Raw genomic sequence first — 47,582 nt, 5'->3', positions numbered from 1 at the left:
GCAGCGGCAGCCGCGCGGCGACCCTCGCGGCGTACCGCCCGCGGCCGGCCGCCGGCGTACGGCCGACCGCGAGCGCGTCCACGGCCGAGAGCCGCCCCGCTCGTCCCGCGGCGGCCGATGCGGTGACCGTGACCACCGCCAGCGCACCGACGAGCACGGCGGCGTCCACCCAGGGAGCGATCGTCAGGGCGACGGTGCCGTAGAGATCCTCCGTGTCGGCCAGCAACGGCACCGCGACCAGGTTGCCAACCACGACACCCAGCACCGCCCCGGCCGAAGCGGGCAGCACCGCTTGAGCGACGTACGCCCGCACGACCTGGGACGGGGTGAAGCCGAGCGCCTTGAGAATGCCGATGCGGCGGGTCGTCGAGCCGACCGCGCCGGCCACGACCGTGCCCACGATCAGGACGGAGAGGAGCAGGCTCAGACCGCCGAACGTCAGCAGGAAGGGCACGAACAGCGACGTCTGGCCGTTGGCCTCCTTCTTCACGACCAGCCACGACCGTGCGCTGGCGACCGCCCCGTCCGGGAGAGCGGACGTGACGGCGTCCCGCACGTCGCCAACTCGAGACGCGGTCCCGGCTTCGTCGAGCCGGTACAGCATCTGGTAGCCGCTGGACATCGCGGGCAGGGCCGCCAGGCCGCCGGGCGTCATCCAGGCATCCGCCGTGTCGCTCACCGACCGCGCCAGGCCGACGACGGTGACGTCCCGGGCGTTCGTGCCGCTACCCATGGTCAGGGTGTCGCCCACGGCGACCCGGAGGTCGCCACCGGCGGCCAGCAAGACCTCACCGGGCTCGCCCGGCCAGCGTCCCTCGACCAGGGTCACCTGGTCGACACCGGTTCCCGGGCCCGTCCGGGCGGCGACGGTCAGGACGGGGCCATCCGCGCCCACGGACGGCTCGCTCAACCCCGGTGGTGGTGGCGGCAGCACCATGACCTGCGCCACTGCGAAGGGGCCGGAGGTCTCGGCCACACCGTCGACATCGGCGGTGGCAGCCAGCTGGCGGGTCGTGGCCTGCTCGGGATCCGTCAGCACCGTCAGGTGTGCCCCGCGCTGGGCGGCGAAGGCGTGGTCGAAAGGTGCATTCGAAGCCACGAGCAGGCCGACCCCCAGCAGACCCGAGGTGACGGCGGCGGCGGTGGCCAGCGTGATCACGACGGTCTGCACCCAGCGGCGACTCACCCCGGAGCGGACGACCCGGCTCAGCGCGCTCATCGCAGCGGTACCAGCGCGGTGTCGGAGGCGATCCGGCCGTCGACGACCTCGATCGTCCGGGTGGCGCACTCGTCCGCGAGCGTCCGGTCGTGCGTGACCAGCAGCATCGTCTGCCCGTCGCCGTGCAGGTCGGTGAGGAGCCGTCGTACGTCGGCGCCGGAGCCGGTGTCCAGCGCTCCGGTCGGCTCGTCAGCCAACAGCAACGCCGGCCGGTTCATCAGTGCTCGGGCCACGGCCACCCGCTGCCGCTCACCGCCGGACAGCCGACCCGGGTAATTGCCGGCGAGGTGGTCGATCCCCAGCATCCCCAACAGCTCGGTGGCCCGCCGGGTCGTCTCCCCGCGAGTGCCGCCGGCCAGCTGGGCCGGCAGGACGACGTTGTCGAGCACGGTGAGGTCGTCCAGCAGGTTGAAGAACTGGAAGACCAGCCCGATCGTGGCACGCCGGTACTTCGCCGAGGCGGCCTCGCCCAGCGTGTCGATGCGGCTGCCGCCCACGCTGACGGTGCCCGCAGTCGGCCGGTCGAGGCCGGCGACCAGGTTGAGCAGCGTGGACTTCCCGCTGCCGGACGGCCCGAGGATGGCAACGGCCTCGCCCGTGGCCACGGTCAGCGACACGTCGTCCAGGGCGGGTGGGCCGTCGTCGTAGCGGCGGGTGACGCCGTTCAGCTCGATGAGTGGTGCGGTCATGGTCGGCTCCCCCGGTTCGTCGGTCGCTGGTTGGCGAGAGGAACGCTAGGAGCGATACCCGGTGTCGCGCGTCGCCCGCGATGGCGCTTTCCGGTCCTCCCTCAGGACCACGCTCGCGGAGTGTCATCCCCGAGGGGTAGTCCGCCGCGGCCGTTGTCGCTCCCGAGGAGGACGCGTGGGTTCCTCGCACGGTGGACAATGAGTCGGTGAAGAGTCGGCGCCTGCGCGACGCGGCCTGGCCGGCCCGTTCCCTACCGGAGTGGGTGCGGCGCCGTCCCGGTACGACCGAGCAGCGGTCCTTCCGGAGCTGGTTGCTCGACATCGGCCTCGCGGCCGGGCTCGCGCTCGTCGCGATCCTCAGCCACGACCAGTCCGACCAGCCGCAGCTCAGGCCATTCGACGGGTCGGGCGTGCCAGCGCCTCCCGTGTTCCCCCCGCCACCGGAGCCGTCCGACCAGGCGTCCTTCTGGGACTGGGGCGGACCTGCGTTGCTCCTCGTGATGATTGCGGCACCTCTGGTCTTCCGGCGGCGCTACCCGCTCTCGACGCTGTGGGTCGTGATGCTGATGGCCACGATGGTCACGGAGCACCCGGATGCGCTGAGGCTCTCGTTCTACGTGTGCGTCATCGCCGCCTACAGCGCCGCCGTGTACAGCCCGTACCGCGTCCCAGCGCTCCTGAGCCTCCCGGTCACCGCCTTCCTCATGGGTGAGCTGCAGGACGACTCAGCCCAACCGGCCCTCGGTGGGGCGATCAACGCGGTGCCCCAGGGCGCCGTCCCGTTCCTGATCCTGGCGCCGATCGCCGTCGCCGCGTGGGGTCTGCGCACCATGCAGGACCGCGCCGACGCCGAGCAGGCGCACGTGGTCACGTTGCAACGGGAGGGCGCCGAGGCGGTCCGCCGCGCGGCCGAGGAGGAACGGGCCCGGATCGCGCGGGAGCTGCACGACGTCGTGACCCACAACGTGAGCGTCATGGTGATCCAGGCCGGGGCGGCACGCAAGGTACTGGACGCGTCGCCGGGTCAGGCTCGCGAGGCGCTGCTGTCGGTCGAGGCCAGCGGCCGGGCCGCGATGACCGAGCTACGGCACGTGATGGGGCTGCTGACCGCGGACGGCGAGACGCTGGACCTGGCTCCACAGCCCGGGATGGCCGAGCTCGAGTCCCTGGTCGGCCGGGTCCGGGCCTCGGGACTGCCGGTCGAGCTGGTGGTGACGGGGTCACCGGACATCCTGATGCCGGACGGCGTCGTCCTGGCCGGGTACCGCGTCGTGCAGGAGGCGCTGACAAACGTGGTGAAGCACGCGGCYGGCTCGTCGGCGACCGTCCGAGTCGACTATGGGTCCACCCACTTGTCGATCGAGGTCACCGACACGGGCGGCACGCAGCCGCTGTCGGCGGACGCCGGGAGCGGCCGGGGACTGATCGGCCTGCGCGAACGGCTCGCGCTCTACGGCGGGACGCTCGACGCCGGCCCGCGCATCCGCGGTGGGTACAGGCTCGAGGCGGTCATCCCCCTGGCGCCCGCCAGCCCCGACCCCGTGGAGGTCCCGTGAGTGACCCCGTGAGTGACACCGTCCGGGTCGTGGTGGCCGACGACCAGGCCCTGGTGCGCACCGGCTTCCGGATGATCCTCACCGCCGACGGCATCGAGGTCGTCGCCGAGGCGTCCAACGGCACCGAGGCGATCGACGCCGTGCGGCGCACCCGCCCCGACGTGGTGCTGATGGACATCCGCATGCCGGGTCTGGACGGCCTGGAGGCGACGCGCCGCATCCTGGCGGGCGACGGCGACGCACCCCGGGTCTTGATGCTCACGACGTTCGACCTCGACGAGTACGTCTATGCCGCGCTGGCGGCGGGGGCCAGCGGGTTCCTGCTCAAGGACGTCACACCGGAGCAGCTCACCGCCGCCGTGAGGCTGGTGCGGGCCGGGGACGCGCTGCTGGCGCCGTCGATCACGCGTCGGCTGGTGGAGAGGTTCGCGCGCGGCGGCAAGGAGACGTCCGTCGTGCACCGCGAGCTGGCGTCGCTGACCCCGCGCGAGCGAGAGGTGCTGCAGATGCTTGCGCGGGGGCTGAGCAACGCCGAGCTCGCTGCCGCGTTCCAGCTGTCGGAGGCGACCGTCAAGACGCACGTGGCGCGGATTCTGGGCAAGCTTCAGCTGCGCGACCGGGTCCAGGCGGTCGTGGTCGCCTACGAGACGGGTCTGGTCGCACCTGGGGAGGCGTGAGGCCCGCCGGGCGCTCCAGGCCAGCGAGTCGATCTGCGCCTGGTCGAGCATCTGCCTCCGGGCGTGCTCAACGTGGTGACGGGCAAGGGCAGCGTCGTAGGCGAGGCAATCGTCCAGCACCCCGGCATCGACGAGGTGTCGTTCACCGGCTCCACCGAGGTGGGACGCCCATGTCGCAACCGCCGCCGGCGAGCGCCTGGCCCACGTGTCCCTCGAGCTCGGAGGAAGGAGTCCCACGGGCGACCTGACCTGCGGGTTCTCGCATCTCGCGCCGCTACCGGCCGCGCGGGGGCCGAGTCATCGCACGATGCGCCAAGCCAGCCACGCTGGGTGGAAGTCGCGGTGCGTGCTGTACGCAGATGCGTACTCGCCCAGCGCGCGAAGGCAACGTTGCGGAAGTGGGCAGGGCGCTCCTGGTCGACAGGCGTCGCGAGCCATGTCAAGGAGAACCCGCTCGACGACGTCACACATGCCGAGAAGGGACTCGTCGACGGGCGTCGTCAGCTGGGCACCGAGTCTGTCCTCCTCGACACGGGCGGCGACGAAGGCAAGGAGGCCGGCCACCCGAGGGTCACCACACTCGATCGCTGATCCAGCCACATGACCAGTGTGTCGCCCGCCTCGCAATCCGTACACAGCTCTCTGGATCGACATGCGTCATCTGTGTGCTTGTCAGGTGCGAGACGTCGTGCGCGCCTGCGGGTCCGGGCTCGGCAGGGCGTGGGTGAGGACAAAGGCCACGACCACGGCAACGATCACCTGCGGTGTGACCGACACGCCGTCGGTGCCGAGCAGCAGCGTGGCGAGCAGCGTCGACGTCATGGGCGCGGTCGCAGCTCCCCGTGCGGGCGCAGTCGTCGCGCGCGAGCCGCCGCGGCCACGGATGTCTCACCCACCCTGCATGAGGCGCAACTCGTCAGGTCGTCCCAGCCTGAGAGCAGGGTGCAGCAACGACAGGACGGAGCAGCGATGTCCCAACCTGCAGTGTGGAGACGAGGCGGATGAGCTGGGCCGCCCGCTTCCAGCTGCGGCAGCACTTCCGCCAGAGCCTGTGGGCAGTGCCCCTGCTGGGTGCGATCGCCGGGGCGGCACTCGCCGTCGTCGATCTGGGCGTGGAGGCTCGGGTGACGATGCCTGCATCGTGGTCCTACTCGCCGGCGACCGCGAGCAGCGTGCTGACGACGGTGTCCGGGGCGATGATCGGGCTCCTGGGCCTCGTCGTCACGGTCGGCGTCCTCGTCGTGCAGATGGCCACCGGCACCCTCTCGCCGCGCTTCATGCGGCTCTGGTACCGCGATCGCCTGCAGAAGCTCGTGCTCGCGGCGTTCACAGCGACCTTCGCCTTCTCGTTCGCACTGCTCGGCACGGTCGAGGCTGCATCGGTGCCGAATCTCGGGGTGACGATGGCCGGCCTCGCCGTCTCCGTCGACCTGGTGCTGCTGTTGCTGTACCTGGACCGTTTCGTGCACGCGCTGCGTCCGGTGGCGGTCGCGGCCTCGGTGGCGCGGTCGGGTCTGGCTGTCGTCACCGAGGTCGACCACTCCGGGATCGACCTGCAGGCCGGGGACCGCAGTCCCCGGGCGGTGCAGGGCCACAAGGTCCAGGTCCGGTCGAGGAAGTCGGGCGCGATCCAGGCGATGGACGCGCGCGGGATGGTCGACCTCGCCACCCGGCACGACCTCGCGTGCGTGCTCACGTGCTCCGTCGGCGACTTCGTGAACGCCGGTTCAGTGGTCATGGACGTGTACGGCTCACCGGACCAGCGTGTGCTGCGACGGCTGGGAGGGAAGATCGCCCTGGGCCACGAGCGGACGATCGACCAGGACCCCGCGTACGCGGTGCGGATCATCGTCGACATCGCCATCCGGGCACTCTCGCCCGCGGTGAACGACCCCACCACGGCAACGCAGATGATCAACTACCTGGGCGCCGTGCTCACGGCCGTCGGAGCGCGGGAGCTGGGCAGGCACGGGAGCCTGCTCGACGCGGAGGGACACCTGAGGCTCGCCTTCCGCATGCGCACCTGGGACGACTACCTGCACCTCGGTGTCTCGGAGATCCGACAGTACGGGCGAGATTCTCCCCAGGTGTGCCGACGCCTGCGGGCGATGCTCGCCGACCTCGATGACACGGTCCTGCCCGTCAACCGGCCCGCAGTCCGGCGCGAGCTCGAGGTGCTGGACCGGACCGTACGGCTCTCCTTCGTCGAGGGCGCCGACCAGGCGTTCGCGCTCGGACGGGACCGGCAGGGGATCGGCGGGGCCTCCCAGGCAACGCCCGTGGCCGATCTCGCTGACGGGGAGTAGCGCCTGATCACCGTCGTGTGCGGCACTGACATCCGGTTCACCCGCCTCGGAGGAGGCCGGATCCCGCTGGACGGAGCAGCGTGACGGTCATGAACCTCATAGCCGCGCGCTTCCGTCTGTGGTGGGTGGGCGCACTCGTGGTGCTGGTGGCGACGCTCGCCGGGTGTGGATCCGGATCCGGTGAGGACGACACCCCCGCGGTCTGCTCCAGCGTCGATGCCCTGCGGTCCTCTGTCGCAGCGCTGACCGACGTGCAGGTCGAGCGAGGCGCTCTTGACACGTTCCAGAAGGCCTTCGACAAGGTGAGGTCGAACCTCAGCACGGTGGTGAAGGACGCCAAGCGCGAGTACGCGGACGAGGTGGACACCGTCGAGGAGGCCATCTCCGACGTCGGCACGAGCCTCGACGCAGCCGTCTCAGGACCGACTGCTCCGAACATCGCCGCAGTGGGCGCGGCGTCCAAGGCACTGGGTACGTCGATCAGCGCGCTGGTCGACGCTGTCGACAGCACCTGCTGACTCCCGCCCCAGCGGTCAGGGTGCTTCGCGTGGGCGCGTCGGACCGACGACCTGGCGGAGACCCCACGAGCACCGCCACGGTGTCCCCGGCTCCAGGTCGAGGAGGTCCACGCCGGTGCGGAAGGCGTCCGGCGGACAGGTCATCGGCTCGATGGCAACGGCCGTGCGCCGCCGGTGCGCATCGCCCACGAGGTCGCCGGTGTAGACCATGAGGTGGCGAAAGGCGTGGTCGACCCACAGCTCGACGGACCTTCCGTCCGCCGGGTCGCCCAGACGAGCCACCGCACGTCCGTCGCGGCCGACGACGAGGTCGTTGAACGCCGTGTCCAGCTCGACCGGTCCGATCCTGCGCGGCTGCCGGAAGTCGTGCGCGGTCCCGGCCACGCTGGTCGACGTCCCGTCAGCCGGACCGTCCGGATCGACGAAGGCGGCAGCAGGGACGGTCAGGTCGAGTCCGTCGATCGACGTCGTGCCGAGCGTGAGGTAGGGATGGAACCCCACCCCGAACGGCGCCGGCTCACGATCGGCATTGACCGCCTCCAAGGTCACCGTCAACCCTGACTCGTCCAGTGCGTAGGTGACCTGGAGGTGGAGGTGCCACTCGTAGCCGGGTTGCGGGCGCACGGCGCAGGCCAGGGTGACCGCAGCGGGATCCCGCTCGACGAGGGTCCAGTCGAGCCACCTCACCAGTCCGTGGATGGCGTCGTGCCGACCGATCTCGTTCAGCGGCGCCTGACATCGGCGGCCGCGGTACTCGTAGTGACCGTCGGTCAACCTGTTGGGCCAGGGCGCGAGCACCTGTCCCCGGCCATCGGTGGCGCGCGCACCTGGTCCGAAGCCGTCGATCACGTCCAGCGCGCCGACGCTGTAGCGACGAAGGGTCGCACCGACCTGGGTGACGACCGCCTCGGAGTCGCCGTGCGCGATGCCGTACTGCTCACCCGAGCGCGGGGCCTGCATGCGTCGTCCCCGGTCCTGCCGCGCGCTCACGTGAGCTCGCTGGCCCTCTCGGCGGCGATGATGCGTGCGGCGGCCTCGATGAGGGCGAGGTGCGAGAACGCCTGCGGGAAGTTCCCGAGGTGGCGGCCGGTCTCGACGTCGAACTCCTCGGCGAAGAGCCCGAGCGGTGAGGCGACCCGCAGGAGCCGCTCCATCAGGTCCTGGGCCCGCTGCTCCTCACCGATGATCGACAGCGCGGACACCAGCCAGAACGAGCAGATCAGGAAGGTGCCCTCCTTGCCGGACAGTCCGTCGTCGGTCTCGTCGGTGCGGTAGCGCAGCACGAAGCCGTGCTCGGTGAGCTCGTCGGCGATCGCGAGCACGCTGGCGCGCAGTCGCTCGTCGGTGGCGGGGAGGAAGCCGAAGAGCGCCGCCAGCAGCGTCGATGCGTCCAGTGCGTCCGTCTCGTAGTGCTGACGCAGGACGCCGCGGTCGTCCACACCGTTCGCCAGGATGTCGGCCTTGATCTCGTCGGCGGTCTCCCGCCACGTCGCCGTGAGCTCCGCGTCGCCCCGGATCTCCGCGAGCTTCGACGCCCGGTCGAGCGCGACCCATCCCATCAGCTTCGACGACACGTAGTGCTGCGGTGCGCCGCGGGCCTCCCAGATCCCCTGGTCGGGCTCGCGCCACACCTCGGTGGCACACCGGGCCTGCGACTGGACGATCGGCCACAGCCGTCGCGGGAGTCGCTGGCTGCGGCGGGTGTGCAGCAGGACCGAGTCCAGGACCGCGCCGAACACGTCGTTCTGGCGCTGGTCGAACGCCCCGTTCCCGACCCGCACCGGTCGAGCGCCCGCGTATCCCGAGAGGTCGTCGCGGGTGGACTCCGTCAGGTCGCGTCGGCCGTCGATGCCGTACATGATCTGCAGGGCCCCTGACTCGGTCGCCTCCAGGTCGGCGACGAACTGCATGAACTCGTCGGCCTCCCAGTCCAGGTTGAGGAAGTGCAGTGCCTGCAGCGTGAAGGTGCTGTCGCGCATCCAGGTGTAGCGGTAGTCCCAGTTCCGCTCGCCGCCGGGCGTCTCGGGCAGCGACGTCGTGAGGGCCGCCACGGTGGCGCCGGTCGGCATGTAGGTGAGGCCCTTGATGGCCAGGGCCGACCGTTGGATCGGGTCGCGCCAGCGATGGTCGGGCATCCGCGCCCGTCCGAGCCACGCGCGCCAGAACCGGACCGTGGCGTCGATCCGGGCGTTCGCCTCGTCGAGGTCGACCGGCGCCGCCAGCCCGTCGGCCCACGACAGGGCGCAGAAGCACTCCTCGCCGGCGGAGAGCACGTGTCGGGCACGGACCCGGTTGCCCTCCACCCCGAGCGCGAGGTCGGTGCGCAACCGCATGGTCTGGCCGTCTGCTGTCGCGTCGGCGGCATGCCGGTCGTCGTCGACCAGCGTCCAGTCCGCCGACGTCCGCCCGTAGTCGAAGGCCGGCTCACAGACGAGATCCAGCTCGACGGTCCCCGACAGGCAGCGAACCGTCCGCACCAGGAGGTGGTCGGCATCGTCGTCCGCCGGGGGCCGGGTGTGGGGCGTCACCACGTCCTCGGTCGTCCGCGGGCCCATCGTCAGCGCATCGCGGACCAGCACCCAGCCGGACGGCGTCTTCCACGTCGTCTCGAGGACGTTCGTGCCGGGCACGTACGCGCGCGAGGTCGGGTGGTTGATCCCGAAGGGCCCGAGTCGGAAGTAGCCCGCCTGGCGGTCGAGCAGGGTGCCGAACACGCTGGGCGAGTCGAAGCTCGGGAGGCACAGCCAGTCGATCGCCCCGTCGGGCGCCACCAGGGCGCCGGTGTGGCAGTCGGACAGGAACGCGTAGTCGGCGATGGGTGGGAACGGCGACGGCGCCGCGGCGCTCTGGGGCATCACGTCGCTCATGACGCGATCCACGGGTCGTGCCAGCCGCCGTGCTCGGCCGTCAGCCGGTCGGCTTCCGCCGGCCCCCACGATCCCGGGGCGTACGCGTGGACCGGAGGTGGGGCGTCGAGCAACGGCTGCATGACCCGCCAGGTCTCGTCGACCCCGTCCTGCCGGGTGAACCGGGTGCTGTCCCCGCGCAGCGCAGCCTGTAGGAGCACTTCGTAGGGCGTGGCGCCCTCACCGCCCTGGTCGGCGAACTCCATGTCCAGGTCGATCCTCCCCACGGCCGAGAGGTCGCTGCGTCGTGCGTCCAGGATCATTCGGATCCCCGTCGACGGGTCCAGCTTGACGACGACCTGGTTCGGTTCCGTCTGCGGTCCCATCACACCGAAGCCCAACGGAGGTGGACGCTTGAAGATGACGCGCAGCTCGGTCTGGGTCACGGGGAGCCGCTTGCCGGTCCGGATGAAGAACGGGACACCCGCCCATCGCGAGTTCTGGATCTCGAGCCGCATCGCGGCGTAGGTCTCGGTCGCCGAGTCCGGTGCCACCCCGTCGATGTCGCGATACCCGGCGTACTGCCCCCGGACGTAGTGAGCCGGGTCGGCCGCAACGACGGCCTTGAAGAGGGCGACCTGCGCATCCTTGATCGACGTCAGGTCACCGCGTGAGGGCGCCTCCATCGCCGCCGCCGACACGACCTGCATCAGGTGGTTGACGATGACGTCCCGCATCGCACCGACGGGGTCGTAGAAGTGGCCACGGTCCTCGACCCCGAAGTCCTCCGACATGTTGATCTGCACGTGCGAGACGTAGTTGCGGTTCCAGACCGGCTCGAGGATGGTGTTCGCGAAGCGCAGGTGCAGGATCTCGTCGATCCCCATCTTCCCGAGGTAGTGGTCGATGCGGAACAGCTGTGACTCGTCGATGTACTGGTGCAGCTCGTCGGCGAGCTCGCCGGCAGAGGCCTGGTCGTGCCCGAACGGCTTCTCCACGACAACCCGGGCCGATCGGGTGAGATCGGCCTCGGCGAGGCCGTGCACCACTCGGCCGAAGAGGAAGGGCGGGATCTCCAGGTAGAACGCCGGGCACTCGGCGCCCTTGATCGCGTCGGCGACCCGTTGGTAGGTGGCGGGGTCGGTGAAGTCGCCGTGCACGTACGACAGCCTGGCGGTGAACCGGTCGAACACCTCAGGGTCGATCGTCTCGCCGGTGCCCTCGATCGACTCACGCGCACGCGCGACGAGCTGGTCCTTGGTCCAGTCGTCGACAGCGACACCCACGACGGGACAGTCCAGCACGCCGCGTGCCTCCAGCCGGTACAACGACCGGAACGTCATCACCCTCGCCAGGTCGCCGGTGATCCCGAAGACCACGAGGACGTCCGCGGGGCGCTGGTCGGAGCCATGTGTGGGTGCCACTGTCCATCTCCTCGGCTGGGCGCACGTGCCGGTCGTCGGTGCCGGGCAGCGGCGCAGAGCGCCAGACCTGACCCATCCTTGGTCGAGGCAACACCGCGTTCGCGACGTGGCGCCTCCCCCGATCCGGGTGATGCGCCCGTCGGCCGCGACGAGGCATCGTCCAGATGGTCTGACGACACGGGCGTCGCACCGAGAGATCGCCGGTAGGAGCGGTTCTCTGAGGGTGAACGTAGGTCGCCCGCCGACCCCGAGGTTGAGCCATGGCAGATGACCAGCACTACGACGTCGTGATCATCGGGACCGGAGCCGGGGGAGGGACCCTCGGACACCGGCTCGCCACACGGGGCGCGAAGGTGCTCTGGCTCGAACGAGGCGACTTCCTGCCCCGGGAGCGTGACAACTGGGAGACGCAGGCGGTGTTCGTCCGCGGCAAGTACCTCGCGCCAGAGGTCTGGTACGACGGTCACGGCCACGACTTCCAGCCCGAGGTCAACTACTACGTCGGTGGCAACACGAAGTTCTACGGAGCGGCCCTCTTCCGGCTGCGACCGGAAGACTTCGGCGAGCTGCGCCACCACGGCGGCATCTCGCCGGCCTGGCCCATCTCGTACGACGACCTCGAGCCCTACTACACCCAGGCCGAGCACCTGTACCTCGTGCACGGCGAGCACGGCGAGGATCCGAGCGAGGGTCATGCCAGTGCGCAGTACCTCCATCCGCCGGTCTCCCACGAGCCCCGCATCCAGCAGCTGAGCGACGACCTCGAGAAGCTGGGTCTCCACCCCTTCCACCTGCCCATCGGGGTGAACCTCCAGGAGGCGGCGCCCGGCGTCGCGGCACACGGGAGCGCCTGCATCCGCTGCGACCGGGTGGACGGCTTCCCGTGCCTGCTCGACGCCAAGTCGGACGCGCAGGTCATCTGCGTCGACCCGGTCCTCGCCCAGGACAACGTCACCCTCGTGACCGGCGCGCACGTGCAGCACCTCGAGACGGATCCGTCCGGTCACACGGTCACCGGTGTCGTCGCCACCCTGGACGACGGCTCGGTCACCACGTTCACCGGTGACATCGTGGTGGTCGCGTGTGGTGCGGTGAACTCCGCGGCCCTGCTGCTGAGGTCTCACAACGATCGCCACCCCGACGGCCTGGCCAACGGCTCGGGCGTCGTCGGCCGTCACTACATGAGGCACAACAACGTCGCCCTGATGGCCGTCTCGCGCGAGCCCAACCCCACCAGGTTCCAGAAGACGCTCGCGATGAACGACTGGTACCTGGGTGCGGACGACTGGGACTTCCCCCTCGGGGGCATGCAGATGCTCGGCAAGTCCGACGACGAGGAGATCCACGCCCAGGCGCCGCGCTGGGCGGGCCGGCTCTCACCGGACCTGCCCTTCGAGGTCCTCGCACACCACGCGGTCGACTTCTGGCTCTGCGGGGAGGACCTGCCGCTGCCGGAGAGCCGGGTGACGCTCGACCGCGACGGTGCCATCCACCTCAACGTCGAGGAGAAGAACAACGGTGAAGGAGTCAAGCGCCTTCGCCACAAGCTCGACGGGATGCTCGACGAGCTGGGGATGCAGCGACACCACCTGCTGGACCGCAGCCTCTACCTGCACAAGAGCATGCCCATCGGCGCGACGGCCCACCAGGCCGGCACCGTCAGGTTCGGCCGCGACCCCGCCTCGAGCGCGCTCGACGTGAACTGCAAGGCCCACGACCTGGACAACCTCTACGTGGTCGACACGAGCTTCTTCCCCAGCATCGGCGCCGTGAACCCGTCACTGACCGCCATCGCCAACGCGCTGCGGGTCGGCGACCACCTGGCCGAACGCCTCGCCTGAGACCGCTGCGCCATGACCGATACAGCGGTTCACCAGGTTGTCATCGTCGGAGGCGGCTTCGGCGGGCTGTTCGCGGCGAAGTTCCTGCGCCGGGCGCCCGTGGAGGTGACGCTCGTCGACGCCAGGAACTACCACCTCTTCCAGCCGCTGCTCTACCAGCTGGCGACCGGGATCCTTTCCGAGGGCGAGGTCGCACCCCCGCTGCGGGACATCCTGCGGCGGCACGCGAACGTCACCGTCGAGATGGCCACGGTCCAGGGCTTCGACCTGGCCGCCCGGACCGTCACCGCACACCGACCTGACGGCACGGTCCGCACCTACGAGTACGACAGCCTGGTCGTCGCCGCCGGGGCAGCGCAGTCGTACTTCGGTCATGACGAGTTCTCCCGTTTCGCGCCGGGGATGAAGACGATCGACGACGCCCTCGAGCTGCGGGGCCGGATCTTCGGTGCCTTCGAGATGGCGGAGAACGAGCCGGACCCGGAGGCGCGTCGCGCCTGGCTCACCTTCGTGGTGGTCGGTGGGGGCCCGACCGGGGTCGAGATAGCGGGCCAGATCGCGGAGCTGGCTCGTACGGGCCTCGAGGGCAACTTCCGCCGGATCGACCCCTCGGAGGCCGAGGTCCTCATCGTCGACGGCGGCAGGGAGATCCTTGCGACGTTCGGCGACCGGCTCTCGGCGAAGGCGGCCGCCGAGCTGCGTCGGCTCGGGGTGACGATCCGCAGCAGGTCGATCGTCACGGACGTGGACCCGTTCGGGGTCGACGTGCGCGACGCCGACGGGACGACCGAGCGGATCGTCTGCCGGACGAAGATCTGGGCCGCCGGCGTGCAGGCGTCGCCGCTGGCGGGGCTGCTGGCCGAGGCCGGCGGGGCCACGTGCGACCGTGCCGGTCGCATCGTCGTGAACGACGACTGCACGCTTCCCGGCCACCCGGAGGTCTTCGCGATCGGCGACATGATGGCGCTCCGCGACCTTCCCGGCGTCGCCGAGGTGGCGATGCAGTCAGGCATCCACGCCGCCAACACGATCAAGCGCCGGCTGCACGGCGAGGAGGCGGCGATGTTCACCTACCGCGACCTCGGCAGCATGGCCACCATCTCCCGGTTCCACGCCGTGGTCAGCTTCAGGAAGCTCCGGCTGTCCGGCTTCCTCGGCTGGCTGATGTGGCTCCTGGTGCACCTCACCTTCCTGACCGGCTTCCGGAACCGGCTCTCCGCGATGTTCCACTGGACCGGGACGTTCGCGGCGGGCGGGCGCGCCGAACGCACGATCACGGTGCGCCAGACGGTCGGTCGGGTCGTCCTCGAGCAGGCCGGCGAGGGCGACATCGCTCGAGTGGTCCCACCATTCGAGCGGCCAGACGCTGCCGGTGACGCAGCCCCGGACGACGCGTGACCGCCGCGATGATCGAGGTCCTGACGAGCACTGCCTTCGCCGTCGACCCGGTGCCGTGGGCTCGGTCGCAGATGGCGTTCACGCTGGCCTTCCACATCATCCTCGTCCCGCTGGGGGTGTCGTGGTCGGTGATGGCCCTCATCGCCAACTACCGGGGGATCAAGCACGACGACGCGGACGCCCTGCTGCTCGCGCAGCGATGGTCGAAGTACATGGCGGTCACCTTCGCGGTGGGCGCCGTGACCGGGACGGTGCTGTCCTTCGAGTTCGGCCTGCTGTGGCCGAAGTTCATGGGGCAGTGGGGCGCGGCCTTCGGCGTGCCGTTCGCGTTCGAGGGGATCTTCTTCTTCGCCGAGGCGGTCTTCATCTCGATCTACATCTTCGGGTGGCGGCGCCTGAAGCCGTGGACCCACTTCTGGACCGGCGTGCCCATCGCGGTCGCCGGCATCTTCGGCAGCATCTCCGTGGTGGCGGCCAACGCCTGGATGAACTCGCCCCAGGGCGTGACGCTCGACGCCTCCGGCAAGGTCACCGACGTCGACCCGATGGGGGTCATCTTCAACGACGCGATGCCGCTGATGGCCGCCCACATGGTGGTGGCTGCCTACCTGGTGGGCGGCTTCATGGTCGCCTCGGTGTACGCGGTGGGGATGCTGCGCGGGCGCACCGACCACTACCACCGGACCGGCTTCGTCATCGCCTTCACGGTGGCAGCGATCGCGACCCCCGTGCAGATGGGCGTCGGGGACGGACTCGCCCGCTGGGTCTACGACAACCAGCCCACCAAGTTCGCGGCGATCGAGATGGTGCCCAAAACCAGCAGCGACGTGCCGGAGGTGCTCCTCGGACACCTCGACTCCAAGGGTGAGGTGGTCGGCGGGATCCCCATCCCGGGGTTGGCATCGATCCTGTCCGACCCCGGCAAGGGGACGTCGACCGAGATCCAGGGCCTCGAGGAGACGCCCGCCGCGGACCGCCCGACCAATCACCAGGTGAACGTGACCCACCTCGCGTGGGACGTGATGATCGGCCTGGGCACGCTGCTGTTCCTGCTGACCCTGTGGTGGTGGGCGGCCTGGATCTTCCGGCGGGACATGCCCCGGAGCAGGTGGTTCCTCCGGGTCTCGGCAGCCTCCGGGGTGCTCGCGGTGATCACCATGGAGGCGGGCTGGGTCGTCAGCGAGGTCGGACGACAGCCGTGGATCGTCTACGAGAAGATGAAGGTCGAGGACGCCGCCACCGGCAACACGGGGATATGGATCACGTTCATCGGCGTGGTGCTGCTGTACGTCGGCCTGGGCGTGACGACGATCCTCGTGCTGCGGCAGATGAGCCGCAGGTTCCGGGAGAGTGACCGCACCGGCGAGGCCGACGTGCCCTATGGGCCGAACGACCCGGACCCGTCCGCCCCCGCGAACGACGAGAAGGTCCCGGTGTGATGGCCACGACGGCTGCCGTGATCCTGTTCGTCGCGGTCCTCGCGTACGCCGTCTTCGGAGGTGCTGACTTCGGAGCCGGGTTCTGGGACCTGGTGGCCGGGGGCAGCAAGCGCGGGCGACGGCCTCGCGAGGTCATCGACCACGCCATCGCCCCGGTCTGGGAGGCCAACCACGTCTGGCTGATCTTCGTCTTCGTGCTGCTGTGGACCTGCTTCCCGGAGGCGTACGCGTCCATCACCCTGACGATGTTCGTCCCGCTGACCCTCGCCGCGCTCGGCATCGTGCTGCGAGGAGCGAGCTTCGCGTTCCGCAAGGCGGTGTTCGCGACCCGGGACCGCCGCAACTTCGGTGCAGCGTTCGCGGTCTCGTCGGTGCTGGTGCCCTACTGCTTCGGTGCCGTGGTCGGCGGCATCGCCTCGGGGCGGGTCCCATCAGGGGGCAAGGCTGGTGACCCGTGGGACAGCTGGGTCAACCCGACGTCCGTGGTGGTCGGGCTCCTGGTGGTGTGCCTGGACGCGTACCTGGCCGCGTTCTTCCTGGTCCGTGACGCGGACCGGCTCTCCGACGAGACGATGGTCGCCTACTTCCGCCGCCGGGCGACCGTCGCGGCGGTCGCAGCCGGCGTGGCAGCCGCGGTCGGGATCGTCGTGATGCAGCAGGACGCCACGTACCTCTTCGACGGCCTCACCTCGCGAGCCCTGGCCCTGGTGGTCCTGTCCGCACTGTCGGGAGTGGCCGCGCTCGTCCTGGTCGCCCGCCACGTCCATCGGGGCGCGCGCCTGGCCGCGGTCGGGGCGGTCGTCGGCGTGGTCCTGGCGTGGGGCGTGGCCCAGTGGGACTACGTGCTCCCCGAGTCACTGACCGTCTCGGCGGCGGCCGCGCCGACCGGAACGATCACGGCAGTGCTGGTCGCCACGGGCCTCGCGGTGGTGCTGATCGTGCCGGCCTTCGTGCTGCTGTACGTCCTGGACCAGCGGTCACTGCTGCCCGAGGAAGGCATGCCCGAGCCCGTACCCGGACCGACGACCGGATGAGCCGGAAGCGGGCCACGGTGCTTCAGCGCCGGTCCGACGGTTCTTCCTCGGCGCGGTCTGGCCGTGGCGCGCCGCGGTCGAGGGCGACGGCGAGGCCCGGGAAGAACATCACCGACAGGACGCCGGCGCCGATGAGCGCCGCGGCGTTCTCCGGGAGCATCTCTCCGGTGCTCAGACCCACCGTGGAGAGCGCCACCAGCAGGGGGAGCGAGGTCGCGGTGAGCAGCATCATCTGGGCGCGTCGTCGCACGTCGAGGTCGCGGCGGTAGAGGACGAACGAGGGAAGTCCTCGCACCGCCAGCAGCAGCACGAAGAAGGCGACCAGCCGCAGTGGAGCCTCCCGGATCGAGTCCAGGTCCAGGCTCATGCCGGAGGAGACGAAGAAGACGGGGATGAAGAACCCGTACCCGACGGCGTCCAGCTTGTCCTCCAGGGCCGCCACGTCGCCCGGCGCCCAACGACGCAGGATCACGCCGGCGAGGAACGCGCCGAGCACCACGTCGAGCCCGGCGTCGCTGGCGAGCACGAGCAGGCCGAAGAGGAGCATCAGGGTGAGCCGGAGCGTGATCTGCGACGTCGCGTGCTCGCCCTTGCGGGAGATCGCCTCGATCCGGGGCAGCCGAGCCAGCCGTGGAAGCCACGCGAGACCCAGCGCGACCGCGCACATCGCCAGGAGGGAGATCAGCCCGACCAGGCGACCCTGCGAGCCGAGGAAGATCGCGATGCCGGCAATGGGCAGGAATTCGCCCACGGCGCCCGCAGGCATGATGAACCGACCCAGGGGACCGTCCAGCATGTCGTTGTCGCGCAGGATGGGCAGCAGTGTGCCCAGCGCCGTCGTGGTGAGAGCCAGCGCGACGGGCACGAAGGCGTTCACCAGGCCGGCGGCCGCCAGCGCCCCGGTCACGCCGATCGAGAGCACCGCGCTGACCGCCCAGCCGGCGAGGGCGAGTCGTCCGGACCGCTCGCGGAAGTGGCCGAGCTCCAGCTCGTAGCCGGCGAGCAGGAACAGGAAGCCCAGCCCGACGTTGGCGACCAGCTCCACGGACTCCGGCTGCGCCAGCCCGCCGACCTGCGGTCCGATCAGCACGCCGCCCGCGATCAGCACCACCACCTGCGGAACCAGCAGTCGCGCGAGGAACGCGCTGACGAAGGGTGCGGCGACGGCGACCACGGACACGACCAGCAGCGCCTGCAGCTCTGTCTCGACGTCCATCCGCCCACCTCTCGACACCCACGACCGGCTGGTGCCGGCGTCCCGCCGGAGGCCAGGACACCTCGCGCCAGGCATGCACCGCGGAGACGCCGAGGTGACCGATCGTCGCCGACCGCGTGGGGCGTCGGCATCCTCCGCCGAGGGTGAGGCACGCCCCCGGCTCCCTCCTCACCCGGCTCGGGGGAGGCGATCGGCGCGGACGTCGATCTACGTTCGAGTCCGAGGCGGCTCGGCCACGGTCGAGCCCTTCCGCCCTCTCGACGGAGAAGCCATGTCGCAACTCTCGCCACCGAACACGCCCACCACGCCGATGGAGACCCTGCCTGCCCCCGAGAGACCGTCTCGGGGACGCTCGATCGCGGCGGTCCTCTGCCTGGTGCTGGCCGGGCTCCTGACGACGCCCGCGGGGGTCGCGTACTGGGGTCAACGCACCCTGAACGACACCGAGCGGTACGTCGCGACCGTGGACCCGTTGATCGACTCGCCCGAGGTGCAGGACGCCATCGCCACCAAGGTGACCGCCGCCATCGAGAAGCAGGTCGACATCGAGGCCGTCCTCAACAACGTCTTCGAGGGCGTGATCACCGAGCGGCCGCGACTGGAGCAGCTGGTCGGGCCCCTGTCGGCAGCGATCAACAGCCTCGTGGAGCGGGAGGTCCGCGCCTTCATCGCCTCGGACGAGTTCGCCGAGCTCTGGCTGCAGGTCAACATCCGAGCACAGCAGGCACTGCAGCGCGTCCTGACAGGTGAGGGGACGGGAGCCGTCACGGTCCAGGGCGACCAGCTCGTCCTCGATGTCGACGAGGTCATCAAGAAGGTGAAGGAGCGTCTCGTCGCTCGCGGACTGACCCTGGTCGAGAACGTCCCGATCCCCGACACCGACCGGCAGATCGTGCTGGTGGAGTCCGGTGCGCTCGAGCAGCTCCGCACGATCTACGCCTTCGGCAATCCGGTGGCCATCTGGATGCTCCCGGTCGTCGCGGTGCTCTACCTCCTCGCCTTCGTGCTGGCCCACCGTCGCCCGCGGATGGGCGTGCTGATCGGCGCCGTGCTCGCCGCCAATGCCGTCCTGCTGGCCCTGTGCCTCTCGATCGGGCGCCAGCTGTTCGTCAACCAGCTATCGGGCACGGTCTTCGGCCCCGCGAGCAAGGTCTTCTACGACACCCTGCTCTCCTACCTCGAGCGTGGGCAGGGCGTCCTGCTCGCGCTCGGACTGCTGCTGGTCGTCGCAGGGTGCTTCGCCGGCACCAACCGGTACGGCACCGCACTCCGCACGTCCCTGGGCTCGGGACTCGAGAGCCTCGGAGACCGGATGGGAGGCGACCACCTGGGGACAGCGGGGCGCTGGGTGGGGAGCAACCAGGGGTGGCTGCGCGTCGTCGTCGTCCTCGTGGGCGTGCTGGCCCTGGCCTGGGGCAACCAGATCACCATGGAGCGGTTCTGGTGGTCCCTCGCGGCCGTGGTCGTGGGCCTGTCCGTGCTCCAGGTCCTCGTGGGCGCCGGCAAGGCCGCCCGCGTGGCCGCGCCACCAGAGAGAGACTCGGTCCCGGTCGATGCCGGCTAGGGGCGGCGCCACGACCTCGTCCATCCTGGCGTCCGGGAGGCAGACCTCCCGGGGACGGCGCGAGGTGGTCGAGACCACCTAGGCCGCACCCGTGCGCCCACCCACCCCAGATCGGGGATATCGACCCTCCGGCTTGCACCCTTTCGGGTGACCTCGGGATCCTCTGAACGTGGCACGCCTCCTGCGCTCGCTGGGCTCGTGGTGCGCCCGCCACGGTCTCGTGGTGATCGCGATCTGGGCGCTGCTCGGCATCGGTGTCGGCGCCGCGGTGACGACCTTCGGCGCCCAGACCAACAACGACCTCTCCCTGCCCGGCACGGACAGCCAGGCGGCCAAGGACCTCCTGGAATCACGGTTCCCGCCGCAGCAGAACGGCGTCAACCCGATCGTCTTCGACGTGTCGACGGGCAAGCTGACCGACGACGACGCGAAGCAGGCGGTCTCCCAGTCGGTCAAGGCGATCGCTGCCGTGCCCCATGTCGCGAGCGTCACCGACCCGGTCAGCAGTGACGGCCAGACCGCGGGACTGCTGGCCGACGACGGCCAGACCGCCTTCGCGCCGGTGCTCCTCGACATCGGGTCCGGGGACCTGACGCCCGAGCTGGCCCAGCAGGTCGTGGACGCGACGGCGCCCGCCACCAGGGCCGGCATCACCGTGGCCGCCGGCGGCTCGGTGGGCTCCACGCTGTCGACCGACGACTCCGAGATCAGCGAGGTCGTCGGCATCGTGGCCGCGATGATCATCCTCACCCTGGTGCTGGGCAGCCTGGTGGCGATGGGGATGCCGATCATCACCGCCGTGGTCGGGCTCGCCGTGGCCCTGGGAGTCGTCGGGCTGCTGGGTCACGCGGTCCCCATCCCGTCCAGCGGTCCGACGCTCGCCACGATGATCGGTCTCGGCGTCGGTATCGACTACGCCCTCTTCCTGATCACCCGCCACCAGGAGCATCTCCGCGACGGCCTGTCGACGGTCGACGCCGCCGCGCAGGCCGTCGCCACCTCGGGCAGCGCCATCGTGTTCGCGGGCTGCACCGTCGTCATCGCCCTGCTCTCGCTGGGGGTCGCCGGCATCCCGCTGGTCAGCGCGCTCGGCCTGGCCTCCGCGATCGCCGTCGTCGCCGCCGTGCTGGTCGCCATCACCTTGCTCCCCGCGTTCCTCGGACTGCTCGGCCACCGGATCGCCTGGCTGTCGCTGCCGTCGTTCATGCGTCCGCGGAGCAGTCGCCGCGCCGGCCTGTGGACCCGTTGGGCGGGCGTCGTACGCCGACATCCCGCCGTCGTCACCGTCCTGTCGCTGGCGGCGCTGGTGCCGCTGGTCATCCCGGCCCTCAGCCTCGAGCTCGGCCAGGAGGACGTCGGTGCGACCGCTCCGGAGACGACCGAGCGGCAGGCGTACGACCTGGTCACCGGCGGGTTCGGGGTGGGCTACAACGGCCCCCTCCAGGTCGCGTCCGCCCTCGACCCGGTGGCCGCACCGAGCGCCGCCTACACCCGCAAGTACGACAAGGCGCAGTCGCTGAAGGCAGATCTCCAGCAGAAGCAGAAGGACCTGAYGGCGCAGAAGAAGCAGCTCCAGCGACGGCAGCAGCAGCTGGAGGCCCAGCAACAGTCCCTCGAGGACCAGCAGGCAGGGCTCGAGAGCGACCAGGCCTCGCTCCAGCGCCGGGCCGACCAGCTCCAGGCGGAACAGGCCGGGCTCGAGCGCCAGGCCGCGGCACTGGAGGCCGAGCAACGCCGCCTCGAGGCCGAGCTGACGAGGCTGAAGACCCAGGCGTCAGCCCTCGAGCGAAGGGCCCGGGCGGTCGCCGGCCGGATCAGGACCCTGGCCCGCGAGCTCGCCCGGCTCGGCCTCCGCGAGCGCGTGCTCCAGCGTCGCATCCAGCGCGCCGAGGGCAACCCGATCCGGGTCGCGCGGCTGCGCGCCCGGCTGGTCGGGGTCCGCGAGCGCCAGGTCGAGGTGCAGGCACGGCTGCGCCCCCTCACCGCTGAGGCCAGGCGGCTCGCGGAGCAGGCCCGGCGGCTGCGGTCCGAGGCAGCCCGGCTGCAGCAGCAGGCCGACGCGCTGCAGCGCCGCGCCGACGACCTCCAGCGGCAGAAGACCTCGCTGCAGCAGCAGGCCGCGGAGCTCCAGCGCGAGGGCGACCGGCTCCAGCAGCAGGCGGACTCGCTGCGCAGGCAGGGCAACGAGCTCCAGCAGCAGGCGGCCGAGCTGCAGCAGCAGGCCGACGACCTCAAGGCCCAGCAGAAGCAGGCCCAGCAGGAACAGGCCCAGGCCGAGAAGCTCAAGCAGCAGCTCACCGACATGGTCACCACGGCCGGTGGCGACGAGCGCGGCACCGACCCGCGTGTCGTGAACCTCCAGGAGGGCCTCTCGGCCACGGCGGGAGTGGTGGCGCTGACCCCGCCGCAGCTGAACGAGAAGGGCGAAGTCGTGCTCCTCTCGGCCGTCCCGGAGACCTCGCCGGCCTCCGACGACACCGCCGACCTCGTCGTGCACGTGCGCGACACGGTGCTCCCGGACACCAACGAGGGAGGTGGCATCACCTCGCACGTCGGCGGCTACACGGCGTCGTACGTCGACCTGGCATCGCTGATCTCCGCGCGGCTGCTCCTGGTGATCGGGACGGTCATCCTGCTGGGCTTCCTCCTGCTGATGGTCGCGTTCCGCTCGCTGCTGATCCCGCTGCAGGCGGCGATCACCAACCTCCTCTCGGCCGCCGCCGCGTTCGGGGTGCTGACAGCCGCCTTCCAGTGGGGCTGGGGGATCTCGTTGCTGGGCATCGACACCGCCGCCGGGTCCGTGCCGATCGCCAGCTACGTGCCGCTGATGATGTTCGCCGGCCTCTTCGGGCTGTCGATGGACTACGAGGTGTTCCTCGTCAGCCACGTGCAGCAGCACCACCACGCCGGCGAGGAGGCGCGCGAGGCGGTGCAGGCGGCGCTGGCGTCGAGCGCGCGCATCACGACGGCCGCGGCGCTGATCATGGCGTCGGTCTTCGCCAGCTTCATCCTCAACGACGACCCCACCATCAAGCAGTTCGGCGTCGGGTTGTCGGTGGCCGTGCTGCTCGCCGGCATCCTGGTCGTGACGCTGGCCCCTGCGATCCTGGTGCTCTTCGGGCGCGCGGCGTGGTGGCTGCCGCGCTGGCTGGACCGGATCCTGCCGCACGTCTCGATCGAGGGCGAGGCCGCCGTCACCTCGGCAACGGAACCCGCAAGAACGTCGGACGAGGGCGCGTCGCACGCTCCTTGACCGTCCGGGGGCCGGTGTGGTCGGCGCTGGATGCCCGCCATTGTCCGAGCCCGCACGCATGGACCCGATCGGACGGGGTACGGCGACAGGTCGGGGGATCCCTCATCGGACAGAGCGCATCATGCGACACCCCCCGGCCGGCGGCCCGTCACCCAGCCTGCCGCCCACGTCAGGCGTGGGGGTCGGCGTGGGGGTCGGACCACCGGCGTCCCGGCCGGCGTGACCCTCGAGCCCTACACCGGTCCGTGCATCTTCGGGAGTCCAACGGCTCCTCTGCGGAGATCGACGGCAAGGACGTCCGGGTGAAGTGCGGCGAGCTGTTGGCCTACCATCCGTTCGCGCTGACCGTCCGCAACAGCCGCGTGCCCCGCATCGAGGTCACCGGCAATGGCCAGAGCCTCGACATCAGCGACAGCGACGTCGTTGCGGGCGCGTGGTCCGACGGCGCGCTGTGGGGGTCGAACATCACGGCCACCCGCGTCGAGATCACCGGCGGCCAGCACTCGGTGCACTGCGAGGACAGCTGCACCATCGTGGACTCCTGGCTCCACGGCCAGTACAACCCGGACGGTGGGGCGTACCACACCAACGCCTTCCTCACGAACGGCGGCAGCGGCATCGTGCTCCGGCACAACACCCTGCACTGCGACTCGATCCTGAACAGCACGGACGGCGGGTGCACCGCCGACGTGTCGCTGTTCGGCGACTTCGGTCCCGTCTCCGACGTGCTCGTGGAGCGGAACCTGCTGAAGGCCAACGCCTCGTCGATCTCGTACTGCGCGTACGGCGGCTACAGCCCCAGCAAGCGGTACCCGATCGCCACCGGAATCCGGTTCATCGGCAACGTCTTCGAGCGCGGCACCAACCGCCGGTGCGGCGTCTACGGCCCGGTCACGTCGTTCCAGGCCAGCGCCGCCGGCAACCAGTGGTCGGGCAACACCTGGGACTCCGGCGAGCCCCTGACCCCCTGACCGTGCCCGACCCGTAACACGCTCGGCCTTCACGGCGCTGAAGGGAAGAGGGCAGCGGCGCGACCATTTCCCCCCGGATCGAGGTCGCGCCGCTGTTCCCTGTCTTGCAAAGCCCCCCGGGCTGTACCGTGGACCCAGGCGTTCGATCCGGGGGGATGGACTGCCTGGTGGCGGCCCGGGTGCTCACATCCTGAGCACCCGGGCCCGCCGCCGATCTCGCAGCCGGGCCGGCGGCCTCAGTCGCCCGTCGGGCCGAATCGCTCGACGCGGATGGCCGCAGGGTCGAGCCCGCACGCGACGAGCAGCTCCTCGGCGTACGACGCGAAGCGCGCCGAGCCGCAGACGTAGCCGAGGTCGACGCCCTCCAGCAGCGGCGCCAGCTCCGCGGTCGTGAACGGCCCGGCCGGCCGGCCGCCGACGTCGGCGCGCGTGAACGCGAGCGTCGCTCCGTAGCGCTCGAGCTCTGGGGCGTAGGCGAGCTCGTCGGGCGTGCGGCCCATCGCGGCGATGTGCAGCAGGTCGGTGCGCCCGACCCGGCGTGCCGTGCGGGCCATGGCGACAGCAGGCACGACCCCGGTGCCGCCGACGAGGCACAGGACACGGGACTTCGTGTCCCAGACGAACCAGCGGCCGATCGGTCCGCGCAGCTCGAGCACGTCACCGACCTCGGCGACGTCGGCGAGGAACTCCGACACCTCCCCGTCCGGCTGTCGCTCGATGAGCAGCTCCAGCAGCGGGTCGTCGCTGTCGGAGGCCAGGGAGTACGAGCGCTGGGCGGTGTAGCCGTCGGGCGCGCGCAGCCTGAGGATGTAGTGCTGGCCGGGCAGGTGGTGGGGCCGGTCGTCCACGTGCAGCCGCAGCCGGACCGTGTTCGTGGTCGGCTGGTCCTTCTCGATGATGCGGCCGTCGCTCCAGGCCGCCATGGGGGCCGGGGCCACGTCAGTCGTCACCCTGGTAGCGCTGCTCGCGCCACGGGTCGCCGCGGTCGTGGTAGCCGTTCTGCTCCCAGAAGCCCGGCCGGTCCTCGGTCATCAGCTCGAGGCGCGAGAGCCACTTGGCCGACTTCCAGAAGTACAGGTGCGGCACCAGCAGCCGGAGCGGACCACCGTGCTGGCGGGGGAGCGGCTTGCCGTCGAAGCTCCACACCACCCACGCGCGACCGCCGGTGACGTCCGCCAGCGGCAGGTTGGTGGTGTAGCCGGTCACCGAGTGCGCCATGACGTACGCCGCCGAGGTGTCCGGCTCGGCGACCGCGAGCAGGTCGTCGACGCTGACGCCGCCGAAGGTGGTGTCGAGTTTGGACCACGTGGTCACGCAGTGGATGTCGCCGAAGTAATTCGATCCCGGGAGGGCGTGCAGCTCCTGCCAGGTCCACGTGTGCGGCGACTCGACGAGGCCGTCGATGCTGAACGTCCACGACTCCTCGGGCTGGTGGGGCGTCGCCTCGGCGCTCAGCACCGGCCACGACGAGCCGGTGTCGTACTGCCCGGGTGGGAGCCGACCGCGCTCGGGCTCGGGGCGGCGGCGGTGGAATCCTCGGGTGACAGGCATGACTCTGCTCCTGGTGGCTCGCTGCTCAGGCGGACGGGGGCCAGTCTGCCGCGGACCGGGCATGGACCGCACGCAGGAAGTCGAGGACGGCTCAGCCGTTGCGGCCGCGGGCGGTGACCGGCCAGGGGGCGCTCCCGGTGGTGGGCCACAGCTCGTCGGCGAGGTTGACCGCGCTGCAGCAGTGGTTGGGCACGACGAGCACCCGACTGCCGAGCCGCGGGAGACGGCCCGGCAGCTCCACGACCGCGTGGTGCTCGGACAGCTGCACGATCCGGGCCTCGGGGTGCTCGAGGAGCCGACCGGACCCCGAGGCGTAGGACGCCCGGTCGGCGCCCAGCACCTTGGACCCGGCGTCCAGGACGGCGCGGCCGCCAGCGTGGCTCACGACCGTGGCCACCGCCGTGAGCGCGACCTGGTCGGGCGTCGCGGAGCCGAGCTCCCACTGCTGGGCGTCGCCGAAGACGTAGACGCCGGGCCGGACCTCGGTCAGGACCGCGGTGTCGGCGTGCTCGAGCGAGGGCGTCGACCCGCCGCTGACGACCTCGATCTGGATCCCGGCCGCGGTGACGGAGGCCCGCGCGGCCGCGAGGGCGACGCCTTCGTCGCGGGCCGCGACGGCCCGGGCGTCGGGGGAGTAGGAGTGTCCGGGGAAGGTGTAGACGCCCCGCACGGGGAGGTCGCCGGCGGCGAGCGCGACCTGCCGGGCCGACGACGGCTCGACGCCGCTGCGGTGGTGACCGCAGTCGACCTCGACCAGCACCTCCAGCCCCGAGCCGGCCAGGAGGGCGGCGGCGGTGCGGGCCCCGGTGACGGAGTCGACGCCGATCGCGAGCCGTACGCCTGACGACGCGATCGATCGCAGCCGCCCGGCCAGCTCCGCGGTCAGCCACAGCGGGTAGGCGATGAACAKGTCCGCCACACCCTCGGCGGCGAAGGCCTCGGCCTCGCCGACGGTGGCGACCGTCAGTCCGACGGCGCCGGCCTCCAGCTGCAGGCGGGCGATGTCGGCGGACTTGTGGGTCTTGGCGTGCGGACGCAGTGTGACACCACCGGCAACGGCGGCCCCGGCCGCGCGGGCCACGTTGGCACGCAGCCGGTCGACGTCGACCCGGAGGTAGGGCGTGGGCCGCTGGTCCGTGCTCACCCGAACCGTCGCCACTCGCCCTCGGAGACGACCTCGACCCGGTCGCCGTCCACGAGCACCGCCGACTGCTCGTCGAGGGCATACGCCGGGTTGCCGAGCTCGGCGGCCCACTGCTCGGCCACCTCCAGGGTGTTGCCCGGGAAGAGCCCGACGTGCGGGAACAGCGAGAAGTCGACGAGGCCGAGCGTCCGGTCGCCGTCCTCGGGTCGCCACTCGACGAACAGGTCGCCGATGCGCGGGGTCAGCACCATGCTGCCGGCGCTCACGCCCACCCACACGGTGTCGGTCAGCTCGGGCAGCAGGTCGGCGAGCCCCGACTCGACCAGCCAGTGGGCGAGGTAGGTCGCCTCGCCGCCGTCGACGAGCAGCACGTCGGCCTCGCGGACCCACGGCACCCAGCGGTCGGGGCTGATCGTGGGGAGCGCCGTCAGCTCGAGGAACCCGACGGACCGCCAGCCGAGGCCGGTCATCGTCGGCGGCGACCCGTCGGTGACGAAGCGTCGCAGCGACTCCGGCCCACACTTCGGATGACCCCACTGGGCCGTCGGGATGCACAGCGCGGTCGACTCCTCGACCGGCTTGTCGAGCAGGTCGACCAGGGCCGCTCGGATGCTGTCGTTGGTCACRCCACCGGAGGTGAGCAGGAGCTTCATCCCCGCATCGTCGCAGCATCGTCCGACGCTGACCGCGGCACGCCCGCGCGGCCTCAGGAGATCCGCACGCGAGGATCGAGCACCGCGTAGGTGAGGTCGACGAGGATGTTCGCGACGACCACCGCGGTCGAGGCGAACAGGACGACCCCGATGATCACGGGAAGGTCCTGCTGGGTGATCGCGACGATGGCGGTCTGCCCCAGGCCCGGGAGGCTGAAGACGGTCTCGGTGACCACGACGCCGCCGACGAGCTGGCCCAGGTCGATGCCGAACTGGGTCACGATGGGCGTGAGGGCGCTCCGCAGGGCGTGCCGGTAGGTGACGCGTCGCTCGGAGATGCCCTTGGAGCGGGCGGTCCTGATGTAGTCCTCGCTGAGCACGTCGAGCATCGACCCGCGGGTGAGTCGGGTGTAGGCAGCTGCCGACACCAGCGCAAGGGTCGCCCAGGGCAGCAGCAGGTGGTTGACCCACGGTCCGATGCCCTGGCTCAGGGGCACGTACCCGCCGGGTGGGAACCAGGCATAGCCCGCCTTGGTGAGCTGGAAGTAGAGGAAGTAGAGGAGCACCAGGCCCAGCAGGAACGACGGCATCGAGTAGAAGAACAGCGCGAAGGCGGTCAACGCCCGGTCTGCCAGCGAGCGGGGGTGCGTGGCCGAGACGACACCGTTGCTGACGCCCAGCACCAGCCAGATCACCGCCGCTCCCACCGCCAGCGAGAGGGTCACGGGCACGGCCTGGGTGATGATCGTGGTGACCGGGACCTGGTGGTAGTAGTCGTAGCCGAGGTCGCCGTGCAGCGCGTCGCCGACGAAGCTGGCGTACTGCTTCCACAGCGGCTGGTCGAGGCCGAGGCGTTCGTTGATCGCGGCGATGGTCTCCGGTGTGGCCTGTCGTCCACCCAGGGTGCGCGCGACGTTGCTCGGCACCACGTAGAACAGCGCGAACACCGTCATGCTGATCAGCCACAGGACCAGAAGCCCCGTCAACGTCCGCACGATGAGGAACCTCACCATCCGGGCTCACCTCCCGATCAGCCGGTCGACGCGCGGGTCGAGCGCGTCGCGCACGCCGTCGCCGAACAGGTTGAACGCCAGGGTGGTGATCAGGAGTGCGCCACCGGGGAAGGCGATGAACCACCACGCGGTCCGGTAGTAGCGCTGCGCGGTGCTGATCATCCCGCCCCAGTCCGCGGTCGGCGCCTCCAGGCCGAGGCCGAGGAAGGAGAGCGTCGCCTGAGCCACGATCACCACCGGCACCAGCAGGGTCGTGTAGACGATGATCGGCGCCATCACGTTGGGCAGGACGTCGATGAACATGATGCGGAGGTCCCCGGCACCCAGCGAGCGCGCAGCCTCGACGTACTCCCGCTCCTTGACCGAGAGCACCTGCCCACGCACGATGCGCGCCATCGAGGCCCAGCTGAAGAAGCCGATCACCACGATCGTCACCAGCAGGCTCGGGCCGGTGATGGACACCAGCGCGACGGCCACCAGCAGGAACGGGATCGAGAGGACGACGTCGATCAACCGCGCGAGGACCAGGTCGACCAGGCCCCCGAAGAAGCCCGCGGCAAGGCCGACGACGACCCCCACGATCACCGTCAGCATGGTCGCCAGCACGCCGACGCCGAGCGAGACGCGAGCTCCGTAGGCCACCCGGGTCAGCACGTCACGGCCCAGGTCGTCGGTGCCGAACCAGAAGGTCGAGCTCGGACCGACGGGCAGGCCGTCGGGAGTCAGGCCGGTCTCGCGGTACTGAACGTTGGGCGGGTGCCCGGTGAGCCAGGCGAAGAACGGCGCGAAGATCGCGACCAGCACCAGCAGGCCGATCACCACCAGGGACCAGATGGCGACCTTGTCCTTCCTCAGCCGGAGCCAGGCCAGCTTCCACGGACCGCGGCCCTCGATGGTGCGAGGCAGGTGCCCGGTGGTCACCGTGTCGGTCATCGTCGGGACGCTCAAGATGGGGTCGGTCATGGCTCGACCTCCCCGGGGGTCGCGATCTCGAGGCCGGGGACCGCGCTGCTCAGGCTCTCGCCATGCGCGAGCGGGTGCCAGCACGCGGTCACGTGGACGTCCGGGTCGCCCTCGACCGGCTCGAGCGGGGGCTGCTGCTCCCGGCAGTCCGCGCGGGCCTTGGGGCACCGGGGGTGGAAGTGGCACCCGCTGGGCGGGTCGACGGCCGATGGCAGGTCGCCGCTGAGGACGACGTGCTCGCGGCTGTCGGCCGCGTCCGGGTCGGGCGCGGGCAGCGCCCCCAGGAGCGCCTTCGTGTAGGGGTGCCGGGCCCCGCCGAAGAGGTCCTCCACCGTTCCCTGCTCGACCACCCGGCCGAGGTACATCACAGCAATGCGGTCGCTGACGTGACGCACGACGGACAGGTCGTGGGTGATGAAGAGGTAGGTGAGCCCCAGCTCGTCCTGCAGGTCGATGAGCAGGTTGAGCACCTGCGCCTGGATCGAGACGTCGAGCGCGGACACCGGCTCGTCACAGATGATCAGGCGAGGACGGAGCGCCAGCGCACGGGCCACCCCGATGCGCTGCCGCTGGCCACCGGAGAAGTCGGCGGGGAACCGGTTGTAGTGCTCCGGGTTGAGCCCTACCAGCTCCATCAGCTCCTGGACCCGGGCCTTGCGGGCCGGGCCCTTCTCCAGGTCGTGGATCGCGAAGGCGTCGCCGATGATCGAGCCGACCCGCCGTCGCGGGTTCAGGGAGCCGTAGGGGTCCTGGAAGATCACCTGGATGTCGCGCCGCAGCGGCCGCATCTCGCGGCGGGAGAGGTGCGTGACGTCCCGGCCGTCGAACCACACCTCGCCCGCGGTGACGTCGTACAACCGGGCCAGGCAGCGTGCCAGGGTCGACTTGCCGCAGCCGGTCTCGCCGACGAGGCCGAGGGTCTCCCCGGGCAGCACCTCCAGGTCCACCCGGTCGACGGCGTGCAGCACACCGGTCGCGCGTCCCGTCAGGCTGGTGCCGCCGGCCGGGAACTCCTTGCAGACCGCACGGGCCTCCAGGAGCGGTGTTGCCGTCGACGTGGTCACGAGGCGGCCCCCTCGGCCCCCTCGGCCGTCGCCCCGGTCTCGTCGGCCGCGGCCGTCTCGGCGGTCTCGGCGCGGAGGCGGTCCCGGATCGCGGTGCGCGCCACCAGGTCGGCGGGCAGCCAGCACGCGGACCAGTGGTGGACGTCGCCGAAGACGCGGGCGAGCGGAGGCTCCGCGGCCCAGCACCGGTCGAAGGCGTAGGGGCAGCGCGGAGCGAACGAGCAGCCGGGCGGGAGCTCGATCACGCTGGGTGGGGTGCCGCGGATGGGGGTCAGCCGGCGTCGGCCCGCGCCCACGGCGGGCAGCGAGTCGAACAGGCCCTCCGTGTAGGGGTTGTGGTGGTGGTAGAAGGTCTCGCGTCGTGGCGCGTGCTCCATCACCACCCCCGCGTGCATGACCACGACGTCGTCCGCCACCTCGGCGACCACCCCGAGGTCGTGCGTGATGAGCACGATGGCGGTACCGAACTCGCGCTGCAGGCGCGTCATCACCGCCAGCACCTGCGCCTGCACGGTGACGTCGAGCGCCGTCGTCGGCTCGTCGGCGACGAGGAGGTCGGGGTTGAGCGCCATCGCCATCGCGATCATGACCCGCTGGCGCATGCCGCCGGAGAACTGGTGCGGGTAGTCGTCCAGGCGTTCCTCGGGGTGCGGGATTCCGACCAGTCCCAGCAGCTCGGCGGCCCGGGTCCGTGCCTGCTGCCGGGTCACGCTGCTGTCGTGGGCCTGGATCATCTCCCGGATCTGCCAGCCGATGCGGTAGAGCGGGTGGAGGCTGGAGAGCGGGTCCTGGAAGATCATCCCGATCCGCTTCCCGCGGATCTGCCGCAGCTCGTCGGGCTGGGCGGTCAGCAGGTCGACGCCGTCGAAGAAGGCGTGACCACTGACCGTGGCGCCACGGGTGAGTCCGGCGATCGTCTGCGTGGACACGCTCTTGCCGGACCCGGACTCCCCGACGATGCCGAGCGTGTGGCCGCGGTCGAGGTCGAAGCTGACTCCGCGGACCGCCTCCACGACGCCGTCGTCGGTCGAGAACGAGACGCGCAGGTCCTGGACCTCCAGCAGGCGCATGGAGGTCAGCCGCCCTGCATGTCCGGGGACAGCCAGACGTTGGCGGGGTCGAAGTTCTGGATGGCGGGCAGGTAGATCGCGTTGTTGACCTGCGTGGCGTGGTAGTTCGCGTTGAGCGGCGAGGTGATGGGGAAGAACGGTGCGTCCTTCATCACCTGCTCATCGGCCTTCGCCCACAGGGACGCGGCCGTGGACTCGTCGGGTGCCGCCGCGGCCTGATCGATCAGCTTGTTGGTCGCCGGGTTGTCGTAGAACCCGAAGTTGCTGCCGACGGGCGGGAACGACGGCTCGCCGGAGAACAGCGGACCGAAGAACGACAGGGCGGCGTTGCCGAACCAGTCCGGCCCCCAGCCGGCCAGCGAGACGTCCCACACCCCGCTGCGCGCGGCAGTGGGCTCCTGCAGGTACTTGGTGTAGAAGTCTGCGTCGGGCGACGGGACGCCCTCGACCTTGATCCCGGCATCGGACAGGTCCTGCTGGACGGTCTGGAACGCCTTCGTGCCGCCCTCGGAGGAGCTGCGGTAGAGGAACTTCAGCGTGAGACCGTCGGAGTAGCCCGCATCGGCGAGCAGGGACTTGGCCTTGGCCACGTCGTAGGGGTAGAGGTCGAGGTCCTGTGAGCCGACGATGCCGGGAGGCAGCACGTGGGTGAGCGGGGGGTTGACCTTCGGTCCGCCGAGGACCTGGATGATGTTGTCACGGTTCATGGCGTACTCCAGGGCCTGCCGTACCTCCGCGTTCTTCAGCGCGCCCCCGTTGTTGGGGGAGACGGTGTTGAACACGACGTACGGGTTGGTGGAGTTGGTCTCGCCGAGGTTGAGGTTGGGGTCGTTCGCCGAGATGAGGCCCGGCAGCTGGGACGGCGGCGGGAAGGTCCCGAACTCCATGTCGGCGCTCGCGTTGCCGGTCTGGAGCTGCTGCTGCACCGATTCCTGGCTGACCGTCTCGTTGACCACCACCTTGTCGACATAGGCCTTCCGGATGGGGTCCGAGTCAGCCGTCCAGGCCGGGTTGCGCGTGAAGACGATCTCCTTGGTCGGGTTCCAGGACTCGATCTGGTAGGGACCGTCGGAGACCTGGTGCTGGCCGAGGTCCTGGCTGCCCGGGAGGTACTTGAGCACCTCCTTCGGTGCGGGGGAGAAGGCCGGCAGGGTGAGCATGTCGACGAAGTACGACGCTGGTTGGGTGAGCGTGAAGACCACGGTCTTGTCGTCCTTGGCCACCACCCCGGGCAGGTCGTTGCCGTCGATGTAGGAGGCGATCGCCTCTGGGGTCTGGCCGGCGTCCGTGAACCCGTCGCAGAAGTCCTGGTAACCCTCGATCAGCGTGGCGAAGTCGGGGATGCCGCCGAACGGCTGGACGGGGTTGCACGTGCGCTTGACCCCTCGCACCACGTCCTCAGCGGTGACCGGCCGGGCCGGGTCGGTGTTCCACTGCGCGCCCGAGCGGAGGGTGATCGTGTAGGTCGTGCCGTCCTTGCTGATGCCGCCGTTGTCGGTGGTCGGGATCTCCTCGGCCAGGTCCGGCGCGGCGGTCGTGGTCTGGCCCTTGACGGCGGGGTAGGTGAACAGCTGGCGGCTCCACAGGCGCAGGGCGCTGTAGCCCACGCTGTAGTAGGAGACGTTGGGGTCCATGTAGTCGACGTCGCCGGTGCCGAGCATGTTGAGCACGCCGCCCGCGCTCGGCTCTCCCGAGCTCCCGCCTCCGCCGGAGTCCGACGAGCCGCCCGAGCCGCCGCAGGCGGAGAGCAGGAGCAGGGCTGTGGAGGCGACCGCCAGGGCGGGCAGGCGACGGACGGTGGGCTTCATGGGGTCCTCCAGACCAGAGCGAGGTCGATCTGGCCCCGAGCACCAGTCGTCTCCATTGGACGCGTGAGCCGCGGGCCTTTCCATGCCTGCGGCCCGGATGTCACGGGTTCGTCACCGAGCTGTCACGTCGGCCGACGGTTGTGGCGCGATCGTGACGAATGTGAACGGTTGTGTGTCGCAGCCGAAGGGGGACACTGGAGGCGTGACGCGCACGGTGCTGCTGATCGAGGACGACCCGCGGGTGAGGCGGTCACTGCACCTCGCGCTGCAGGACGAGGGCTACCAGGTGGGGGAGGCGGCGACCGGCGAGGCGGGGCTGCGACAGCTCCGTGCGCAGGCACCCGACGTCGTCCTGCTCGACCTCATGCTGCCCGACACCGACGGCTTCTCGGTCTGCCGCGAGGTGCGACGGTGGACCGACGTCCCGGTGATCATCGTCTCCGCACGGACCGACAGCCACGACGTCGTCGCAGGGCTGGAGGCCGGGGCCGACGACTACGTCACCAAGCCCCTCGTCGCCAAGGAGCTGTCGGCGCGGATCCGGGCGCTCCTGCGGCGCGTCCACCACCCCGAGGCGACGGATCCTCGAACCCTGGTGCTCGGCGACATCTCGGTCGGGGTCGACAGCGGCGTGGTGACGGTCGGCGGGGTGGCGGTCGACCTCACCCGCACCGAGCTCCGCCTGCTGGTGGAGCTGTGCCGCAACGAGGGCCAGGTCGTGAGCCGGGAGGACCTGCTCGAACGCGTCTGGGGCTACGACTACCTCGGCGACGGCCGGATCGTCGACGTGCACGTGCACCGGCTGCGCGTGAAGGTCGAGGCGGACCCCGCCAATCCCCGCCACGTCGTCACCGTTCGTGGGCTGGGCTACCGCGCGGTCCCGTGAGCGTGCTGCGCGATGAGCCGACTGCTGCCTCGCCGACTCCTACCTCGACGACTGGGCCTGCGTGACCGGGTGGCGCTCGGCTTCGGCCTGATGGCGCTGGTCCTCGCGACGCTCCTGGCCGTGACGACGTGGCTCCTCACGTCGGCGTACCTCACGGCGCAGCAGGAGGACGCGGCGCTCGCCCAAGCCACCGACCACGCGCTGACCATCAAGGTGGGCGTGCGGGCGGGCCAGGACGTCGCCACCCTGGTCGACCGCCTCCGCTACCCGAAGGACGGCGCGGCCCTCCTGGTCCGCGACGGCCGGCGCTACCGCGGCACCACCTCGACCGACGCCACCTTCCCGCAGGACCTGGTGCGACGGGCGGCGTCGGCGACCAGTGCCTCGATCCACGAGGAGAGCCCTGGTGGCACCTACCTCGCCGTGGGCATCCCGATGGGCCACGGTGACGTCTTCCTCGAGCTCTTCCCCCGGGCAGACCTGGCCCGCACCCTGCGCGCGCTGTGGCTGAGCCTCCTGATCAGCGCCGTGATCACCACGTCGCTCGGGGTGGTGGCGGGTCGCGTCGTGGCACGGCGCCTGCTGCGGCCGGTGGAGGAGGTGACCGCCGCGGCCGCCGCCATCGCCGAGGGCGACCTCGACGCACGGCTCGACCCGGGCGCCGACCCCGACCTCGCCGAGCTCGCCGCGTCGTTCAACCAGACCGCCCGCTCGCTGCAGCACCGCGTGCAGGCCGACGCCCGGTTCGCCGGCGACGTCAGCCACGAGCTGCGCACCCCGCTGACCACCATGGTCAACGCGATGGAGTCGCTGAAGCACCGGCGCCGCGTCCTTCCGGCCACGGCTCTCGAGCCCCTCGACCTGCTCGACCACGAGCTCGAGCGCTTCCGGCAGCTGGTCATCGACCTGCTCGAGATCTCGCGCGCCGACAGCGGCGACGAGGAGGTGCGTGAGCCCGTGCGTGTCGCGGAGCTGGTGCGCCATGCGGCCGATGCTGCTGCCGGACGTCCGGTCACCTCCGTGGCGCCGGCGGCGGAGCACCTCGAGGTCGCCGCGGACCGCAGGCGCCTGGCGCAGGTCGTGGCCAACCTGGTCACCAACGCGGAGCTGCACGGCGGCGGGTGCACCCGGGTGTGCGTCGAAGCCACGGGACGAGACGTCCTGGTGACGGTGGACGACGCCGGCCCGGGGGTGCCGATGGACAGCCGGCAACGGATTTTCGAGCGCTTCGCCCGCGGACCCGGGCGGGAGGAGGGCGGCTTCGGACTGGGCCTGGCCATCGTGGCGCGTCACGTCGCCTGGCACCGGGGCACCATCTCAGTCGTCGACGGCCCCGACGGTGGGGCGCGCTTCGCGCTGCGGCTCCCGGCCTCGACCGGAGGGGTCGCGCCCAGGAAGGTTCCGGCGACTAACGTCGGAGCGTGACGGACTTCCAGCGGATCCTCGTGGTCAGCACGCGGGCCGACGCTGCGGAGGTCGGGCGGGTCCGGGCCGGCATCGGGTCGTCCGCGGTCGTGATCACCGCCCCGACCGCCGACGGCAAGCGGATCGTCCAGGGGCTCGGGCACACCGCCCACCCGGAGGTGGTGCTGGCTCCGGTCCGCTTCCCCGACGTGGACCGCGGTCACCGGCTCGACGAGGTCGTACGCCGCCACGCGGTCGCCGACCGGTTCCGCGACGTCGTGGTGGTGGCCGACCCGTCCACCATCACCCTCCTGCTGCGGGTGCTGGCGCCCGACCAGCTGCCCGCGGCCGGCCCCGTCACCGAGGTCGGCCTCCCGCGGGGGCCGCGGCCGGTGCCGCTCGGTCGCGCGGCCGCTGCGGGCGTGGGCCTCGCCCTGCTGGTGTCCTTGCTGTCCGCGGTGGTGCCGGTCTGGGTGCTGCCCGCGGTGGCGGCCGTGGGCGGGCTCGTGCTCCTGGCGCTGCCCGGGCGTCGCTGGCTCGGCCTGTCGGTGCTCATCGCGGTCGGGGTGGCGCTCGGCGTCTCGCTGCTGGCCATCGCGGGCTCGGCGAGGTTCCCGGGCGCCTGGTGAGGCGGGCCCGGACCGGTCAGGCGGGGGCGCCGGGCGCGGCCAGGGCGGGCGTGCGCCGCAGCACGACGACCATCGCGCAGACGGTGAGCAGGAGCGCCGAGGCGAGGGCGACCACGCCCGGCCAGCCGGCGTGGCTCCAGGCGGCGCTGCCGAGGTTGCCGAAGACCGACGCGCCCACGTAGTAGGCGAAGAGGTAGAAGGCCGCAGCCTGCCCCGTGCGTACGCCGGCGAGGTGGGCGCGCGAGGTGACCCATCCGCTGGCCAGGCCGTGGATGCAGAAGAATCCGACGGTGAGCGCCGCCATCCCGAGGACGACGACCGGCAAGGCGTGGGCCAGGGTCAGCCACACCCCCACGAGGGCGAACGCGCAGCCGACCGGGATGGTGGCGCGACGGCCGATGCGGTCGGCGATCCGTCCGGACGCCGCCGAGCTGACCGAGCCCAGGGCGTAGACGAGGTAGACCAGGCTGATCGTGCCGACCGAGAGCCCGTAGGGCGCCGAGCTGAGCCGGAACCCGAGCGCATTGAATACCGCCACCATCGTGCCGATCCCGCAGGCGCCCAGGACGTAGAGCGCCACCAGGGCGCGGTCGCGCACCGCCGCGCGGGCGCCATCGAGCACCGACCGCAGGTCGGCCGGCCGGCGCACGAAGTGCTGCGACGCCGGCAGCAACCACGCCACCACCGCCGCGCACGCGAGTGCGGCGAACGCGGCGGCAGCCATGCCCCAGCGCCAGCCCGCGGCGTCGGCGACCGGAGCGGTGACCACCCGGCCGGCCATGCCGCCCAGGGCGGTGCCGGCGATGTAGAGGCCGAAGGCCCGACCGTGCGCGGAGGGGTGCAGCTCCTCGCGGAGGTACGCCGTCGCGACGGCCGGCAGCCCGGCGAGGGTCACGCCCTGCAGCACCCGGAGGCCGAGCAGCGCCTCCCACGACGGCGCCAGCGCGCACAGGACGCCCACGACCGCGGCGGACCACAGGGCGAGGTGGATCAGGGGCGTCCGGCCGACCGCCTCCGAGACCGGCCCGGCGACGAGCAGCGCCACGGCGAGGGCCGCGGTCGTCAGCGACATCGCCAGCGTGGCGCGCGTGGGGGAGACGTCGTACGCCTCGACGAGCTCGGGCAGCAGCGCCTGGACGTCGTACAGCAGCACGAAGGTCGCCATCCCGGCGGCGAACACCGCCACCATCACGCGGCGGTAGCCGGCGGTGCCCGGGCGGTACGGCGTCGGGCCGGCGTCGACGGGCGAGAGCGGGGCGGTGTGCACCCGTCGATGGTCCGCTCTCCCGACTCATGCGTCCAATGTCGCGAGAAGAGCCAGGCGATACGATGGACGCATGATGCTCCGCGATCTCGGCTGGCTGGTGGAGCTCGGCGACCTCGGCCACGTCACCGAGACGGCGGCGGCGCTCGGCACCAGCCAGCCCACGCTGTCGCGCTCGCTCGCCCGGATCGAGGCGGAGCTCGGGGTGCGCGTCTTCGAGCGGACGCCGACCGGGCTGGCGGTCACCCCTGACGGACGGGTGGTGCTCGACGCCGCCCGCGACCTCGTCGTACGCCACGAGCAGCTGCGCGCCGACCTGGCCAACCGGCTCGACCCGGACACCGGGATCGTCCGGCTCGCGTTCCTGGACTCGATGGCCACCACGCTGGTCCCCAAGCTGCTGCGCGCCTTCCACGCCGAGGCGCCGGCCGTGAAGGTCGTGCTGAGCCAGGAGCCCGCGCACGACATCCGCAGCGACCTCGACCGCGGTGCCGTCGAGCTCGGCCTCACCATGGACCGGGCCGAGGACCTCGGCTGGCTGGCGGTGCAGCGTGAGCGACTCGTGGTGGTGGTGCCGCCCACGCACCGCTTCCGCGACCGCACGCGCATCGACCTCGCCGCGCTGGCCGACGACGAGCTGGTCACGACACCGCCGGGCTTCGGCCACAGCGCGCTGGTGCAGGCGCTGCTCGCCGAGGCCGGCGTGAGCCCCCGGATCTCCTTCGAGAGCGCCGACCTGGCCACGATCGAGGGACTGGTGGCCGCCGGGCTCGGGGTGGCGATCGTGCCGGAGGCGTTCGCCGGTCAGTCCGGGTCGGTGGGGCTCGCGCTGTCGTCGGCGTCGGCGACGCGGACGATCGGCCTCACCTGGCGAACCGACAGGCCGCTCGCGCCTCCGGCCGAGCGGTTCCTGGCGTTCGTGCGCGGCCGGACGTGGGCCGACTGACGCCGAGCGAGGTTGCTCAGCCCTGGCGCGGGCCGAAGAGCAGCCCGCGGCGTGCCTTGCGCGGCTGCGGGATCGCCGGGGCGGGCCACCACTCGAGGCTCGGGTAGCCGGCACGGTTGAAGCCCTCGCGGTAGACGAAGTTGTCCCCGCACGAGCAGACCCAGCGCTCACCCACCTCGTGGTGCTCACCGGTCGGTGCTCCGTCGGTCTGCAGGCAGACGTGGATCATCGTCGAGTCCATCAACGCTCCCTCCCTCGCGTCGAGCCCGGGCACAAACCCCACGTGTGTGCCGGGTCAGACCATCGTCGTGGGGACCTCGCGGAAAGAGAATGGGTGGGAGCCGAACTGCGACCCATCTTGAGGAAACCTCGGTTGTTCATGGTGGGTTCACCGGATCGGGTGCCGGCGAGGCCCCGAGGGGTCAGATCCAGCGCTGGAACCAGATGCGGGCGTCCCACTCCGACTTCGTCAGCAGGACGTCGGTCCAGATCGGCCAGAACCACGCGAACGCGATCACCGCGAGCACCGTGTAGCTGCCGGCGACGACGACGCCGAAGGTGCGCCGCGGCGTCGGCACGTCGGACGTCCCGATCAGGTGCCCCATGGCCAGCGCGACCGACAGCACGAGGAACGGCAGGGCGGTGATCGCGTAGAAGAAGAAGATCGGCCGGTCGTCGTAGGCGAACCAGGGGAGCCACGTGCTGGCGAGGCCGGCGACCACGACGCCGTGGCGCCAGTCGCGCGCTCCGACCCACAGCAGCAGCGATGCGATGGCGGCCAGGCTGCCTCCCCACCAGATGACGGGGTTGCCGAGGAGCAGCACCTGACGGATGCAGCTCGAGCCCGAGGGCGCCTCGCACCCCTGCGAGCCGGGCTGGATGTCGGTCTGGGCGTCGACCCCGACCGGGCGACCCATCACCAGCCACGTCGACGGCTTGGAGGCGTAGACGTGCGTCGAGTCGTTGAGGAAGTGGCTGTGGAAGGTGTAGACGTCCTGGTGGTACGACCACAGCGACCGCAGCGACTGGGTGACCTCCCCGAGGCCGTGGGCGTCGGGCTCGCTCGCGGTCGGCCACGGCTTCCCCCCGCCGTACGACGTGTACTGCGTGTTGTTGAACGCGTCCTCGTAGGCGTCGGCGTGCACCAGCCAGCCCGTCCACGACGCGACGTAGGTCGCCAGCGCGACTCCCACCATCGCGATGAACGCCGGCGCCCCGTCGAGGACGATCGAGCGGAGCAGCGGCCGGGGCTGACCGAACGCCCGCCGCGCGCCGGCGCTCCACAGCCACGCGAGCAGGCCGAAGACGGCCAGCGCGTAGACAGCGGACCACTTGGTGCCGCACGCGAGCCCGAAGCTGATCCCGCCGAGGACCAGCCAGGGTCGCCACCACGTCCGTGTCGCCCCCGCGGCCAGCCGGTCGCGCAGCCACTGACGGTCGGCGACCACGCAGTGCACGCCGCAGAGGGTGAAGAACGCCAGGAAGATGTCGAGCAGGGCGAGCCGCGACAGCACGAGCTGGAGGCCGTCGACGGAGAGCAGCAGGCCTGCCACCAGCCCGAGGACCGTCGAGCCGGTGACTCGCCGGGCGAAGCGGCACATCAGCAGGACCATCAGCGCGCCCACCACCGCCGACGCCGTCCGCCAGCCGGTGGGGTCCATCCCGAACACCTTGATCCCGGCGGCGATCACCCACTTGCCGACCTCGGGGTGGACGATCATCGACGGACCGTCCAGGAACAGCCCGGTCAGGTTGCCGTTGAGGATCGTCTTGTCGGCGTCCTCGACGTAGCCGCGCACGTAGCCGTGGTTGAGCAGCGACCACGCGTCCTTGGCGTAGTAGGTCTCGTCGAAGGAGAACGCGTGCGGTGTGCCGAGGTGCCAGCGGCGCAGGAAGAACGCCAGGCTGGCCAGGCACAGGGCGCCGGCCCACCCGAACATCGGGTCCTCCGACCGCCAACGCGGACGATTCCGCTCGGCGGCAGTCGGGCTCACGCGGGCACTCTAGCCAGACGCCACCGACGCCCGGGCAGGTCCCGCGAGCCTCTACGGTGAACCCATGACTGGCGTCCTCGTCCTCGCGGGCACCCCGATCGGGCAGGCGGGCGACGCGCCACCGCGGCTGGCCGCCGAGCTCTCGGGTGCCGACGTCGTCGCGGCCGAGGACACCCGACGGCTCAAGCGGCTGTGCGCCGACCTCGGGATCACGCTGTCCGGTCGGGTCGTGTCCTACTTCGAGGGCAACGAGCAGGCCCGCACGCCTGCCCTGCTCGAGGCCCTGCTGGCCGGCGAGCGGGTCGTGCTGGTGACCGACGCGGGGATGCCGAGCGTGTCCGACCCGGGCTACCGGCTGGTCGTGGCCGCGGTCGAGCACGACGTACGCGTCACGGCCGTCCCCGGACCCAGCGCCGTGCTGACCGCGCTGGCCGTCAGCGGGCTGCCGGTCGACCGGTTCTGCTTCGAGGGCTTCCTGCCGCGCAAGGCGGGCGAGCGCGGGCGACGGCTCGCCGCCCTGGCCGCGGAGGAGCGCACGATGGTCTTCTTCGAGGCACCGCACCGCACCGAGGCGGCGCTGGCGGCGATGGCCGAGGCGCTGGGCGAGGACCGTCCGGCCGCGGTGTGCCGCGAGCTGACGAAGACGTACGAGGAGGTGCGCCGCGGACCGCTGGGCGAGCTGGTCGCGTGGGCGGGCGACGGCGTGCGCGGCGAGGTCACCATCGTCGTCGAGGGCTCGAGCGGAGCCCCGCCGCTCGACACCGACCCCGGCACCCTGCGCGCGGCCGTCGCCGACCTCGAGGCCTCCGGCTCCACGCGCAAGGAGGCGATCGCCGAGGTCGCCAGGAGGGCCGGCCTGCCCAAGCGGGAGGTGTACGACGTTGTCCACCGCTGACGGCGGAGCCGGGCCGACCCGCAGCCGCGCGGCCACCGAGGAGACGTCGGGCGCCCGGCGCGACCGCGAGCGACCGCCCGCGCCCGAACCCCTGCCGCACCCCGTCGTCGACAACCACTGCCACCTCGACATCGCCGACGGCGACTGGCTCGACACCGCGGACGCCATCGCGGCCGCGGCGGCCGTCGGTGTGCCCCGGATCGTGCAGATCGGTTGCGACCTCCCCGGCGCCCGCTGGGCGGTGGCCGCGGCGGCCGAGCACGACGCCCTCGTCGCCGGCGTCGCGCTGCACCCGAACGAGGCGCCGCGCCTCGCCGAGGCCGGCCGCCTCGACGAAGCGCTCGCCGAGATCGAGCAGCTCGCGCAGGCCCACGACAAGGTGCGGGCCGTCGGCGAGACCGGGCTCGACACCTTCCGCACCGGCGAGGACGGCCGGGCGGCGCAGGAGGAGAGCTTCCGGCGTCACATCGACCTGGCCAAACGCCTCGACAAGACGCTCGTCATCCACGACCGCGACGCCCATGACGACGTGCTGCGCATCGTCGACTCCGAGGGTGCGCCCGAGCGCTGGGTGATGCACTGCTTCTCCGGCGACGAGGCCTTCGCCCGTCGCTGCCTCGACCGCGGGGCGTTCCTCAGCTTCGCCGGGACGATGACCTTCAAGAACGCGCAGCCGCTGCGCGATGCGCTGGCCGTCACGCCCCACGACCGGGTGCTGGTCGAGACCGACGCGCCCTACCTGACGCCCACGCCGTGGCGCGGCCGGCCCAACGCCTCCTACCTCGTCCCGCACACCGTGCGGGCGATGGCGGAGGTGCTGCAGGCCGACCTCGAGGAGCTGTGCCGGGCGATCGACGCCAACACCGAACGCGCCTTCGGAGGCCCCTGGTAGATCGGCTGACAGGTCGGCTGACAGGCAGAACCGTGAGCGGTGACACGCCGGATTTTGCCGTCAGGAGTTTGCGTCATCGCCGGTCATCGTTATCGTCTTGTGATTGTTGGCCGGGATCGGGAGCGATCATCGGCAGCACGAGGACCGGTTCGGGCCGGTCCTGCGAGACCCCCGCTCGCACGTCGTACGGCTCCCGCGACCTGGTCGTGGATGGCATGCAACGCTCGGCCGGGGGGTGCTGCCCCCGAGGACCGGAAAGTACGACGTTCGGAGAATCGTGCGCTCTCGTCTCGCGCAGCTCAGCAGGTCCAAGACCGTCCTGGCGACCCTCGTCGCGCTGGTCGTGGCAGCCGTCGGAGGTACGACGGTCGGCTACGCCGCCCTCAGCAAGGACGTGACCCTCACCCTCGACGGGGAGACCCGTCAGGTCAGCGCCATCGGTGGCACCGTCGCCGACGTGCTCGCGGCCGAGGGTGTCGAGGTCACCGACAAGGACCTGGTCGCCCCGGCGGTCGACGAGCCCGTCACCGACGGCTCGGCCATCGCCGTGCAGTTCGGGCGACCGCTCGAGCTCGCCGTCGACGGCGAGTCGCACACCTACTGGGTGAACTCGACCAACGTCGCGAGCGCGCTGGGTGAGATCGGCCGCCGCTTCGAGGGCGCCGACCTGTCGGCCAGCCGCGGCTCCTCGATCGGACGCAGCGGACTGACCCTCGACGTCGTCACGCCGAAGGTCGTCCACCTCAAGCTGGGCGCCAAGAAGCTGAAGCAGCGCAAGATGACGGCGCTGACCGTCGCCGACGTGCTCAAGTCGGCCGGCTTCGAGGTCGACAAGCACGACAAGGTGCGTCCCTCGCTGACGACCGAGATCGCCGACGGCGACAAGATCGTCGTCACCGACATCCGCGTGGCCACCAAGAAGGTGGAGCGCGAGGTGCTGGACGCCCCCGTCGTCGAGCGCGAGGACTCCTCGATGTTCGAGGGCGAGCAGGAGGTCGTGCGCGCCGGTCGCGACGGCGTCCGCAACGTCACCTACCAGCTCCGCTTCGTCAACGGCGACCTCGCGGCCCGCAAGGTCGTCCGGGCCGACGTGCGCCGCAAGGCCGTGCCCCGCGTGATCGCGGTCGGCACCAAGGAGAAGCCCGAGGAGCCTGCTGCCGACTTCTCCGCCGGCAGCACCGTGTGGGACTCGCTCGCGCAGTGCGAGTCGGGCGGCAACTGGGCCATCAACACCGGCAACGGCTACTACGGCGGCCTCCAGTTCAACGTCGGCACCTGGCGTGCCTACGGCGGCACGGGCTACCCGCACCAGGCCTCCCGCGAGACCCAGATCGCCGTCGCCACGCGCCTGCGCGACGCGACCGGTGGCTACGGCTCGTGGCCCGGGTGCGCGGCCAAGCTCGGCCTGCCCCGCTGATCGAACGCTGACCACCTAGGCTTCACCACCATGACCACGAACCCGGCCGGCCCGAGACTCCTCGGGCCGGCCGAGGTGCGTCAGCTGGCTGCTGAGCTCGACCTGCGACCCACCAAGCAGCGCGGGCAGAACTTCGTCATCGACGCCAACACCGTGCGCCGGATCGTCCGCGAGTCGGGCATCACCGGCGACGACGTGGTCGTCGAGGTCGGACCCGGGCTCGGGTCGCTCACCCTCGCGCTGCTCGAGGTCGCCCGCCGGGTCATCGCGATCGAGGTGGACCCGCTGCTGGCCGAGCGGCTGCCCGCCACGATCGCGTCGTACGCCCCGGGGCAGGCCGACCGCTTCGAGGTGGTGCTGGCCGACGCGATGCGCGTGGACTCCGTGCCCGGCCCGCCGCCCACCGCGCTGGTCGCCAACCTGCCCTACAACGTCTCGGTGCCGGTGCTCATCCACCTCCTCACCCTGCTGCCGTCGCTGGAGCGCGGTCTGGTGATGGTGCAGGCGGAGGTCGCCGACCGCCTCGCCGCGCCGCCCGGGTCGAAGACCTACGGCGTGCCGAGCGTGAAGGCCGCATGGTTCGCCGACGTACGCCGTGCCGGCGCGATCGGGCGCAACGTCTTCTGGCCGGCCCCCAACGTCGACTCCGGCCTCGTCGCCTGGACCCGGCGCGAGCCCCCGGACACCACCGCGACCCGCCAGCAGGTCTTCGCCGTCGTCGACGCCGCCTTCGCGCAGCGCCGCAAGCAGGTGCGCGCCGCCCTGCGCGGGCTGGCCGGATCGGCCGACAACGCGACCGCGGCGCTCGAGGCCGCGGGCGTCGACCCGACCGCCCGCGGCGAGGTGCTCGACGTGCACGACTTCTCGCGCATCGCCGAGGGCTTGGCGGCCACGCGCGCCTCGACGCCGGACCAGGTCGCCGAGTGAGCACGACGGTCCGCGCCGCCGCGAAGATCAACCTCCACCTCGGGGTCGGCGCGCCCCGCGAGGATGGCTTCCACCCGCTCGACACGGTCTACCAGGCCATCTCGCTCTACGACGACGTCACCGTCTCCGACGCCGGCGAGGACACGCTCTCCGTCTCCGGAACGCCCCACATCGACGTGACCGGCGTGCCGACCGACGCCACCAACATCGCGATGCGAGCCCTCGTCGAGGCGCCGTGCGGGGGTCCCCACCACGTCCAGATCACCAAGCAGATCCCCGTCGCAGGCGGGATGGCGGGCGGCTCCGCCGACGGCGCGGCCGCCCTGCTCGCGCACGACCGGCTGCACGACCTGGGCCAGCCCGACGACCTGCTCCTCGCGCAGGCCGCCCGGCTCGGCAGCGACGTGCCGTTCTCGCTCGTGGGAGGTACGGCGCGGGGCCGGGGCCGCGGCGAGGTCGTCGAGCCGATCGTCGACCACGGCACGTGGTGGTGGGTCGTCGTGCCGGCTCCCGTCGGCCTCTCGACGCCGGAGGTCTACCGCCACTTCGACCGGCTGCACCCCGACGCCCCGGCGCAGCCCGCCGAGCCGACGGAGCTCCTGGCCGCGCTGGCGAGCGGCGAGCCGGTCCGGCTGGCGCGCGCGCTCCACAACGACCTGCAGGAGCCGGCCATCGACCTGCGACCCGAGCTCGGCGACCTGATCGCGCTCGGGGAGGCCGAGGGCGCCCTCCGCGGCATGGTGAGCGGATCGGGCCCGACCTGCGTCTTCCTCTGCGACTCGCAGGTCGGCTCCATGGAGGTGGTCACCGCGCTGTCGGCGTCGTACGACGTCGTGCTGTCTGCCATCGGTCCCGTGGCCGGCGCCCACGTCGTCAGCACGCGCGAAGCGGAGTGGGACCTGCGCTAGTTCCCGGATGGGGTCCGGACCGGGTGGTGTGAACCGCAGCGGGCGGGGAAGCATGCCGTTATGTTGTGCGCGGCGTCGACGACGTCGCACTGATCGCCTGGGGGAGGCATCGTGACCGTGTTCCTGGTGGTGGGCGCCGTCGGCGTCCTGCTGCTGCTCGTGGCGCTGGTCGTCGGCGACGTCCTCGACGGTGCCTTCGAGGGCCTCAGCGCCGGGTTCTTCTCGACCGAGGCGGTGGCCGGCTTMCTCGGCGCCCTCGGCTTCGGCGGCGCGATCGCCCTCGAGGTGACCGGCTCGACCTCGCTCGCGGTCGTCATCGGCCTGGTGCTCGGAGTCCTGCTCGGCTGGCTCGCGGCGCGGGCCTCGACGTTCCTGCACGGCGACGGCAAGGGCGACACGGTGCGCACCTCCGACATGCTCGAGAAGATCGGCTCGGTGGTCAGCGCGATCCCCGACGGCGGGGGCTTCGGCGTGGTCTCGCTCAGCGTCGGCGGCCACATCACGCGCCTCAACGCCCGCTCGAGCGTCGCCGTGCCTGCCGGCACCCAGGTCAGCGTCACGCAGGTCATCTCGCCGACGGCCGTCCAGGTCGAGCCCCTCTTCCTTCCCTGATCCGTCCTCGATCCACGTACGCCCTCTCGCTAGGAGCACTGCCCATGTTCAGTCTGTCCCCGGTCGTCACTGCTGTGGCCGGCCTCGCCTTCCTGGTGGTGCTGCTCGCGCTGCTGGTGACCACGCGCTACAAGGTCGCCGGTCCCAACGAGTCGTTCATCGTCACCGGCCGCAAGGGCAAGGGGGAGGTGCGCAACCCGGAGACCGGTGAGATCTCCACCGACCTGTCCGGCCAGAAGGTCGTCATGGGCGGCGGCGTGTTCGTCATCCCGTTCGTGCAGCGCCTCGCCACCCTCGACCTGTCCTCGCGGCGCATCTCGGTGCAGATCCGCGGAGCCGTGTCCGGGCAGGGCATCAAGCTCAACCTCGACGGCGTCGCGCTGGTCAAGGTCGGCGGCAACGAGGACTCCATCCGCGCCGCCGGCCAGCGGTTCCTGAGCCAGCAGGCGGAGATCGAGACCTTCACCCAGGAGGTCCTCGCCGGCGCCCTGCGCTCGATCGTCGGCTCGATGTCGGTCGAGCAGATCATCCGCGACCGCGCCGCCTTCGCCCAGCGGGTGGCGGAGGAGTCCGAGTCGTCCCTCACCGGCCAGGGCCTGGTTCTCGACACCTTCCAGATCCAGGACATCACCGACGACGGCTCCTACCTCGCCGACCTCGGCCGCCCCGAGGCCGCCAAGCTCAACCAGCTCGCGTCCATCGCCGAGGCCAACGCCCGCCAGGCGGCCGAGCAGGCCCGGATCGCCGCCGAGCAGGAGATCGCGGTCACCCAGCGCGCCCTCGCCCTCAAGAACGCCGAGATCAAGGCCGAGACCGACGCCGCCAACGCGCAGGCCGCGGCCGCCGGCCCGCTCGCCCAGGCCGACCGCGACCAGGCCGTCCTCCTCGAGCAGGAGAAGGTCGCCGTCCGGCAGGCGGCGCTGAAGGAGCGCCAGCTCGACACCGAGGTCCGCAAGCCCGCCGACGCCGAGCGCTACCGCGTCGAGACCGAGGCGCAGGGTCGCCGCAGCTCGGCGATCCTCGAGGCCGAGGCCCGCAAGGCCGCGTCCATCGCCAACGCCGAGGCGGAGGCCGAGAAGGCCCGCCTGACCGGTGAGGGCGAGAAGTCCCGCCGCTCGGCGCTGGCCGAGGCCGAGGCCATCGAGGGCGCCAAGCGCGGTGAGGCCGAGAAGGCCCGCCGTGTCGCCGAGGCCGACGCCGTACGCGCCGAGGGCGAGGCGCAGGGTGCCGCCATCCTGGCCGCAGGCCAGGCCGAGGCCGAGGCCATGGACAAGAAGGCCGCGGCGTTCGCCGGCTACAACGAGGCCGCCGTGCTCCAGATGCTCATCGAGGTGATGCCCAAGGTGGCCGCCGAGCTGGCCCGCCCGATGGGCAACATCGACAAGCTGACGGTCATCTCGGCCGACGGCGCCGGCGAGCTGCCCAAGCAGGTGACCAACAACCTCGTGCAGACGATGGAGATGCTCAAGGCCACCACCGGCCTCGACGTCGAGTCGCTGATCCAGAAGTACTCCACCACCAACGGATCCACGCCCGGCCTGGCCGCGGCGTCAACGACCGACGGGTCGCCCAGCTCCTGACGCCGTCGTGG

Annotated in this window: 42 protein-coding genes and 1 pseudogene; 24 read left to right on the top strand and 19 right to left on the bottom strand. The window is 71.5% G+C overall.

What is annotated here, in order from left to right; all coding sequences use genetic code 11:
* Together ACXJKB_RS12755 and ACXJKB_RS12750 are read right to left on the bottom strand one after the other, a co-directional pair.
* On the bottom strand, window positions 1-1,219 hold a 1,219-nt coding region (locus ACXJKB_RS12755), incomplete at its 3' end, for an FtsX-like permease family protein (protein ID WP_457188874.1).
* Entirely contained in the window at window positions 1,216-1,908 is a 693-nt protein-coding gene (locus ACXJKB_RS12750; protein ID WP_457188872.1) for an ABC transporter ATP-binding protein, read from the bottom strand. The genes ACXJKB_RS12750 and ACXJKB_RS12755, both read right to left, overlap by 4 nt.
* Before the next feature lie 206 nt (window positions 1,909-2,114).
* Between ACXJKB_RS12750 and ACXJKB_RS12745 the strand changes: the two genes are divergently transcribed.
* The 4 genes and pseudogenes from ACXJKB_RS12745 to ACXJKB_RS12730 all read left to right on the top strand — a co-directional run bounded on the left by ACXJKB_RS12745 (window position 2,115) and on the right by ACXJKB_RS12730 (window position 4,732).
* Entirely contained in the window at window positions 2,115-3,464 is a 1,350-nt protein-coding gene (locus ACXJKB_RS12745; protein WP_457188871.1) for a sensor histidine kinase, read from the top strand.
* A gap of 8 nt (window positions 3,465-3,472) precedes the next feature.
* Entirely contained in the window at window positions 3,473-4,141 is a 669-nt protein-coding gene (locus tag ACXJKB_RS12740; protein WP_457188869.1) for a response regulator, read from the top strand.
* A gap of 33 nt (window positions 4,142-4,174) precedes the next feature.
* Window positions 4,175-4,297 (top strand): annotated as a pseudogene (locus tag ACXJKB_RS12735) (aldehyde dehydrogenase family protein); the annotation flags it as partial.
* 174 nt (window positions 4,298-4,471) lie between these two features.
* On the top strand, window positions 4,472-4,732 hold the full coding sequence (locus ACXJKB_RS12730; protein WP_457188867.1) for a hypothetical protein: 261 nt from the start codon (window positions 4,472-4,474) through the stop codon (window positions 4,730-4,732).
* 81 nt (window positions 4,733-4,813) lie between these two features.
* On the opposite strand, the gene ACXJKB_RS12725 is transcribed toward ACXJKB_RS12730, so the two are convergent.
* Window positions 4,814-4,963, bottom strand: coding sequence for a hypothetical protein (locus tag ACXJKB_RS12725; RefSeq protein WP_457188865.1), 150 nt, complete (start codon window positions 4,961-4,963; stop codon window positions 4,814-4,816).
* Between the two features lie 179 nt (window positions 4,964-5,142).
* On the opposite strand from ACXJKB_RS12725, the gene ACXJKB_RS12720 reads away from it, so the two are divergent.
* Window positions 5,143-6,447 (top strand): DUF2254 domain-containing protein, encoded by a 1,305-nt coding sequence (locus ACXJKB_RS12720; RefSeq protein ID WP_457188863.1) that lies wholly within the window; start codon window positions 5,143-5,145, stop codon window positions 6,445-6,447.
* A gap of 89 nt (window positions 6,448-6,536) precedes the next feature.
* Window positions 6,537-6,965, top strand: coding sequence for a hypothetical protein (locus ACXJKB_RS12715; protein ID WP_457188861.1), 429 nt, complete (start codon window positions 6,537-6,539; stop codon window positions 6,963-6,965).
* Window positions 6,966-6,980: 15 nt separating this feature from the next.
* Here ACXJKB_RS12715 and ACXJKB_RS12710 read toward each other — a convergent pair whose 3' ends face one another.
* From ACXJKB_RS12710 to zwf, 3 genes are read right to left on the bottom strand one after another with little or no spacing between them, the layout of a single operon-like run.
* Window positions 6,981-7,955, bottom strand: a complete 975-nt coding sequence (locus ACXJKB_RS12710; protein WP_457188859.1) for an aldose 1-epimerase family protein — start codon at window positions 7,953-7,955, stop codon at window positions 6,981-6,983.
* A complete protein-coding gene (locus tag ACXJKB_RS12705; RefSeq protein ID WP_457188857.1) occupies window positions 7,952-9,832 on the bottom strand; it encodes a glycoside hydrolase family 15 protein in 1,881 nt (626 codons plus the stop codon). The genes ACXJKB_RS12710 and ACXJKB_RS12705 overlap by 4 nt, the downstream gene beginning before the upstream one ends.
* Complete coding sequence (gene zwf, locus ACXJKB_RS12700; RefSeq protein WP_457188855.1) at window positions 9,829-11,235, bottom strand: glucose-6-phosphate dehydrogenase; 1,407 nt, start codon at window positions 11,233-11,235, stop codon at window positions 9,829-9,831. The genes ACXJKB_RS12705 and zwf overlap by 4 nt, the downstream gene beginning before the upstream one ends.
* A 260-nt stretch (window positions 11,236-11,495) precedes the next feature.
* Between zwf and ACXJKB_RS12695 the strand changes: the two genes are divergently transcribed.
* Genes ACXJKB_RS12695 through ACXJKB_RS12680 form a run of 4 tightly spaced genes read left to right on the top strand, consistent with a single transcriptional unit; the run spans window position 11,496 to window position 16,947 of the window.
* Window positions 11,496-13,076: a GMC oxidoreductase gene (locus ACXJKB_RS12695; protein ID WP_457188853.1), complete on the top strand. Its 1,581-nt coding sequence runs from the start codon at window positions 11,496-11,498 to the stop codon at window positions 13,074-13,076.
* 12 nt (window positions 13,077-13,088) lie between these two features.
* Window positions 13,089-14,474, top strand: a complete 1,386-nt coding sequence (locus tag ACXJKB_RS12690; protein WP_457188851.1) for an NAD(P)/FAD-dependent oxidoreductase — start codon at window positions 13,089-13,091, stop codon at window positions 14,472-14,474.
* Window positions 14,471-15,913 carry a cytochrome ubiquinol oxidase subunit I gene (locus ACXJKB_RS12685; RefSeq protein ID WP_457188849.1) on the top strand — a complete coding sequence of 481 codons (1,443 nt, stop codon included), beginning with the start codon at window positions 14,471-14,473 and terminating at the stop codon, window positions 15,911-15,913. The genes ACXJKB_RS12690 and ACXJKB_RS12685 overlap by 4 nt, the downstream gene beginning before the upstream one ends.
* Window positions 15,913-16,947, top strand: coding sequence for a cytochrome d ubiquinol oxidase subunit II (locus tag ACXJKB_RS12680; protein ID WP_457188847.1), 1,035 nt, complete (start codon window positions 15,913-15,915; stop codon window positions 16,945-16,947). The genes ACXJKB_RS12685 and ACXJKB_RS12680 overlap by 1 nt, the downstream gene beginning before the upstream one ends.
* Window positions 16,948-16,969: 22 nt before the next feature.
* Here ACXJKB_RS12680 and ACXJKB_RS12675 read toward each other — a convergent pair whose 3' ends face one another.
* On the bottom strand, window positions 16,970-18,163 hold the full coding sequence (locus ACXJKB_RS12675) for a cation:proton antiporter (protein ID WP_457188845.1): 1,194 nt from the start codon (window positions 18,161-18,163) through the stop codon (window positions 16,970-16,972).
* A gap of 271 nt (window positions 18,164-18,434) precedes the next feature.
* Here ACXJKB_RS12675 and ACXJKB_RS12670 point away from each other — a divergent pair, with 271 nt between their 5' ends.
* The 3 genes from ACXJKB_RS12670 to ACXJKB_RS12660 all read left to right on the top strand — a co-directional run bounded on the left by ACXJKB_RS12670 (window position 18,435) and on the right by ACXJKB_RS12660 (window position 23,951).
* A complete protein-coding gene (locus ACXJKB_RS12670) occupies window positions 18,435-19,727 on the top strand; it encodes a hypothetical protein (RefSeq protein WP_457188843.1) in 1,293 nt (430 codons plus the stop codon).
* Between the two features lie 169 nt (window positions 19,728-19,896).
* Window positions 19,897-22,980, top strand: a complete 3,084-nt coding sequence (locus tag ACXJKB_RS12665; RefSeq protein WP_457188841.1) for an MMPL family transporter — start codon at window positions 19,897-19,899, stop codon at window positions 22,978-22,980.
* A 245-nt stretch (window positions 22,981-23,225) separates the two neighbouring features.
* On the top strand, window positions 23,226-23,951 hold the full coding sequence (locus ACXJKB_RS12660) for a hypothetical protein (RefSeq protein WP_457188839.1): 726 nt from the start codon (window positions 23,226-23,228) through the stop codon (window positions 23,949-23,951).
* Window positions 23,952-24,187: 236 nt separating this feature from the next.
* On the opposite strand, the gene ACXJKB_RS12655 is transcribed toward ACXJKB_RS12660, so the two are convergent.
* The 9 genes from ACXJKB_RS12655 to ACXJKB_RS12615 form a co-directional block, all read right to left on the bottom strand.
* Window positions 24,188-24,901, bottom strand: a complete 714-nt coding sequence (locus ACXJKB_RS12655; protein ID WP_457188837.1) for an FAD-binding oxidoreductase — start codon at window positions 24,899-24,901, stop codon at window positions 24,188-24,190.
* Entirely contained in the window at window positions 24,891-25,502 is a 612-nt protein-coding gene (locus tag ACXJKB_RS12650) for a sulfite oxidase-like oxidoreductase (protein ID WP_457188835.1), read from the bottom strand. The genes ACXJKB_RS12655 and ACXJKB_RS12650 overlap by 11 nt, the downstream gene beginning before the upstream one ends.
* 91 nt (window positions 25,503-25,593) lie before the next feature.
* Window positions 25,594-26,646 carry an alanine racemase gene (locus ACXJKB_RS12645; RefSeq protein WP_457188833.1) on the bottom strand — a complete coding sequence of 351 codons (1,053 nt, stop codon included), beginning with the start codon at window positions 26,644-26,646 and terminating at the stop codon, window positions 25,594-25,596.
* Entirely contained in the window at window positions 26,643-27,299 is a 657-nt protein-coding gene (locus ACXJKB_RS12640) for a Type 1 glutamine amidotransferase-like domain-containing protein (protein ID WP_457188831.1), read from the bottom strand. Before ACXJKB_RS12640 ends, ACXJKB_RS12645 begins: the two co-directional genes overlap by 4 nt.
* 53 nt (window positions 27,300-27,352) lie before the next feature.
* Window positions 27,353-28,312 (bottom strand): ABC transporter permease, encoded by a 960-nt coding sequence (locus tag ACXJKB_RS12635; protein ID WP_457188829.1) that lies wholly within the window; start codon window positions 28,310-28,312, stop codon window positions 27,353-27,355.
* A gap of 6 nt (window positions 28,313-28,318) precedes the next feature.
* Window positions 28,319-29,275 (bottom strand): ABC transporter permease, encoded by a 957-nt coding sequence (locus ACXJKB_RS12630; protein WP_457188827.1) that lies wholly within the window; start codon window positions 29,273-29,275, stop codon window positions 28,319-28,321.
* Window positions 29,272-30,339, bottom strand: a complete 1,068-nt coding sequence (locus ACXJKB_RS12625) for an ABC transporter ATP-binding protein (protein ID WP_457188825.1) — start codon at window positions 30,337-30,339, stop codon at window positions 29,272-29,274. The genes ACXJKB_RS12630 and ACXJKB_RS12625 overlap by 4 nt, the downstream gene beginning before the upstream one ends.
* Window positions 30,336-31,409 (bottom strand): ABC transporter ATP-binding protein, encoded by a 1,074-nt coding sequence (locus ACXJKB_RS12620; RefSeq protein ID WP_457188823.1) that lies wholly within the window; start codon window positions 31,407-31,409, stop codon window positions 30,336-30,338. Before ACXJKB_RS12620 ends, ACXJKB_RS12625 begins: the two co-directional genes overlap by 4 nt.
* Window positions 31,410-31,414: 5 nt before the next feature.
* The gene (locus tag ACXJKB_RS12615; RefSeq protein ID WP_457188821.1) at window positions 31,415-33,217 is read right to left on the bottom strand and encodes an ABC transporter substrate-binding protein; all 1,803 of its coding nucleotides are present in this window, start codon (window positions 33,215-33,217) and stop codon (window positions 31,415-31,417) included.
* 202 nt (window positions 33,218-33,419) lie between these two features.
* Here ACXJKB_RS12615 and ACXJKB_RS12610 point away from each other — a divergent pair, with 202 nt between their 5' ends.
* The 3 genes from ACXJKB_RS12610 to ACXJKB_RS12600 are packed head-to-tail and all read left to right on the top strand — an operon-like array spanning window position 33,420 to window position 36,136.
* Window positions 33,420-34,103 carry a response regulator gene (locus ACXJKB_RS12610; protein ID WP_457188819.1) on the top strand — a complete coding sequence of 228 codons (684 nt, stop codon included), beginning with the start codon at window positions 33,420-33,422 and terminating at the stop codon, window positions 34,101-34,103.
* A gap of 12 nt (window positions 34,104-34,115) precedes the next feature.
* A complete protein-coding gene (locus ACXJKB_RS12605; RefSeq protein WP_457188817.1) occupies window positions 34,116-35,528 on the top strand; it encodes an ATP-binding protein in 1,413 nt (470 codons plus the stop codon).
* A complete protein-coding gene (locus ACXJKB_RS12600) occupies window positions 35,525-36,136 on the top strand; it encodes a hypothetical protein (RefSeq protein ID WP_457188815.1) in 612 nt (203 codons plus the stop codon). Before ACXJKB_RS12605 ends, ACXJKB_RS12600 begins: the two co-directional genes overlap by 4 nt.
* A gap of 16 nt (window positions 36,137-36,152) precedes the next feature.
* Here ACXJKB_RS12600 and ACXJKB_RS12595 read toward each other — a convergent pair whose 3' ends face one another.
* The gene (locus ACXJKB_RS12595; RefSeq protein WP_457188813.1) at window positions 36,153-37,403 is read right to left on the bottom strand and encodes an MFS transporter; all 1,251 of its coding nucleotides are present in this window, start codon (window positions 37,401-37,403) and stop codon (window positions 36,153-36,155) included.
* A 70-nt stretch (window positions 37,404-37,473) separates the two neighbouring features.
* On the opposite strand from ACXJKB_RS12595, the gene ACXJKB_RS12590 reads away from it, so the two are divergent.
* Window positions 37,474-38,346: a LysR family transcriptional regulator gene (locus ACXJKB_RS12590; RefSeq protein WP_457188811.1), complete on the top strand. Its 873-nt coding sequence runs from the start codon at window positions 37,474-37,476 to the stop codon at window positions 38,344-38,346.
* Window positions 38,347-38,362: 16 nt separating this feature from the next.
* Here ACXJKB_RS12590 and ACXJKB_RS12585 read toward each other — a convergent pair whose 3' ends face one another.
* Entirely contained in the window at window positions 38,363-38,587 is a 225-nt protein-coding gene (locus tag ACXJKB_RS12585) for a hypothetical protein (RefSeq protein ID WP_457188809.1), read from the bottom strand.
* Window positions 38,588-38,768: 181 nt separating this feature from the next.
* Window positions 38,769-40,340 (bottom strand): dolichyl-phosphate-mannose--protein mannosyltransferase, encoded by a 1,572-nt coding sequence (locus ACXJKB_RS12580; RefSeq protein WP_457188807.1) that lies wholly within the window; start codon window positions 40,338-40,340, stop codon window positions 38,769-38,771.
* Between the two features lie 64 nt (window positions 40,341-40,404).
* On the opposite strand from ACXJKB_RS12580, the gene rsmI reads away from it, so the two are divergent.
* From rsmI to ACXJKB_RS12545, 7 genes are all read left to right on the top strand, one after another.
* A complete protein-coding gene (rsmI, locus tag ACXJKB_RS12575; protein WP_457188805.1) occupies window positions 40,405-41,235 on the top strand; it encodes a 16S rRNA (cytidine(1402)-2'-O)-methyltransferase in 831 nt (276 codons plus the stop codon).
* Window positions 41,222-42,127 carry a TatD family hydrolase gene (locus ACXJKB_RS12570; RefSeq protein WP_457188803.1) on the top strand — a complete coding sequence of 302 codons (906 nt, stop codon included), beginning with the start codon at window positions 41,222-41,224 and terminating at the stop codon, window positions 42,125-42,127. The genes rsmI and ACXJKB_RS12570 overlap by 14 nt, the downstream gene beginning before the upstream one ends.
* 277 nt (window positions 42,128-42,404) lie before the next feature.
* Window positions 42,405-43,544 carry a transglycosylase family protein gene (locus tag ACXJKB_RS12565; protein ID WP_457188802.1) on the top strand — a complete coding sequence of 380 codons (1,140 nt, stop codon included), beginning with the start codon at window positions 42,405-42,407 and terminating at the stop codon, window positions 43,542-43,544.
* A gap of 30 nt (window positions 43,545-43,574) precedes the next feature.
* Window positions 43,575-44,471, top strand: coding sequence for a 16S rRNA (adenine(1518)-N(6)/adenine(1519)-N(6))-dimethyltransferase RsmA (rsmA, locus tag ACXJKB_RS12560; RefSeq protein ID WP_457188800.1), 897 nt, complete (start codon window positions 43,575-43,577; stop codon window positions 44,469-44,471).
* Entirely contained in the window at window positions 44,468-45,379 is a 912-nt protein-coding gene (locus tag ACXJKB_RS12555; protein WP_457188798.1) for a 4-(cytidine 5'-diphospho)-2-C-methyl-D-erythritol kinase, read from the top strand. The genes rsmA and ACXJKB_RS12555 overlap by 4 nt, the downstream gene beginning before the upstream one ends.
* A 111-nt stretch (window positions 45,380-45,490) precedes the next feature.
* A complete protein-coding gene (locus tag ACXJKB_RS12550) occupies window positions 45,491-45,991 on the top strand; it encodes a hypothetical protein (RefSeq protein WP_457188796.1) in 501 nt (166 codons plus the stop codon).
* Between the two features lie 44 nt (window positions 45,992-46,035).
* Complete coding sequence (locus ACXJKB_RS12545) at window positions 46,036-47,571, top strand: flotillin family protein (RefSeq protein WP_457188794.1); 1,536 nt, start codon at window positions 46,036-46,038, stop codon at window positions 47,569-47,571.
* Window positions 47,572-47,582: the final 11 nt, after the last annotated feature.

The sequence above is a fragment of the Nocardioides sp. P5_E3 genome, assembly GCF_054049275.1.
Note: the sequence above shows the minus strand (reverse complement) of the source record. Positions and strands in the feature narration are given on the sequence as shown.

What these genes read in the sequence shown, in the direction of transcription:
- ACXJKB_RS12750 (WP_457188872.1), bottom strand. Translation starts at nt 1,908, where the DNA reads ATGACCGCACCACTCATCGAGCTGAACGGCGTCACCCGCCGCTACGAC.
- ACXJKB_RS12725 (WP_457188865.1), bottom strand. Translation starts at nt 4,963, where the DNA reads ATGACGTCGACGCTGCTCGCCACGCTGCTGCTCGGCACCGACGGCGTG.
- ACXJKB_RS12720 (WP_457188863.1), top strand. Translation starts at nt 5,143, where the DNA reads ATGAGCTGGGCCGCCCGCTTCCAGCTGCGGCAGCACTTCCGCCAGAGC.
- ACXJKB_RS12715 (WP_457188861.1), top strand. Translation starts at nt 6,537, where the DNA reads ATGAACCTCATAGCCGCGCGCTTCCGTCTGTGGTGGGTGGGCGCACTC.
- ACXJKB_RS12705 (WP_457188857.1), bottom strand. Translation starts at nt 9,832, where the DNA reads ATGAGCGACGTGATGCCCCAGAGCGCCGCGGCGCCGTCGCCGTTCCCA.
- ACXJKB_RS12695 (WP_457188853.1), top strand. Translation starts at nt 11,496, where the DNA reads ATGGCAGATGACCAGCACTACGACGTCGTGATCATCGGGACCGGAGCC.
- ACXJKB_RS12690 (WP_457188851.1), top strand. Translation starts at nt 13,089, where the DNA reads ATGACCGATACAGCGGTTCACCAGGTTGTCATCGTCGGAGGCGGCTTC.
- ACXJKB_RS12680 (WP_457188847.1), top strand. Translation starts at nt 15,913, where the DNA reads ATGGCCACGACGGCTGCCGTGATCCTGTTCGTCGCGGTCCTCGCGTAC.
- ACXJKB_RS12675 (WP_457188845.1), bottom strand. Translation starts at nt 18,163, where the DNA reads ATGGACGTCGAGACAGAGCTGCAGGCGCTGCTGGTCGTGTCCGTGGTC.
- ACXJKB_RS12670 (WP_457188843.1), top strand. Translation starts at nt 18,435, where the DNA reads ATGTCGCAACTCTCGCCACCGAACACGCCCACCACGCCGATGGAGACC.
- ACXJKB_RS12650 (WP_457188835.1), bottom strand. Translation starts at nt 25,502, where the DNA reads ATGCCTGTCACCCGAGGATTCCACCGCCGCCGCCCCGAGCCCGAGCGC.
- ACXJKB_RS12635 (WP_457188829.1), bottom strand. Translation starts at nt 28,312, where the DNA reads ATGGTGAGGTTCCTCATCGTGCGGACGTTGACGGGGCTTCTGGTCCTG.
- ACXJKB_RS12630 (WP_457188827.1), bottom strand. Translation starts at nt 29,275, where the DNA reads ATGACCGACCCCATCTTGAGCGTCCCGACGATGACCGACACGGTGACC.
- ACXJKB_RS12620 (WP_457188823.1), bottom strand. Translation starts at nt 31,409, where the DNA reads ATGCGCCTGCTGGAGGTCCAGGACCTGCGCGTCTCGTTCTCGACCGAC.
- ACXJKB_RS12615 (WP_457188821.1), bottom strand. Translation starts at nt 33,217, where the DNA reads ATGAAGCCCACCGTCCGTCGCCTGCCCGCCCTGGCGGTCGCCTCCACA.
- ACXJKB_RS12605 (WP_457188817.1), top strand. Translation starts at nt 34,116, where the DNA reads ATGAGCCGACTGCTGCCTCGCCGACTCCTACCTCGACGACTGGGCCTG.
- ACXJKB_RS12590 (WP_457188811.1), top strand. Translation starts at nt 37,474, where the DNA reads ATGATGCTCCGCGATCTCGGCTGGCTGGTGGAGCTCGGCGACCTCGGC.
- ACXJKB_RS12585 (WP_457188809.1), bottom strand. Translation starts at nt 38,587, where the DNA reads ATGGACTCGACGATGATCCACGTCTGCCTGCAGACCGACGGAGCACCG.
- rsmI (WP_457188805.1), top strand. Translation starts at nt 40,405, where the DNA reads ATGACTGGCGTCCTCGTCCTCGCGGGCACCCCGATCGGGCAGGCGGGC.
- rsmA (WP_457188800.1), top strand. Translation starts at nt 43,575, where the DNA reads ATGACCACGAACCCGGCCGGCCCGAGACTCCTCGGGCCGGCCGAGGTG.
- ACXJKB_RS12545 (WP_457188794.1), top strand. Translation starts at nt 46,036, where the DNA reads ATGTTCAGTCTGTCCCCGGTCGTCACTGCTGTGGCCGGCCTCGCCTTC.